The organism is Pseudomonadota bacterium (assembly GCA_034189865.1).
Taxonomy (GTDB): domain Bacteria; phylum Pseudomonadota; class Gammaproteobacteria; order UBA5335; family UBA5335; genus JAXHTV01.
The window spans coordinates 1-57,671 of record JAXHTV010000004.1; the positions used below are offsets into that span (position 1 = coordinate 1).

The window sequence follows — 57,671 nt, forward strand, 5'->3', positions numbered from 1 at the left end:
CTTCTCCCGATGCGGGCGTTTTGATATCAACCACTCGACTGACCCGAGGATCCAGGTGGGCAAAATACAACGCCCCGCAGGTTTCCAGCGATACCGTATAGTCAGCCTCACACAGGCGATGAAGCAATTCGGCACAGGCTTTCTGCGCCAATGGCTCGCCACCGGTCACCGTGACATGACGAACGCCGTAACTGGCCACACGCTCCATAATTTGATCGAGTGAAAACCACTGACCGCCATGGAAAGCGTACGCTGTATCGCAGTAACCACAGCGTAACGGGCACCCCGTCAATCGAACGAACACCGTAGGCACGCCGACCGTGCGGGACTCTCCCTGCAACGAGAGAAAAATCTCGGTTAGGCGCAAACGCGAATGTTTGGGTTCCGAAAGACCAGCCGCCATCAACTTGGCAGGCGTCCCTCGCGGCGCATCTGTCCCAAGCGCTGGCGGGCCAAATCGGCGGCGCTACTGCCCGGATGATCCCGAATCACTTGTTCCAGGTAGGCCTGAGCGGACTTCCACTGAGACTTTTCGTAGTGGATATAGCCGATCTTGAGCAACGCATCCGGGACCTTGGCACTTTTCGGAAAACCCTGGACGACCCGCTCGAACTCGGCCAATGCAGTGTCAAAATCCCGGGTGACATACTTTGCTTCGCCCAGCCAATATTGAGCGTTGCCAGCATATCGGCTTTGCGGATATTGGCGAATGAACTGCGCAAACGCGTCTGCCGCCTGGGTATAACGACCCTCTTTAAGCATATTGAATGCCGCTTCATAGGCCTGTTCTTCGCTTCCATCGATCTGACCAACCGTATCGGTGGGCGCCGATTGGGAGGCTGCGCCGCCTTCCAACACCTGAAGACGACGATCGAGATCCGCATACATGTCGCGCTGGCGCTGCGTTTGTTTTTGCAGTTCGTGACCGTGCTCATCCACCCGCCCGGTAAGCACCCGCTGCTGCTCAGTCACCTGGGCCATATCGTTGACCAAACCGAGCTGTTGGCGTGCTTCCAACTGCCGCTCAAGTTCCGCCAAACGCGCTTCTAAGTCATTGACACGCTCTGGCAACGGTTTTTGCCCATCCGCGGCAGGGAAGGTCGCGCAGCCTGTTAAAACAACGGCACAAGCGAGCGTGATGAAATATTTAAGCATTTTCGTCTTCACTGACATCCGTTATGTGCACCTAATAACCGCTTGGCCGGAGAGTACGAAATCAACCGGCGACGAAAAACGGGCTTTCGTCGCCGGCGACGCCGAGACTCATGAAATCAAAGACATTATCTTAGCGCGAATACAAGAAGTCGACACGACGATTCTTGGCCCATGCCACTTCACCCGTCCCCCAATCCGCCGGTTTTTCTTCACCGAAGCTGACCGTGGTAACCTGGGACTCGGCTACGCCCCGCGCGATTAACAAACGCTTGACCGCATCGGCTCGTCGGTTACCTAAACCCACGTTGTACTCCCGAGAGCCGCGCTCGTCGGTATGACCTTCGAGGGTCACCGTGACGCCGTCGTGTGTGAGTAGATAGTCCGCGTGCGCATCAATCGCCTGCATGTACTCAGATGCAACCACGCTGCTGTCGAAGGCAAAGTAAATCGACAATGATTCCAGTTCTTGTTGAGCCTGCTGCATGGCTTGTGCAGCGAGTTCTTCCGGGCTCAAACCGGCATCTGTGTCCACGCCGGTGGTTTCCGCCCACCCCGAATCCGAATCGCCCTCGCTTGGCGTTGTAATCTCGCTTTCAGGCGTGGTGGCACACGCGGCGAGCAGCAGCGCCGCCAACGACAATACCGCGATTTTCAATAAATTTTGCATGTTACGCTCCTAATGGAAGTCTTGTATCTACCCAATGTGGATATCTCGAAGTAGGACGGATGCCCCATTCGAAAAACGGTTCACTCATCTGCCCGATTAGTTGGCTTTTGCCGAAACGGCGACCATGCCGCTTCACGTACATCACCGTCGCCCGCCAAACGCTGCCGCACTCGTCCGTCAAAAGAAACTGTGGATAAGACACCGGCCCGCTGATAATCGCTGGCATAGATAATCATGGCGCCGTTGGGAGAAAAACTGGGGGACTCATCCAACGGTCCGTCGCTTAAAACCCGGAGTGAGCGGTTGGCTCTGTCCAAAACGGCGATGGAATACCGTCCACCACTGCCGTGAACCACCGCCAAGTATTTTCCGTCTGAGCTGTAGCGGGGACGCGCATTGTAATTACCCTCGAATGTCAGCCGGCGCATTGAGCCGTCCGACAGTTCCAGCTCATAGATCTGAGGGCGTCCCCCGCGATCAGATGTAAACGCGATTCGCTTCCCATCGGGTGAGAAATCCGGCTCGGTGTCAATTGAGCCGCCTCGTGTCAGCTGGCGAAGCACCTGTCCACTCTCACTGTCAATCAGGTATAAATCCGTGTGAGCGCCGTTGGAGAGCGCCACCGCCAGCGTTTTGCCGTCTGGGGACCAGGCAGGCGCACCGTTGATCCCAGGCCTGGACGAGAGTTCGCGGCGCTTTCCGGTTGCCATTTCTTGCACGAAAATCCGTGAACGCCGCCCTTCGAACGAGACATAGGCCAAATGCGTACCATCCGCCGACCAGCTCGGTGACATCAGCGGTTCAGTGGAACGCACGATGGTCCGGGAGTTGGCACCATCGGCATCCGCAACCATTAATCGATACTCGCCCTGCTCGCCCTTCTTCGGACGTTTCAGTGCGCTCACGTAGGCGATTCGCGTATTGAACGCCCCGGGCTCTCCAATCAGTTTTTCATAGATGATGTCGCTGACCTGGTGGGCAGCGGTCCGGATTTCCGCCTCCGACACCGGAATGCGATACGCCGCAATGGATTGACCCCGCAACACATCAAACAGCCTAAATTCCACGGCAAATTGCGCATTGCCGGTGGGGATCACCTCACCCACCACCAAGTGATCGACACCCGCTGTGCGCCAAAGCGCGAAATTCACGCCATCGGCATCGCGGGGAAACTGAGGCAACTCGCGCTCGGGAAGGAGCGAAAAACGTCCGCTTCGAGCCAAGTCGGCCGCAATGATTTGATCCACGGGAACCCCAGGGGCCGACGCTCCGCCCTGAAATGGGACGACCGCAATCGGTAAGGCGCCACTCACGCCTTGGGTAATTTCGATCCTCAGAGCCCCGAAGGCCGCAGTGCTGACTAACGCCAACACGATCGCGAGGACGGCACTGGCTCGACAATTTTTCACTGCAAACTCCCCTGCCTGAAGATAAATCTGATTTCGCGCTCGAACAGCCGCGGATCGGGGGGTGTCGGCAAAGGCGACGCCCGAAAAACCGCATCCTCCACCGACTGATCCAAAGCCGCCGACCCACAACTGGTGACCACCTGCGCTCGAACGACCTCGCCACTGGGCAGTTGGGTCACGCTGACTTCGCAGGTGATTGCGCCGAGTTCGCCCGGTGGCTGCAACCAGCTGCGCTCAACCTTCTGCCGAATCGCATCAACGTAAATATCTCGGTCTCGACTCAGCTTGGCCTGTTGGCGAGCTTGTTCCTCGCGCGCAAGTTGCTCCTGCAACGCCTGCCGACGCGCCTCATCTTCCGCCTTGAGACGCGCTTCTTCCGCCGCCTTGCGTTTGGCCTCCGCTTCCGCTTTTAGGCGCGCTTGTTCCTCGGCTTTGCGTTTAGCTTCGGCTTCGGCCTTAAGACGGGCTTGTTCCTCGGCTTTACGTTTGGCCTCCGCTTCGGCCTTCCGACGCGCTTCTTCCGCCGCCTTGCGTTTGGCCTCCGCTTCCGCCTTTAGGCGCGCTTGTTCCTCGGCTTTGCGTTTAGCTTCGGCTTCGGCCTTAAGACGGGCTTGTTCCTCGGCTTTACGTTTGGCCTCCGCTTCGGCCTTCCGACGTGCCTCTTCCGCAGCCTTACGCTTGGCTTCCGCTTCGGCCTGTAAACGGGCTTCTTCCGCCGCCTTGCGTTTGGCCTCCGCTTCGGCCAAACGCCGCGCTTCTCGCTCAGCATCGATTTTGCGCTTGTCGATCACCGTTGCCTGCACGACGGCGATCTCATGGGCGCGCGGAACCGGCACCGGCCGCGGGCGAAACTCCACGAACAAAAACACCAACACAATCAGGTGCAAAACAACAGAGACGATCAACCAGCGTTTGTCGCCCAAACCCCGTAAGCGCTTTTTCACGGCGTGGTCAAATCAATCTGTTCGGGTGGCTCGGTCATCAACCCCACACTGGGCGCCCCGGCTTGCTGTAGTACCACCATGGCCGTCACCACGCTGCCATAAGGCACTTGATTGTCACCCTGTACCAAGACCGGCGTATCGGGCCGCTCCCGCAATGCTCGGGAGACGCTGGTTAGAATGATCTCGACATCCACCGGCGATTGGGGATTGTCCAATAGACTCAAGTAGAACCGACCTTCGGCATCCACGGTTAAGATAATCGGCTCTTGGGTTTCGATATCTTCCAGCGTCAACGGTTGGGCATCGGCTTGGGGCAGATCAACTTCGACACCACGGGATAACAAAGGCGTTGTGATCATAAAGATAATCAGTAACACCAGCATGACGTCGATATAGGGAACGACGTTCATCTCGCCCATGAAACGACGTTTGCGAGCTCCTTGGCGCATTGATTCCAATCCTCTAGCGGATCACGGGTTGCTTGACTGTCGATTTCGGCGTTGCATCTACGGTGACGCCGACGTGCCGCTGCAAAATGTTGGAAAATTCATCGCGAAAACCGTCCAAACCGCTGTCGACCCGGTCCATTTCCGCGCTAAAACGGTTGTAGGCCACAACAGCCGGAATCGCGGCAAACAACCCCATAGCCGTCGCGATGAGTGCCTCGGCAATCCCCGGCGCCACCATACTCAAGGTCGCTTGCTGGGCGCCCGCCAGTCCCTGGAAGGAAGTCATAATCCCCCATACCGTTCCGAACAAACCAATATAAGGACTGGTCGACCCGATGGTCGCCAAGGTCGGCAGGTGGGTCTCCAAGCGTTCCAATTCACGTAGCTGGGCGGCACGCATGGCGCGCATGGCGCCTTCCACTTGATCTTCGGGACCAGGCGACGAGAGCTGACGAACCCGCAGGAACTCACCGAACCCCGCGACAAACAATGCGGCCATGCCTTCCCGAACACGCTCCCGGCTCGTTTGGCGATATAACTCCCCCAGTTCAATACCCGACCAAAAACGTTGTTCGAACGCCTTATACTGACTCCGCATTTTCGACAGTTGCGCACGCTTGGTGAGAATGGCGTACCACGAGTAAATCGAAATCAGCAACAAAAGGCCCATCACGCCTTTGACCAGCGGACTGGCCGCAAGAACCAACGAAAGAATCGAGACCTCAGGGGCCATTGGTAAGCTCCTCAACCAAACGCAGGGGCAATCTGACCGGTTTCATGTCAGGGTGTTTAAGACAGGCAATCCACACTCCGGCCTTGCATAACACAGCATCGCCACGGCGAACTTCTTGGTGAAACTGCAAACGTGCCGGCCGTATCGATCCTACGCTGGCCGTTGCGATTAACGCATCGTTGAATCGAGCGGGTTTCAAATAATTCACTTCCAACGAGACGACCGTAAAAACCCTGTTCTGTTCCGCCAGCAAGCGATCCTGCTCAAAACCCAACTGACGCAGCCATTCGGTGCGGGCGTGCTCCATCATTTTCAGATAGTTGGCATGATAGACAATGCCGCCAGCGTCGGTATCGTCATAATAGACCCGAACCGGCCAATGAAATTCCTTCAACACGAACCCCAATCATTCAAACGAAGCCCACTGAACCCGGACCGTCCAACGACATAGACGGAACCCGGGCTCTTAACCTCACGCCCAAGGTACGAAACCTTGATGCGGGGAAAAAAGTCGAGCCCGCCAGGAAACTGACACCGCGCGGATACCACTAATATCTTCTGATCGCGCCCAACACAGGTGGGCGCCTTACTATAAACTGGCGCTGAAGCCTTGTCATGGCGTCCCCCTGCAAAAAAAAGGCCCTCACAAGGAGGGCCAACAAGGGGGGGAGTCGTTTCGACCGGGCCGTTACCTTGGGCGGTCGGCCAATGCTCGTTCTACGGTCCAGATCCCTCGGCTACTGCGTGAGCTGAATTCTCGTCATTCTCCATGCCACCCAAGTGCCGGCAATTCGCTTCATGCAAATCATGAAGCAATTGTCGGGCCAACTCCCTTCGGCAACCTAAAAACAGGCAGTTACGTTAAGCCACGGTCACTATTGCAGCCGGCGCGCATGAAAATCTGTCGCCAATAAGCGACGGCTCTGCCGCGCTGTTAAGATAAGACCATGAAAAGGTGGGGTTTTATGGCTGTCGCCATTTGGAGACACTAATCGAGGTTAACGGATTTGAAATGGGCTGGATCGAGCTTGTGGCGATTGAGCAGTTTGTAAAACTCGGTGCGGTTTCGGCCGGCCAAGCGTGCCGCTTGGGTCACGTTGCCCTGAGTCATATGAAGCAAGCGGGTCAGATAGTCTCGCTCGAAATGCTTTCGGGCATCAGCTAATGGGATCAACTCACCGCTTTTTCCCCGCAATGCTTGCTGGATTAGCGCAGCGGGAATACTCGATGTGGTCGCCAAAGCGACTGATTGCTCCACGACATTGAAAAGCTGTCGCACGTTGCCCGACCAATTGGCAGTGACCAGAGTTTCCATGGCGTCCGCGGCAAATCCGCTGACTTGCTTCTCATAACGCTTCGCCAGCAGATCGCGAAAATGGTTTGCCAATAGCGGAATGTCTTCGCGGCGCTCCTCTAAGGAGGGCAAGGTCAGCGTCACGACATTCAAACGATAGAACAAATCTTCGCGAAACCGACTGGCCTCAATTTCCTTCTCCAAATCGCGATGGGTGGCCGAAATCACCCGAACATCGACCGCTACCGTGGATGTGGACCCAACGGGTCGGACTTGCCGTTCTTGCAGAACGCGTAATAGCTTGACCTGCAAGGCCAAGGGCATATCACCAATTTCATCCAACAGCACGGTCCCGCCTTCCGCGGAACAAAACAAGCCCTCATGGTCTTGGGTGGCACCGGTAAACGAGCCCTTGCGGTGCCCGAACAATTCCGACTCCAGCAGCGATTCAGGGATCGCCCCACAATTAACGGCCACGAATGGGCCGGATGCCCTTGTGCTGGCTTTATGTATGGCGCGCGCCAGCAGCTCTTTGCCCGTCCCGCTCTCACCTTCGATCAAAACACTGGCATCGGTGGCGGCAACACGCTTGGCACGATTGAGGACGTCCTCCATCACCAAACTTCGACTGACCATTTCACTGCGCCAGGCTTCGTCCTTCGCCGTCGGCTCAGGGCCGCTACCACCGGTCACAGCGAGGGCATCATGGACATGATCAAGCAAGGCCTGACTGTCAAACGGCTTGGTCAGAAATCCGTAGACGCCGTTTTTGGTGGCCGTAACCGCTTCGGGAATCGACCCGTGCGCGGTAAGAATGATGACAGGTAACAGCGGGCGGCCTTTGCGAATGTGATCGAATAAAACCAAACCATCCATTCCGTCCATACGCAAATCCGTGATGACCAAGTGCGGCCGAAAAGCGGCGAGTAAACCTAAGGCTTCTTCTCCGCTTTCCGCCGTCGCCACGTCATAGCCCGACGAGCGCAGCCGCAGCGAGAGCAACCGCAACAAGCCGGTGTCGTCATCTACCAACAGTATTTTTTTACCCGTCGACACATGACCTCCGCTGTTCAACTCACGGCTGCGAGCGATCGCGTGTTTGAATTCTGCGTTCAATGTCTTTGAGTGCCTCGATTTGCTGCTTTTGTTGCTCGATCAGATCGAGCAGTTGCTGTTCTCTGGTGACATCGTAAGCGGCGCGTCTTTTCAGACTTTGCAAAATCGAGACCAGTTCTGCGACACCCGGCGACAACACCTCTCCGGGCATCTGGCACGCGCGCAGCAATCCGGCCCCCCGCGGTGGTGCTTGTGCCACCACATCGGCTCGCGTTAGCAACATGGCAACCATGAACGCTTCGCGGGAACAGTCCGTCGGCAAGCCGAAGCGCGTTTGGGCGCGGTAAAGCTCGACCGCGGCGCCGGTTTCCAACAGCAACACGTCACGGTACAGGACAATGAGCTCCTCCGCGGCAAACTCCGGCCCCTTATGACTGATGGCCTTCGCTGGCTTCTCCGGCTGCGCTGGCGACGTTTCGTGTGCCGGCGGCGCCGAACGGGGCGGCGCCATCATGCATGCGGTCAGTACCATCAGCATCCCGACCACCCATGCGGCCCTTAACCCTTTCATTTCGTATCCTCGTCCGGCAGGGGCAACACCGCGCGCATCCAGGCACCCGGCCCTTCATGCACGACCACTTCGAGATTCCCGTTGTGGACACGCATGTATTCTCTGGAGATTGACAGTCCCAAACCCGATCCTTTGACATACGCCTGCGCCAGTTGGGGACCCTGGTAAAAGGCATCGAACACCTTTTCGCGATCCGCCGGATCAATACCCGGCCCCTGATCCACCACATCCAGTACGGCCCGTCCGTGTTCCTCCGTCAAGCGAATGCCAACTTGGCCCGCGGTACGCGAAAACTTGATGGCATTGGCGATCAGATTGTCGATGACGGTCCTCAACTTGTCTTCATCGGCATGGGCTTTCACTGGCTCCAATATCACCTCAACGCGTAAGGTTTTACTCAGTATGGCCGGTTTGTGATTTTGCACGACTTCGCTCACAAGGGATTTGAGGTCTATATCCTTGAGATTGAGTCGGGGCGTTTGCGATTGCGCCATACTGAAATTCAATAAATTCTCGATCAGCCCCTGTAAATTCACACTGCTGCGGGTGAGAATATCCACAATCTCCCGCTGTTCGCGATTTAGCGGGCCTGCCACCGCATCCTTTAACAGCTGCCCCCCCTCTCGGATGGCCGTCAACGGCGTTTTCAATTCATGGGACATATGACGGAGAAATCGGGTTTTCTGCCCTTCTAACTCAATCAATCGAAGGCGCAACCAATCCAATCGCTCACCCAATCCTTCAACGTCTCTTGGGCCGGTGACCCGAATGGGATGATCGAAGTTGCCGTCGCCCAAGTCGCGAATCGCTCTTTCGACTTGCCGGATCGGGCGAGATATCAGCACCGGAAACACGATCGCGGAAAAAACAGCCAAGGACACCAAGCCGGCCGCGATCCAGAGAAAAGTTTGCCTCGCCCGGGTGGCCGTCGCCTGAAGAATCTCAACCTCACGGTCAATCATTTTGCTGCTACCGACAAAGACGGCCCGTGACATGTCCATCAAACGAGAGAACATCGCCGTGACCTCCACATCCCGCACAGGACGGCGTTCTGATCGCAAACGGAGGTAGGTTTCGTTTTCGTATGTTCCCAGTTCGGTTACTTGGCCGCGTAGCGACTGATCCAACGCCAAGGCCTGGAGTGCGTCGATACTTTTTTGGAACTCGGAACGACTGGCCTCATAGGCAGCAAACAGCTCGGCATCAGACAACACCAGATATTGACGAACATTGCGCTCCATCGCCGTCACTTGTTCTGCCAACAAGCGGCTGTTCTGGCTGGCCTGCATGGACTGATAAACGGCAAATCGGCTTTGGTCGGATAAGGTACCGACATAACTCACCGCATAACCGACCGCCACGATCAAAGGCAGGAAGACGAACGCGAATCCGTACAAAATGAGTCGGACAATTGACCCTGTGCGGATAGTCATCGGTAATCGCCCCTAGCCGAGGTTCGACACCCAACGCACCGGGGCACGTGAGCAGCCGGTCGCCAAGATCGGCTGATGGCCATGCGGGTCAATCGGCATCGAATAGCGGCCCCGGTGAGTCATCACGACCAGGCGGCCCGTTTCGCTTTATCCCGAAGTGCACATAAGCGCTCGAGGTGGCAATGCGGCCTCGGGGCGTTCGCTGCATAAAGCCTTGTTGGATCAAATAGGGTTCGATCACGTCTTCAAGCGTTCCGCGTTCCTCGCTGATGGCGGTCGCCAGACTATCGATACCGACGGGCCCACCATCAAAACGCTCAAGCAGACACAGCAACAGTTTGCGATCCATCATATCCAAGCCGTGAGTGTCCACATCCAGAAGATTCATGGCCCGATCTGCTGTATCACGGTCGACATATCCACTGCCCTTGACCTGGGCGAAGTCCCGCACCCGGCGCAGAAGACGGTTGGCTACCCGCGGGGTTCCCCGAGATCGACGCGCGATCTCCACCGCACCACCTTCGTCCATTTCCACGCCGAGTATGGACGCGGAGCGCCGGACAATGTGTGTTAACTCACTGACGGTATAGTATTCGAGACGCTGAACGATACCGAATCGGTCGCGCAGCGGCGAAGTCAACAATCCGGCCCGAGTGGTCGCACCGACCAGGGTAAACGGCGGTAATTCCAGCTTGATCGAACGCGCCGCCGGACCTTCGCCGATGACGATGTCCAGCTGATAGTCTTCCATCGCGGGATAGAGAATTTCCTCGACCACCGGGCTGAGACGATGAATCTCATCGACGAACAAGACGTTTCCGGGCTCCAGGCTGGTCAAAATCGCCGCCAAGTCACCCGCGCGTTCCAAAACCGGACCGGATGTCTGCCGCAGGTCCGCCCCCAACTCATGGGCGATGATATGGGCCAAGGTGGTCTTGCCTAGACCGGGCGGGCCGAACAACAACACATGATCCAGCGCCTCATGACGTTGCCGAGCCGCGGTAATAAAGATTTCCATCTGCTCACGAACCGGAGCCTGACCGACATAATCGGCAAGCCGGCGGGGGCGAATCGCCCGATCCACCGCATCGTCGCCCTGCTGGGCGGCGGAGGCGACGATACGATCTTTTTCAATACTCATGAGCAGATTTCAAATCCGGAAAGATCACTGAAAGGTGGACTTCAACGCCAGTCGGATAATTTCCTCGCTACCCAATCCCGCCGTTTCCAGGCTATGTAACAGTCGGGTGGCTTCGTTCGGCTTGTATCCCAGCGCGATCAGCGCTCCGTGGGCCTCGGCTATTGGATCCATGGCCGGCGCGTGTGATTCTGGCATGGTAGGAGACTTAACATCGGTCCACTCACCGAGCTCCAATCGGTCCTGCATTTCCACCAGGAGACGTTCGGCGGTTTTCTTTCCCACCCCCGGCAGTTTAACCAATGCCGCCGTGTCACCCCGCCGAATACAATCCACGAAGACATCAACACTCATACCGGAAAGCAGATTCAGGGCCAGTTTGGCCCCTACGCCGGACACACGAACCAGCTCCCGGAACAGGGTTCTTTCGGCACGGCTGTGAAATCCATAGAGGGTCATGGCATCTTCGCGAACTGCCAAGTGGGTGAACAACAGCACTTCCTCGCCCGCGACGGGCAGTCGCTCAAGCGTGGAGGAAGGGACTTCGACCTCATACCCCACACCAGCCACGTCGAGCAGTACGATGGGTGTTGCAATCTCGAGCACTTGGCCACGCAATAAACCGATCATCCCGACAAACGCTCCGCAAGCCGCTGAGTATTGGCATGACAAACCGCGACGGCCAGAGCATCCGCAGCGTCGGCTTGTGGCGTTCCCGAAAGCCCCAGCAACGTTGTGACCATGTGTTGAACCTGAGTCTTAGTGGCCGCCCCGGTTCCAACCACCGTCTGCTTAACAAAGCGGGGCGCGTACTCGGCCACCCGTAGTTGCCGTAAACCCGCCACACACAGGACCACGCCCCTGGCCTGTCCCAGTTTAAGCGCGCTGTCTACGTTGCGATTGACGAACACTTTTTCGATACCGACTTCGTCCGGCCGATATTCGTCCATGACTTCCGTCATGCGCCGAAACAGCAAGGACAGCCGGTCGACCACATCACTGCCGTCCAATCGAATGCAACCACTGGCGAGGTACCGATGTCGACCCGCCGACCCGCGTTCTATGACGCCAAAGCCGGTGATACGGGAACCCGGATCGATTCCCAGTATGCGCGACATAACTTAGCATCGCCCCCGATTATTGAAGGCTTTCAAGGACGTCTTCCGGTATATCCCCATTGGAATAGACGTTTTGCACGTCATCCAAATCCTCAAGCTTGTCCAAAAGCTTCAGCATGGTCGTGGCATCATCGGCGGACAAGGTCACCGAGGTCGACGGCCGCTCCGTCACCTCCGCCAATTCAGGCGCCCAGCCCGCGTCCACCATAGCCTGCTTGGCGACCTCGTACTCCTCCGGGGCCACCAACACGTCAACCGAGCCGTCTTCGTTACGCACTACATCGTCGGCGCCGGCTTCCAGTGCGGCTTCCAGGACCGCATCGTGATCCGTGCCGGCCGGATAAGACAACACGCCGGTACGGCTGAACAGATAGGCAACCGAACCATCAGCGCCAAGGTTGCCACCCAATTTGGTGAAGGCGTGGCGAACCTCGGCCACGGTTCGATTGCGATTGTCGGTTAAGCAATCGACCATTACGGCCACGCCGTTAGGCCCATAGCCCTCATAACGAACTTCCTCCAAGACCTGGCCATCGAGATCACCACTGCCGCGCTTGATCGCGCGATCGACAGTGTCTTTGCTCATATTGGCCCCGAAAGCCTTGTCGACGGCCAATCTCAGCCGGGGATTACTGCCGGGATCACCGCCCCCATGTCTCGCCGCGACCGTGATCTCACGTATCAACTTGGTAAATAACTTGCCACGCTTGGCATCCTGGGCATTCTTTCTATGCTGAATATTCGCCCATTTGCTATGTCCCGCCATGACCCTTGCCTAACCCGTGTATGTGAGAAAACTTAAACCAGATATCCCAGCCTTTTGCGACCAATTCAGCCAAACCCGGCTTAGAACGAAATGTTCAAGCCGATATGAAACCCATCGTCCAAATCGACGGAACCGGCATCGTCGAATTCCATTCGGGCCACACGATAACCGCCGTAAACGCGCGCCTGCTGTAAGACCTCATACTCAACACGGGCGCCAACCTCGTAAAACTCGTCAGCACCATTGAATGACAACACACTGGGCGCGTAATGAAGTTCGCCAACGATTCTAAGCCGCGTGGCCTGCGGGGGAACGATATAAACTTCGCCGGTCAGAGCCAAAGCACCGCCGTCTTCGTCCACCTCGTCAGGTTGGGCCCAGAACAAGGTGCCACCCAACGCAGCTTCGACTTGAAGGTACTGGGCACCCACGTCCCCCTTTACCTTAAGACCGACGTGCCCTAGGTCACCGGTTTCATCCCCAAACAAGTAACCCACGTCCACCAGCACCGGACCCGTGGTGGTGTGGGACAGCTGCCCCTCATAGACAAATCGGGCAGAATCGTCACCGAAACTAAGATCCAGCGTGTGTCTCACATTCGGTTCGGCGACCGCAGTAGTGGCCCAAATCATCAAAGTAGCAACAATCCAAGCCCTGATGCGCATTAACAATCCTCCGAAGTTTCAATGCAAGATTTTAGGTCTCATCGTTGGGCGAGTATCATAACGGGATTTGGGACTCTCAGCACCCCAATTTCCGAGCCAAGATAGTGACACGAAACCCCACACATCCTGCATCGACGGGCACACACCCCAGCGCGGTCGACGAACTCAACCGAATTTTGGAAACCACTGAGGTGGATCCGGAGCGGCTCGCAATGGGCCAAAGTGCCGCCGTACGGATCGCCGAGCTCGGCTTGGGCGAAGACGCAATCCTAGCGGCTGGTCTGTATCCCTTGTGGCAAAACAACGAACTACCGGAAGCGTTGGAAACCGAGTATCGGGCACTGCTGCCGTGGAGCCTGATGGAGGGGATTTCTCGTCTGCGGGTGATGGACGAACTCAATTTGGGGCGTGACTCCGAACGACCCGATGAACAAATTGAACGCGTTCGCATGATGCTGCTGGCGATGGTGGAAGACGCCCGTGTCGTCGTGATCAAACTCTGCTACCAACTCCATGAGCTGGAGACGGCTAAGCGTGCCCCGGAGGCGGTAAAACACGACCTCGCACAACAAACGCTGGACATATACGCCCCATTAGCAAGTCGTCTCGGTATTTGGCAACTCAAGTGGCAACTGGAAGATCTTTCGCTACGTTATCTCCAGCCGGAGACTTACCACAAGGTCGCGAAGTGGCTGGATGAACGGCGGCAAGACCGGGAACAATACATTCAACGCACGATCCAGATCGTGCAAAACCTGCTCGATGAGCATCACATCAAAGCGACCGTGACCGGCCGCCCCAAACACATCTACAGCATTTGGCGGAAACTGGAAACCAAGGGGATGAGTTTCAACGCCCTGTTCGATGTCCGGGCGGTGCGCGTTTTGGTGGACGATGTGGCGTCCTGTTATGCCGCACTCGGGGTGATCCACGGGCGTTGGCAACCGATTCCGGGACAATTCGACGACTACATCGCCTCACCCAAGGAAAACTATTACCAATCTCTGCACACGGCCGTCATCGGCCCCGGCGGTCGGACTCTGGAGGTCCAGATTCGTACCCATGAAATGCATGAACAAGCGGAGTTCGGTGTCGCGGCACACTGGCGTTATAAAGAAGGCGCGGCCGGAAGCCATGCCATCGACGACAAAATAAAATGGTTGCGACATTTGTTGGAAACGAGTCGGGAAAATTCCGACGCCGGTGAGTTCCTGGAACAATTCCAATCGGAAATTCTCTACGAACGGGTCTATGTCATCACACCCCACGGTGATGTGGTCGATTTACCCAATGGCGCAACAGCGCTGGATTTCGCGTATGCGATCCACACCGACGTGGGTCACCGCTGCCGCGGCGCGCGAGTGAACGGCGCAATCGCCCCGCTGACCCGGAAACTGAACAATGGTGACCGGGTCGAAATCATTACCGCAAAAGAACCCGGCCCGAGCCGAAACTGGCTGGTGCCTCAGTTGGGTTATCTCACCAGCAGTCGTGCGCGTTCCAAAGTCCGCCAGTGGTTCAAACACGAAGACTTCCAGCAAAACCTCACTCAAGGGCGAGCCTTACTTGACCGGGAGTTGGAACGCCTGGGTATCCGGGACATTCCCTATCAAGACTTGGCCGAACGCTTCGGCTACAGCAAGTTACCCGCGTTTTTGGCGGCAATTGGCAGTGGCGACATCACGACCAACCAAATCGCCGGACGCCTTCAGCAACCCGCCCAGGAACCACATCCCAGTACCACACCGACGCCATATCGCGCCGTTACAGAGGCCAGCGGCATCCATGTCCAAGGCGTCGGCCGCCTGCTCACCACCATGGCGCGCTGCTGCCGACCGGTTCCGCCCGAGCCTATTGTCGGGTACATCACTCAGGGCCGGGGGATCACCGTTCACCGCAGCGATTGCCGCAACTTGCTCCGTCTCACCGACACCCATCCCGGACGGATCGTAGAGGTCAGTTGGGGCGATGCTTCTCGCACGCACACCTACCCGGTCACGATTCGAATCGAAGCCTACGACCGATCAGGCCTGCTGAGGGATATCACCGTACTACTAGCGAATGAGAAGGTGAACGTCCTCGGGGCCAATACGCTCACTGACAAAGATTCTGGTATCGCGTTGATGGATTTGACGCTGGAGATTCAGGATATCCCTGAGTTGAGCGGCATTTTGAATCGAATCTCGCGCTTTCCGAACGTGATGCGCGCACAGCGCAAGATCCCCTGATGGATCTCGAAATCATAGCCAGCACCGGCGCGCCCTAGAACGGAATCAAACCGTCATCCCCAAGGCGCGCCTGGACGCGATCTATCGATTTCGGATATGCAGCGCCCGACCGTCCACCGCCAGCGCGGCCTCATGCAATGCTTCGGATAACGTGGGATGAGCGTGGATGGTACGCGCAAGATCCTCGCTGCTGGCATGGAACTCCATGGCAACGACGGCTTCGGCAATCAGTTCGGAGGCCGTATGCCCGAGGATGTGGACCCCCAAAATCTCGTCAGTTTCTTCGTGAGCGAGGATTTTGACCAGCCCTTCCGATTCTCCCATAGCCTGCGCCCGACCGCTGGCGGCATAGGGAAAACTGCCCGTGCGGTAGGGAACACCCGCAGCTTTCAAGCTCGCCTCGGTCTTACCCACCCACGCCACCTCTGGGTGCGTGTAAAAGACCGATGGAATCACATCGTAATTGACGTGACCGGGCAGACCGGCAATCCGCTCAGCCACGGCCAGACCTTCTTCCGAACCCTTATGCGCCAACATCGGCCCGCGCACCACATCACCGACGGCAAAGACGTTGGGTAAATTAGTCCGGCATTCGTCGTCGATATCCACGTAACCCTTGTCATCCAACGCTAAATTGGCCTCAGGCGCCGCCAAACCGTCGGTGTTGGGTCGTCGGCCGACGGCGACGATCAACTTGTCGACCTTCAACTCCTGCGCCTTACCTCGCCCGTCTTGGTATGCGACGGTCACACCGCGTTTACTGGTTTTAACCCCGGTGACCCGACATCCCAGCCGGACGTCCAAGCCTTGTTTGGTAAACGACTTCATCGCAAGTTTCGCGATATCGTCGTCGGCCATGGATAAGAATGATTTTTGCGCTTCCAATAGCACAACTTCCGCACCGAGCCGTCGCCAAACGCTGCCGAGCTCCAACCCAATCACGCCGGCTCCGATCACAGCCAATCGTTTCGGTACCTCGGTAAACTCCAATGCACCCGAAGAGTCGACGACCTGCTCTCCGTCCAGGGGCGCGGAAGCCAACTCGGTGGGCTTGGAACCGCTGGCAATAATCACAAACTCCGCCTCGATTTCTTCAGCCTGGTCGGAACCCAAGGGTGTGAAGGCAATGCGGGTATTGGAAACCAGTTGGCCGCGCCCAGCCAAGTGATTGATTTTGTTCGTTTTGATTAAGCCCTCGATCCCTTGGGTTAAGGTTTTTACGATACCCGCCTTTCGGGCCTGCATCCGGGCGAGATCCAACGTTACCTCGGGCACGACGACGCCATGCTCGGCGAAGCCCGATCGCGCCTCCTGATACATTTCCGAAGATTCCAGCAACGCTTTTGAAGGAATACAACCGGCATTCAAACAGGTGCCGCCTAGCGCATGCTCCCCGTCGGGATTCACCCACTCATCAATGCAAGCCGTTTTCAGCCCCAACTGGGCGCAACGCAACGCCGCCACGTAACCGGCAGGTCCGCCGCCTATCACCACTACGCCGAAGGATTTCGCCATGATTCGAACACCCATTTCTTTATTAAAGAATAATTTGACACCGCATCAGCGTCCCATCCAAATACCGACGCGATACAAGGGCTCTTTAAAGCCGTCAGATCTGAAGCAGCAGCCGGGCTGGATCCTCAAGCAACGACTTCATGGCGACCAGGAAACTAACCGCCTCACGCCCATCGACCAAACGGTGATCATAAGACAAGGCCAGATACATCATCGGCCGAATTACGATCTCCCCATCCACAACGACCGGCCGCTCCTGAATTTTGTGCATTCCGAGAATCGCACTCTGGGGCGGGTTGAGGATCGGTGTTGACATCAATGAGCCGAACACACCCCCGTTGGTGATGCTGAAAGTACCGCCGGTCAGGTCGTCCATCGAGAGTCCGCCTTCCCGGGCTTTCTCGGCATAATCCCTGATCTTTTTCTCGATCTCCGAGAAACTCAATCGGTCGGCATCGCGCAGGATGGGAACCACCAATCCCCGCGGCGAAGACACGGCAATCCCGATATCGAAATAGCCGTGATACACAACATCGTCCCCATCGACCGACGCGTTCACGACCGGAAAGCGTTTCAGCGCCTCAACCGCCGCTTTGACAAAAAAGGACATAAAGCCCAAACGAACGCCGTACTCCTTTTCAAAGCTGTCACGGTATTGCCGGCGCAGCTTGTTGACGGCATCCAGATCGACTTCGTTAAACGTGGTCAGAATAGCGGCCGTCTGTTGCGCCTGAACCAAACGCTCGGCAATCCGCGCCCGGAGCCGGGTCATGGGCACCCGTTGATCTAACCGCTCCCGCTCGATCAGCGCTTCATCGGCTGACGGCGCGGCCGCGACGGTTTCGGGTGCCGATGGCTCAGGGGCCACGGCTGGCGCCTTAGGAGCCGGTTCGGCGGGCGGCGCGGCCTTTTTCTCCTCACCTTTACTCTGAAGATAGGCCATCACATCGGCCTTGGTCAGACGGCCACCGCGTCCCGAGCCGGTGATCTTACTGGCATCCAATGCGTGTTCTTCGAGCAAGCGACGAACAGCCGGACTGGGGGGCACCGCGGCCGCAGTCTGCTCCGGGGCTTGAGGGGGCGCACTTTCTTCTTTCGCTTCTACCGCGGACTCCGCAGTTTCGCCGGCGGTAGCAGACGCGCCTTTCGCCCCTGATTCCGACATGATGGCCACCAGATCGCCGGCCTTGACCACATCGCCGACCTGGACACGGATATCGGTTAATACGCCAGAGGCGGGCGCTGGAACCTCCAAGACCACTTTATCCGTCTCAAGATCCACCAGATTCTCTTCACGCTCAACAGCGTCCCCGACTTGCTTATGCCAGGTCACAACCGTGGCGTCTTCTACAGACTCTGGAAGGTTGGGAACTTTGACCTCAATACTCATCTTGGCTCCAGCGTGTTTCTTCAGGCGGACGCATCCGGCGTGTCGTTCTCAGTGAGACCCAAGGCCTCGGCCAGCAACAGCTTCTGTTGCTGAACATGCATGTCGTAATAACCCACTGCCGTCGAGGCCGACGCCAAACGGCCGACGTAATGCAAAGTTTGGGCAGCTTTCATAACCTTTCGAATACGGTGTTCAATGTAATACCAGGCGCCTTGATTCTTGGGTTCTTCCTGGCACCACACGATCTCTTTCGCGCGATTGTAGGTCTCGAAGGCCTGCTCGAATTCCGCATGGGGAAACGGATACAGCTGTTCGATTCGAACCAGTGCGACGTCCTCCAGACCGCGCTCCCGCCGGAACTCCAGCAGATCGAAATAGACCTTTCCACTGCAAAATATCAAACGCCGGACCTTGCTCCGCGTCGGCTCGTCTTCGTCAAGAATCACATTTTGAAAATGGCCTTCTGAAAGCGCATCCAACGTAGACATTGCCAAACGCTTGCGCAAGAGGCTTTTCGGGGTCATGACGATCAACGGCTTTCGCAGAGGCCGGATCATCTGCCGGCGCAACATGTGGAACATTTGAGCCGGCGTACTCGGGACACACACCTGCATGTTGTGCTCAGCACACAATTGCAAATAGCGCTCCAGCCGAGCGGAGGAATGCTCTGGACCTTGCCCTTCATAACCATGGGGCAAGAACATTACCAATCCGCACAGCCGCTGCCATTTGGCTTCCCCGGAGCTGATGAATTGATCGATCAGCACCTGAGCACCATTGGCAAAGTCGCCAAACTGCGCTTCCCAAATGACCAAAGTATTGGGGTCTGCGGTGGCGTAACCGTACTCGAAACCCAACACGCCCTCTTCGGACAGAAGCGAGTCGATAACGACGAAACCGCCTTGTTTGTCGCTGATGTGCTGCAGCGGCGCGTACGCCGCTCCATCATGCTGGTTGTAAAAAATAGCGTGCCGGTGAAAAAACGTACCCCGACCGCTATCCTGACCGCTGAGTCGAACCGAATACCCCTCGGTCAACAGCGACGCATACGCTAATGTCTCAGCGAAACCCCAGTCGATCGCACCGGCTCCGGCCGCCATTTTTCGGCGATCGTCAACAATCCGTTCGACGCGCGGGTGCAACTCGAATCCCTCAGGAATCTCGACCATTTTCTTGGCCAAGCGACGAATTCGTTCCAAGGATAGATGGGTCTTCACCGGATGGTCCCAATCCACGTCCTGATAAACGGACCAATCTACAGTGTATTCATTGCCGACCATCTGCACACTGTCGCGCACAACGTTTCGACCTTGATCCAAACCATCCCGATACGCCGACCACATTTCGTCGACCTGCTCCGGTGCCAACTCACCCGCTTCCACCAAACGCTCGCCATAGAGCACGCGAGCGGTGGGCAAAGCCTTGATCGCTTGATACATCAGGGGCTGCGTCACAGCCGGCTCGTCCGCTTCGTTATGACCCTGGCGGCGATAGCAAACCAGGTCGATCACCACGTCCTGATGGAACTGCATCCGAAAATCCAGGGCCAACCGAGTGACGAAAACCACCGCTTCGGGGTCATCCGCGTTGACATGAAAAATCGGCGCTTGAACCATCTTGGCGACGTCGGTGCAATACATCGTGGACCGCGCGTCTTGCGGGTTACTGGTTGTAAAACCAATTTGATTGTTCACCACGATGTGGACCGTGCCGCCAATCCCGTAACCACGGGATTGGGACATATTCAGCACTTCCATCACCACGCCTTGGCCGGAAAACGCGGCATCACCGTGGATCAAAATCGGCAACACCCGGTCCCCGAAATGATCTCCTCGGCGATGCTGGCGGGCGCGAACCGATCCCAGAACCACCGGATTGACAATTTCCAGGTGCGAAGGATTAAAGGCTAAAACCAAGTGAACTCGGCGATCACCCACATCCAAATCGGATGAAAAACCCATGTGGTATTTCACATCGCCGGAGAACCGGCTTTCTTTGCGTCTGCCTTCAAACTCTTCGAAGAGTTCCTTGGGCGATTTGCCCAAAATGTTGACGAGCACGTTCAGCCGACCGCGATGGGCCATACCGATCAAGACCTCGTCGACCCCCAGCTTGCCGGCCTGTGAAACCAAATCGTCCAACTGCGGAATCAGCGAATCCCCACCTTCCAACGAAAACCGTTTTTGCCCCACATAGCGGGTGTGAAGATACTTTTCGATCCCTTCTGCCGCCGTCAGCTGCATCATGATCTGGCGCCGCTCCTCGGCATTGAGGGTCGACTGCTGATAACCACCTTCCAATCGCTTTTGAATCCATCGCTTTTGGTTGGTATCGGTGATGTGCATGTACTCCGAACCGATAGTTCCGGTGTAAACGGTCCGAACAATATCCAAGATTTCCCTGAGCGGGAGCCGGTCGGCGGCGAACAACGAACCGGTATTGAATACCGAGTCCATATCGCCAGCACCCAATCCATGGAAATTGGGATCGAGGTCGGGGATCTCGGGCCCGTGGGCCAAACCCAGCGGATCGAGCTTGGCCGCTTGATGGCCACGCACGCGGTAGGCATTGATCAATCTCAATACCGCGGCCTGTCGTTCAGCCGCCTTGGGCGCCAACAATTGCGTAACCGTCTCACCATTGGTTTTACGCCGAGCGTATTGAGCGAAAGACTCCTGTATAGGGGTATGTGGAACGTCTCTTGGCGCCTGGCCACTTTCAGACAATTCCTGAAAATACGATCGCCAATTCGGATCCGTGATGGAGCCGGGATCTTTCAGGTACTGTTCATAGTACGCTTCAATAAAGGCGGCGTTCGCACCGAAAAGCAGCGAAGTCCGGTACTTATCACGGAGTTCTTGGCTCATAAATGACGGCCTGTCGGGCAAGGTGGGCGAGAAAAAGACGGGAGATGAAAAGCCTGGAAAACGGGTCGGAGCGTGTGGTGGCGAGGCATCCTGCCGCCGCGAAGGAAACGAAATCTGAATGAAGACAATTCGGAGAGTATCGATTGACGACCGGGAGGTTTGGCCTCTCGTCCAGCGCCACGACCGGCCCCGAAACCTTGACCGAAACAGCCACGCTGCGTCGGGTCACCGGCAACGGGATCAGGCGGTTCGGGCGATGGCTCAGCCTCGCGAAGGCTCTGACGCATGTTCTTTTAAGTCAACCTCTCATATCGGGGTATCACATCCATAACCGCTTCAGCGACAGCATTCGTTCGCCGGCCACTTGGACATGCCCCCTTCAGACGTTGAAACGTGCGGGAGTGTAACCCAATTTGGCGGGCGTGCAAACGCCATAATGCCATATCGCCACAACCAATCCGGCGCATCAAAAACACGCGGCGTAAGGAATCACCGAAACCACGTCACCCGAGGTAACCGAACCGCTTTCCGCTGCCAGATGGATAAAACAGTTGCCGCGGGTCAAAGAACCGATCAAACCGGAGCCCTGACTGCCTGTACTGCGAACGCGCAACTGCCCATCCGGATCCTGAAAACAATAACCACGTTGATATTCCTCTCGGCCTGGCCGCTTGCGCAATGGCTCGTCGGCGATCGCCGGCCAGGCCTGAGGATCTTCTATCGGACACCCAGCCAAACGCTGAAGCGCCGGACGAACGAACAATAAGTAGGTCACCACCGCCGAGACCGGATTACCAGGCAAGCCAAAAAACCACGCGCGGTCGAGTCGACCAAAGGTCAGCGGACGTCCGGGTTTGAGCGCAACGCGCCAGATATCTACTTGACCCAGTTCGGCCAAACAATCTTTCACATAATCCGCCTCACCCACCGAAACACCCCCGGTGGTCACCACCACATCCGCGCTCGCCGCTGCTGTTAGCGCCGATCGTGTCGCTTCGCGATCGTCGGGAATCACACCGAGATCCTGCAGTTCGATACCGGAGTCCGCGAACAGTCCGGCCAGCAATGGACGATTGCTGTCGAAAATCTGCCCGGGACCCAGTGTCTTACCGAGCATTTGCAGTTCATCGCCGGTGGAAAAGTACGCCACCGTTATCGGCCGCGTGACCACGAGCTGATCCAGTCCCATTGAGGCGACTAACCCCAAATCAATCGCTCGCAGTCGATGGCCGGATGGGAGCATCTCTTCACTGGCTCGAAAATCTTCTCCGGCCGGTCGGACGTTGTCGCCCGCGGTGACCGCGAAGGAGAGACGAACCGAGCCTTCGCAGATCTCGACGTTTTCTTGGGGAATCACCGCGTCGCAATCAGGTGGGACGGGTGCGCCGGTCATGATGCGCACGCACTGCAACGGATCCACCCGCCCTGTGTAGGGATGGCCGGCCAGGGCGCGCCCCACACTTCGCAACACAACGCCCGGTGCCGATGCGTCGGCGCTGCGCAAAGCATAGCCGTCCATGGCGGAACTCGAAAACGGCGGCAAATCATGGCGCGCGACCAGCGCCTCACCCAGTATACGGCCCAGCGCTTGGTGGGTCGCGACACGCTGCCGCTCGGGCACCGGCTCGATGCGGCTCAAAATGCGCTCTCGCGCCTGCGTGACACTCAAGTCCTGCGGACGATCACAGGAACCATGGGACATGCGATTCGACCTCAGTGGAATCATTATCGAGTGCACCACCAGAACATGACGCCAAGGCAACTAAGTCTTCTGGATAGTTTACGTTGGAGAATTCTCGAGACCGGCCGGCGAAATCTGCAAATGCCGCAGACTGGGCCATCACCCACCGTCCCAAACCGTGCTCGCCGGCTGCAAGCGCGCTTTGCAATCGCAGCAGACACGGCACCCGGCGCAGCAGCAAGAATGTCGGTTGGATGCGCTCACCGTCATGAACGACAGCGACGTCCGCTTGAGCCCCGACCAAAGCCTCCAGCAACCGCTGCCCCAAATCGGCGGGAAAAACCGGCGCATCCACCGGCACGGCCAAGACCAGCTCGGTTTCCAGAGCCGCCAGCCCGGTTGCCAGTCCGGCCAAAGGGCCTTGGTAGCCCGGCAGTGTGTCTTCAACCACTGAAAACCCGAGCGCTTCGTAGCGGGCTCGGTTTTGGTTGGCATTAATCACAAGATCGGCCACTTGGGGCGAGAGGCGATCACACACCCATTGGATCAACGGCCTGTCCTTCAGACTCACCCATCCCTTATCAGTGGACCCCATGCGCCGCCCGCGCCCTCCAGCCAGGATCAAACCCGAGACAGACGACCCGGGACCGCTGCTGGATCCGCCGGACGGAGACCGCGACATCCGTTCACCCACCGGTCATATTCATGAATCGCAATACTTTAGTGTCCTGACCCAGGTCGAAATCATGTCCTTGGGGTTTGATGCTCATGGCACCCTTGAGCGCCGCCTTGACCGGCTCCAGCTCCCCAGGATGGGATCGAACAACACGACGAAGATCAGCCGAGTACTCTTGACCAAGACACAAAAGAAGCCGCCCTTCAGCAGTCAATCGAACCCGATTACATGTGTCGCAAAAATTATGGCTGTGGGGTGAGATGAATCCAACTCGGATCGGGTTGCCGCTCATCCGGTAGTATCGAGAAGGACCGCCTGAGCTTTCGGGGCTGGTGATCAAAGGGTACTTTTTTTCGATCTCAGCGCGAACCTGGTCGCTGGAGAAAAATGCCAGCTGTCGATTATGGCTATTGACCACACCTAACGGCATTTCCTCGATAAAGCTAATATCCAGCGATCGGTCTCGGCAGAAATCCACTAAATCCAGGACTTCATCGTCATTGTAGCCGGCCAATACCACGGAATTGATCTTGATCCGTTCAAAGCCAACGGAAAGTGCCTGGTCGATGCCCTGTAGTACTTTTTCCAGATCACCCACGCGGGTCATGTCCCTGAAGCGCTCGGGTTTCAGGCTATCTAAACTAATATTCAACCGTCGAACGCCGGCCTGTTTTAACGCCGACGCCATACGTGCAAGCTGCGAACCGTTGGTCGTGAGGGCCAATTCGTCCACATCCGGTAACCGCGCAAGCCTCTCCAACAACCAAACAATGTTTTTTCGCACCAGCGGCTCGCCACCGGTTATACGAATCTTGCGCACACCCAACTCAGACGCCGCCTGACCAATCGTGAGCAGCTCTTCAAGTGTCAGGACCTGGGGACGGGGCAAAAACTGCATGTTTTCCGACATGCAATAGAGGCAGCGAAAATCGCAACGGTCGGTCACCGATATGCGAAGGTAGGTGACGGCGCGACCAAACCGATCAATAAGCTGAGGTGTTTTTTCAGGCTTCACTGGCATAGAGGTACCGACGAAATCAGGTGACGAGACAATTCCGAAACGGAATGAAAAACCGCCGCCTCGTATTCATTGCGCAAGAATACCGCCAAGCACCCCGGTGCCGCAAAGATCCCGCAAATTATGATCAAGAATACGCTGGGATAGTCGAGATCGCATGGTGTACGCTGGAAAAAGTCTCAGCTCTCAAGCTACTATCAAAGCATCCCACCGGCGTTGTTCCACTCAGTCCGCCCAGCAGGAGAAATCGCTCGATGAGTGAAACCCGAGACCTCGATCCCCAAGAAACGAAAGAGTGGCTGGATGCCCTGAACGCGGTACTCGAGCGTGAGGGCCCGGAGCGGGCGCATTTCCTCCTGGAAACCTTGGTCGAAAAAGCTCGTCGATCGGGTGCTTTCATACCGTTTAGCGCCAACACCGAATACGTCAATACCATTCCGCCGGCCCTGGAGGAACGCAGCCCGGGCGATGCCGAGTTGGAGTGGCGGATTCGCTCACTTGTTCGCTGGAACGCGCTGGCCATGGTCATCAAGACTAACCGGGAGCACGCTGGTCTGGGCGGCCATATCGCCAGCTTCGCATCGGCCGCCACCCTATACGACGTAGGATTCAACCACTTTTTCCACGCGCAGAACGACGACCACGGCGGGGACTTGGTGTACATCCAGGGACACTCGGCCCCTGGGGTCTATGCACGAGCTTACCTGGAACGACGCCTCCATAAAGAAGATCTTCACCGCTTCCGTCAGGAAGCCAACGGCAAGGGCTTGTCCTCTTACCCGCACCCCTGGCTGATGCCAGAGTTCTGGCAATTTCCAACCGTGTCGATGGGCTTAGGCCCGATCATGGGTATCTATCAGGCGCGGTTCATGAAATACCTGCACAACCGCGGGATATTGGACACCAGCAACCGCAAGGTTTGGGTTTTTCTGGGAGACGGCGAAACCGACGAACCCGAATCGTTGGGCGCCATTGGCATGGCAGCCCGAGAAAATCTGGACAACCTGATCTTCGTCATCAACTGCAACCTGCAACGCCTGGACGGACCGGTACGAGGCAACTCCAAGATCATTCAGGAACTGGAAGGCGACTTCCGCGGTACCGGCTGGAACGTCATCAAACTGATTTGGGGCTCTTACTGGGATCCGTTGCTGGCCGCCGATACCAAAAGCTTGTTACGGAAACGAATGGCCGAGGCCGTCGATGGCGAATACCAAAACTACAAAGCGAAAGGCGGTGCCTACACCCGGGAACATTTCTTCGGAAAATACCCCGAACTCAAGGAAATGGTCGCGCGGATGACCGACGAGGATATCTGGCGACTCAACCGGGGCGGGCATGATCCTCACAAGGTTTATGCTGCCTACGCCGCCGCCACGAAGCATACCGGGCAACCCACCGTCATCCTGGCCAAAACGGTAAAAGGCTACGGCATGGGGGAAGCGGGTGAAGGACAAAACATCACCCACCAGCAAAAGAAAGTCAGTGTCGATGCACTGAAAGCCTTCAGAGACCGCTTTCACATACCCATCTCGGATGAGGAAATTGACGACGCACCCTTTTACCGCCCCCCCGAAGACAGCGCAGAAATCAAATACATGCGCGAACGCCGGGATACGCTGGGCGGTTTCCTGCCGACCCGTCGGCGCGAAGGCGATCAGCTCGAAGTACCTCCCCTGTCTGTATTCGACGCAATCATCAAAGGGACCGGTGACCGGGAAATCTCCACCACCATGGCATTTGTGCGGCTTCTGACCGCCTTGGTTCGTGACAAAAAACTCGGTGAGCGCGTCGTTCCCATTGTGCCCGACGAGGCACGCACATTCGGCATGGAAGGCCTTTTCCGGCAAATCGGTATCTATTCTTCCGCCGGGCAACTGTATGAACCCCAGGACGCAGACCAACTCGCGTATTATCGGGAGGATAAAAAGGGACAGATCCTGGAAGAGGGCATCACGGAAGCAGGCGCGTTTTGCTCCTGGTTGGCCGCCGCGACCGCTTACAGCAACCACGGCGTGACGATGGTCCCGTTTTTCATTTTCTACTCGATGTTCGGCTTTCAGCGCGTGGGCGATCTCACCTGGGCGGCTGCCGACAGCCGGGCCCGCGGCTTCCTGCTGGGCGGCACGGCCGGGCGGACAACCCTCGCGGGTGAGGGATTACAGCACCAGGACGGCCACAGCACCATACTGGCCAACACCAACCCCAACTGCCGCATCTACGATCCCTGCTACGGCTACGAGTTGGCGGTGATCATCCATAACGGCATGAAACGGATGTACGAAGACGGCGAAAACGCCTTCTATTACATCACCGTGATGAACGAGAACTACGCCCACCCGCCACTGCCGGAAGGCGTCAGCGAGGGCATCATCAAGGGGATGTACCCCTTACGACGCAGCGAACGGGACGGACCGAGAGTTCAGCTGCTCGGATCGGGCACGATTTTGAGGGAGGTCGAATCCGCAGCCCGGATACTGGAAGATGATTATCAGGTAGCGGCAGATGTCTGGAGCGTGACCAGTTTTCCTGAACTGCGGCGCGAAGGCATGATGATCGACCGCTGGAACCTTTTGCACCCCACCGAGGCCCCACGCCAAAGTTATGTCGAACACTGCCTGGCAGCGGCGGAGGGCCCGGTGGTCGCTGCCACCGACTATATGCGCAGTTTCGCCGAACAGATTCGCCCCCATGTCCATCACCGATACACCGTGCTCGGAACCGACGGTTTCGGGCGCTCGGACACACGGGCGGAACTGCGTCACTTCTTTGAAGTAAACGCCGCGTATATCACGATTGCAGCACTGTATTCGTTGACGGCCGAGGGGCAGCTCGAGTCCTCAGTGCTAACCGAGGCCATTCAACGATTCAATATCGATCCGGAAAAACCCGCCCCCTGGACCGTTTAGCAATCGGGAGGATCCGATTTGGCGCGCTCGATGGAAATCAACGTACCGGACATTGGTGATTTCGAAAACGTGGACGTCGTGGAGGTCCTGGTCAAACCGGGAGACACGGTGGCCGCGGAACAACCCATCATCACCCTGGAAAGCGATAAGGCGGCGCTGGATGTTCCCTCGCCGGTCGCAGGGGAGGTGGAAGCGATGCACGTCAATGTCGGCGACAAGGTCAGCGAAGGCACGCTGATCGCGACGGTTCGTGCGCAAGAAGGCGTATCGGAAGAAACAGAGCAGGAAACGGCACAGCCACCGCCAGAATCCGCACCTTCCGGGAAAGCTGCGGACAACAAGCCAGAATCGCCGAAGGCTTCCGCGAACGAGCAAAAACCCAAGCCTGTGGAAAAACCCGAAGCCCCGCCGGCAGGCGGTTCACCCCGCTCGGCACCGGCGACCGGACAGCCGGAAGTGGACCTCTCACAAGCCTTTACGCCCCATGCCAGCCCTGGTGTTCGGCGATTCGCACGGGAGCTTGGCGTCGACCTGACCAAGGTCTCGGGCACTGGCGCCAAACAGCGCATCCTGAAAGAGGACGTTCAACGATTCGTCAAACAACAATTACAGGCGGTGGAAAAAACCGGTGGTATTCCGGTCATACCGGAAGTGGATTTCGCCAAATTCGGCGAGATCGAGGTAAAACCACTTTCCAGAATCAAACGCCTTTCGGGCCCTAATCTTCACCGCAGTTGGTTGAATATTCCCCACGTCACGCAGTTCGACGAGGCGGATATCACCGAGCTGGAGGATTTTCGTAAGGAAAACCTGGAGCGAGCACAAAAACGTGATGTCAAATTGACACTGCTGGCCTTTCTGCTGGATGCCTGCGCAAGCACCTTGAAGGAGTTCCCACACGTCAACGCCTCGTTAGACCCCAGCGGCGAGAATCTGATTTACAAGCGCTACATCCATATCGGCGTGGCGGTGGACACGGGAGACGGCTTAGTGGTCCCGGTAGTCAAAGACGCCGATAAGAAAGGTATCTTCGAGCTGGCCAAGGAAGTGTCGGAACTGGCGGAATTGGCGCGCAACCGACGATTGAAGCCCGAACATTTGCAGGGTGCGACGTTTTCCATCTCCAGCTTGGGCGGCATCGGCGGAACGGCGTTCACTCCCATCATCAATGCGCCCGAGGTCGCCATTTTGGGCGTTTCCCGGGCACGCATGCAGCCGGTCTTTCAAAGCGATGGCAGCTTCGCGCCCCGTTTGATCCTTCCCCTGTCGTTTTCTTACGACCACCGGGTGATCGACGGTGCGGACGCTGCACGTTTTACCCGCTACTTGAGCGACATGCTGTCGGATATCCGACGATTGTTATTGTAGAAGCCGAACACAGTGGAGGCGCGCATCACATGCCTCCCGCAAAAACCGGACGAGCGTCGCAACTACGCGGCGACGAACAGGAGCCATCATGAGCGACATACGCCAAGTGATCGTGCCCGATATTGGCGATTTCGAGAACGTGGATGTGGTTGAAGTCCTGGTTAAACCGGGCGATGAGGTCACGGCAGAACAACCCATCATCACCCTGGAAAGCGACAAAGCGGCTCTCGATGTCCCGACGCCATTCGCCGGCACCATCAAGACATTGCATGTCAAAGCCGGGGATAAAGTCTCCCAAGGTTCAAAGATTGCCGATATCGAGATCGCGTCGGAACAGACCACCGCCCCCAAGCGGGAGATACCCAAACCCCGACCTTCTCCCAGCGCCCAGGTGGGCCGAGTTGATGTCAAAACCCAACTGGTCGTTATCGGCGGGGGACCGGGCGGCTACACCGCCGCGTTTCGGGCGGCTGACTTGGGACTTGACGTGACCCTGGTCGAACAGGCACCGACACTCGGTGGCGTGTGCTTGAACGTCGGCTGTATCCCATCCAAAGCCCTCCTACATGCCGCCAAAGTCATCGACGACGCCAAGGCCATGTCAGAGCATGGCATCAACTTCAGCCAACCGGAGATTAATCTCGATCAACTGCGCAACTGGAAAAGCAGTGTCGTGGGTCAGTTGACGGGCGGGCTGACGCAGCTGGCAAAGCAACGGAATGTCCGTATCGTCCGCGGCACAGCCCGGTTCGCCACCCCACATCAATTGGATATTGAGCACGATTCCGAACAATCCATCCTGGAGTTCGAGCAAGCTGTCATCGCCGTCGGATCCCGGGTCGTAAAACTTCCCTTTCTACCCGACGATCCCCGCGTCATGTTCTCGACCGAAGCGCTGGAGTTGCCTGAGATACCCCCCAGATTGCTCATTCTCGGCGGCGGAATTATCGGTATGGAAATGGGCAGCTTCTACAGCGCGCTGGGTAGCCAAGTGACCATTGTGGAAATGCTGCCGCAATTGGTGAACGGCGCCGACCCCGACTTGGTGCGGCCACTGCAAAAACACGTCGCCAAACGATTTGAGAATATTTTCCTCAACACCAAAGTCACCGCCATGGAGGCAACGGATAAGGGACTGAAAGTCAGCTTTGAGGGGAACGACGCGCCTGCCTCAGATATCTTCGATCGAGTTCTGGTTGCAGTGGGACGACGCCCCAACGGCGACCAAATCGACCTTGAAAAAGCCGAACTCACCTCCAATGAGCAGGGTTTGATCGAAGTCGACCAACAGATGCGCACCGCGCAGCCCCATATCTTCGCCATCGGCGATTGTGTACCTGGCCCCATGCTCGCGCACAAAGCCACCCACCAAGGCAAAGTGGCGGCCGAGGTCGCCGCCGGAGAGAAATCCTTTTTCGTCGCCCGCGTGATTCCCGCAGTCGCCTACTGCGACCCTGAAATCGCTTGGTGCGGCTTGACCGAATCCGAGGCAAAGCAGCAAAAAATCAAGTACGGCAAAGGGCTGTTCCCCTGGGCGGCCAGCGGTCGCGCGCTGGGAATGGGGCGCGACGAGGGCATGACCAAGCTGATCTTTGATGAAGCCACCAACCGAATCATCGGCGGTGGCATCGTGGGCCCACACGCCGGCGATTTGATTGCAGAGATCGCCCATGCCATCGAAATGGGCTCGGATGCGGAAGATATTGGCCTAACGATTCACCCGCACCCGACACTGTCGGAAACCATCGCTTTTGCGGCTGAATCCTACGCCGGAACCATCACGGACTTAATGCCACCCAGGCGGCGCTCCAGATAACTCAACACGATCTTTGCGCCCGGAACGACCTTCCTAGTCGGGACGGGCGCAAACGACTCACCGCTCCCCCCTCAAGTGCCTCTGCTCCAAGGCCACTATTTGAATAGATCAGTATCGACGAATTCGGCCTGCAGCAGAGACCAAAAATCTACGGCCAAGCCTTTTTCGACATACTTATACGGTAGCCAACCATAGCCCTCCTCTCCCCAGGCAGTGCCCCAGGAATTGCGGATCAGCAACGCACCCTTGTCGCCGGAGATACGACGCGCGTCATCATAGCCGACAGCCACGACCGCATGACCGCCTTCCAGGCGCTCGCCCGGTGTTGGATAGGGGATTTCACCTGACCCCTCGCCGATACCCGGCATCGAACTATAGACAGAGAAACCGAACATGGCGGGAAGCCCCGCTGCCAAATAGCTCTTCACGTTGGTGAGGACCGTTTTAGGCGGCGTGCCCACCGGGTCGTGCCGATAGTACTGCAAGGTCTGGTAAGACTGCCCAAAGGCGTAGCAAAAAGCGGTCGGTTCATCATCAAAGCGATCAAGTTCGTAGGGCCAATAGGTCTCCGGCGGCACACCGAATAACGCCATAGCTTTTATGGTGTCCCGCAGATAGGCCCCGGTATCGCCGGTCCAGCCCAGAAGGTTCCGAGTCACTTTGTACAGAAAAAGCCGCGATCCATTTAAATGCTTACCGAAAGCACGACGTTGATAGTATTCCAACAAGCCGATGCCGGCATTGGCTGTGCACGAACCCACGCTGCCTTGATCTTCGATCGGCGAACACCACGCCCGCAAGTCAACGTGATCCGGCTGAGACTGTGCGGCTGACTTGAGCGGTTTTGACTTGCGTAGAATTTTGTCTACTTCTCGGGATTCAGCTGAGTAATCCCTAAAATCCGGTAAATCTCGTTGCCAACCCAAAGCACCTAATGCACGCGTATTCATGATCCTTAAAGCCTCCTATTAGGCCCCCGTCCTTTGATCGGTTCGTATCCTTGTTTTGGATTCGTTCAAAACAACGGAAATGCCGTGTTAGATCAACTCACATATCGCCTGCCTCCAGACGTCCCGTCCTCCGCTGCCCAGGGCTTCGCGTAACGCCGCCCCACGGTGATAGACCATACTCGCGAACTGTCAATCCCGCAGAAAACGGCTTATGATTTCGTTCAACCTCGCCCCGCCGTAAGAAAGGCATTAGCTTATGAGACTGCCTATCCGCCTCGCTGCGGCAGCCTTTTGCATGGCCACCCCGTTTCTGTCTCACGCCGAGACAATCAATGTCCAGTTGCGATGGCACCACCAGTTTCAGTTTGCGGGTTTTTACGCCGCGGTTGATCAGGGTTATTACCGTGATGCGGGCCTAGAGGTGGAGTTGCGCGCTGGCGCGCCGGGCGTCACACCCGTCAACGAGGTCCTCACCGGTCGCTCGCACTACGGAGTCGGCAACAGCGAGGTTCTTCTCGAACGATTGCAGGGCCGCCCCCTGATTGCGCTGGCTTCCGTCTACCAACACTCTCCATCCGTTTTACTAGTCAAGAAAGACCGCAATATCAAGTCTCCACACGACCTGGTCGGAAAACGGGTCATGTTGATGGACCGGCGGATCGATGCCGACTTACTGGCGATGTTTATAAACGAGGGCATCGATTTATCACAAATCGATATCATTCCCAGCAGCTACGATATCGACGATCTCGCAGAAGGCCGAACCGATGCATTTAATTCTTATTTGAGTAACGAGCCGTTTTACTTGAGAAAAAGAAATGTGGCCTACACGGTCATCGACCCCCACATGTACGGCGTCGATTTCTATAGCGACATCATCTTCACCAGCGAAAACGAGACGCTTCAACACCCGGAAAGAGTTGAGAAATTCTTGGCCGCCAGTCTCCAAGGTTGGCAATATGCCCTCGACCATCCTGACGAAATCATTGATCTGCTGATCGAGAAGTACGGCGTAACGAAAAGCCGAGAGCACTTGGCATTTGAAGCGGCGACTGTCGAGAATCTGATTCTGCCCAACATTGTCACCATCGGTCATATGAATCCCGGACGTTGGAAGCATATGGCCGAAACATTTCAGCGCCTGGACATGATCGAAAGCATCGATCGCCTGGACGGTTTCATATTCGATCCTGCGCGCGACCAGCAGGAAGATGTCGAACGCTTCGCCCATTTGCTGCGGCTGGCAACCGGCGCCATGGCCGCCTTGACACTGATCGTGATACTGCTCTATCTGGTCAACAGAAAAACCCGTCGGGAAGTTGAATTGCGACGAATCGCCGAAGAAGAAATCAAGAAGATCGCCTACAGCGACGCGCTGACGAAGCTTCCCAACCGACTGCAGTTGTTCGCCCGCGCGGAACAGATGCTGCGATCCGCTAAGCGGCAGAACGAGAAACTGGCCTTGTGCTTTCTGGATCTGAACGATTTCAAGCTGATCAACGACGCTTACGGTCATCGTGCCGGCGACGTGGTGTTGATTCACATCGGGGAAATACTGGTCAATGCCCTACGTGAATCCGATATCGCTGCCCGGTTGGGTGGAGATGAATTCGTCATCATTCTGTCGGGAATAGAAGACAGAACCCAGGTTTCCCGACTCATCAGCACATTGCGCAAGGCTTTTAAGGAACCGATTTACTTCGAAGGGCACGGAATTAAAGTTTCCGCAAGCCTCGGCGTCGCGGTTTACCCAGCGGAAGGGGATAGCATCGATGCGCTGATTACCGCCGCCGACCACAGTATGTACCGCGTAAAACTCGGCACCAAAGCGGAAGAAAGTCTCGAGAACGACAACACGCTCATTGCTCCAGAAGCCTACATCGACTGACGGTCGCGCTCACTCATATGGGGACGATTCGCCTGCAACGAGACGATCAACCACCGTTTCAACTCGTGATTGACCGCAAGGTTTTCCGGAGCCGCAAAGGGCCCCATTGATTTAGGCATGGCCCGGGATCTAGCATAGATGCCGCGCCCCGCGTATGGCGCTCCACTCACTTTAAAAACCGGAGAATCATAGTGGCAAGCGAAGGTTACCACGAACCGTTCGAAGAGCTCTCGGATGACACGAAAGACATGCACCGCGCCATTGTTTCGCTGATGGAAGAATTGGAAGCGGTCGATTGGTACAACCAACGGATGGATGCCTGCAAAGACCCGGAACTGAAAGCCATCCTGGCACATAACCGGGACGAAGAAAAAGAGCACGCCGCCATGGTTCTCGAGTGGATTCGGCGGCGAGATCCGACGCTCGACAAGGAACTCAAAGATTACCTGTTCACCAACAAGGTCGTCGCCCACGACTAACGGCGCCAAGTGCACTGCGCCCCAGCGGCTGGATGTCGAAACACCGCTAAAATTCTCGGCGTCTGGCCGCGGCTTACAGCTGCCGTATCGGCCCCGGCGACATACCGTTCGGTTATCTCAACGACGCGAGTCAGCGGCTTGACGAACGACCCGAAAACCAATGACCAGGTTTGCGCGAAAAGATCTTTCACGGCTTCGAGTGGCTGAACGCATCAGGTGAGCCGGGTGATTCCAGGAGCCACCGCGAATCACTCGGTAGCGACAATCCCCATCGTAACGTGCAGCACCGTTCTCTTTCACCCCGAAAAGATTGTCGTTCCAGCAGTCTTCTGTCCACTCCCAGACGTTGCCATGCATATCGAACAAACCGAAGGCGTTGGCAAAAAAGCTGCCCACCGGCGCCGGTGAGCGACCATCCCAACGGCTTCCGCAACCAACGCACACCGCATTGTTTCGTCCCGCGTCGGCGCCCCACGAATATGCGGTTGTGCTATCCGAGCGAGCGGCATATTCCCATTCGGCTTCCGTAGGCAAGCGATAGTGGTCCCCGGTATGTTCACTGAGCCATTCCGTATAGGCTTTGGCGTCGTCCCAGCTGACGTTGACGATGGGGTACTGCCCCCGCCCCCAACCCCGTGGATCGCCCGGCAACGCACGGTTGGTCGCGCGAGCGAAAGCGTCATACTGGGAAAAAGTCACCTCGTAGCGACTGATCGCGAAAGCAGATACGTGAACCGTGCGCTGCGGCCGTTCCCGCCGAATTGTGGGATCTGCACCACCCATTAAATAGACGCCGCCTTGGATGATGACCATCTCCGGCAAGGACGGACTCGCCACAGACCACCTTGATGACTCACTTTCTGCACCGTTAAAACGCTGTGTCGAAAGGTTGGAATCATCTTCCTGCTCCATGTTCGGAAGAAAATTGTTGCGAAAGGCAACGGGCACGGTAAATACAACCAGGCCGACAACTACCACTAAAATAAAAACTACACGGTGTCTGCGCATAGCGGGAGTTCCCCTGCTCCTAGCGACGACAGGTTACAAGATCGCTTCGCATAAACCGCGCGAGGTGGGCGACCGTCAACGCGAAACGCAGTGATATAACCAAATTGTCGACGACAAATGACCCTCCCCACAAGACGCTGACGTCAGGAAAACGACCCCGCATCACCACCAACCTTCGAGCTGATCTATATCAATTGACATCGGCGCAAAAATAATGAGAATCGTTTACAATAAGACTCGGCAGTGAATTCACCGAATGTGATCAGTCACTGCGAGTGAGTTTCATCGGCGCCCGCGCTCATCAGAGAGCGCCATTTCATTTCAGGCTATCCGGCGGGCATCCGTATCGCCGGGCCGATGATGGCGGCTTGCGCTGGGTAAACAACAAAACAGCCATACAGGTGTTGACGTGTCTACGCTCTTGCAACGGCGGCGTACCCGATGGTGGACGCCTTTTACACGCCGAAATTCGGCAAATACCTGCCTACAAGCGATGACGTTGGCCGAACTTCGGCCCGGTCAGCGCGCCGTGGTGTGCGGTTTCGAATCCGGCTGCAACGGCATGGCTCAACGTTTGATGCAATTGGGCCTCATCGAGGGCGGCGAAATTCGTGCTCTACGATCCGCTCCGGGCGGGGATCCGATCGAATTTCGCGTCATGAATTACTCTTTATCGCTACGTCGCAAGGAAGCATCGCAAGTACTGGTTCAACTCGTCCGATGAGTCAAGCCGTCGACCCATCCAAGCAGCCTACAACCGGACACGTGCCGGAAAATCCGGCGGTCATCGCCGTCATTGGTAACCCGAATACGGGTAAAAGCACGCTATTTAATGCCCTAACTGGGCTCCGGCAAAAGGTTGCCAACTACCCGGGCGTCACCGTGGAACGCCGAACGGGCGAACTCATCACGGATCAGGGCCGATTCCTCCTCGTCGACTTACCGGGTACCTATTCGCTCGCCGCCCATTCACCGGATGAATTAATCGCCGTTGAGGTTTTACTCGGACGTATCGCCGATCTTCCCCGCCCGAAAGCCGTATTGGTCGTCGTCGATGCGTCCAACCTCAGCCGAAACTTGTTTTTGGCAACCCAGGTCATGGAACTTGGCGTGCCTGTCGTCGTCGCGTTGAATATGTGCGACGTCGCCAACGCCAAGGATATCCAAGTCCACAGCGACGAATTGGCTCGCCGCTTGGGTACGCATGTCGTTCCCATGGTCGCCAGTCGCGGGGAAGGGCTAAACGAGCTCAAACATGCGCTGAGCGAAGCGATTCAAACGCCCTCGCCGGTTGCTGAACCCTGTGTGCCGGAACTAAAAACGACAGCCCGTGAAATCGCCCGAACATTGGCCGGCGCGGGCGATAATGTCTCCGCATACGAAGTCGAACGGGCCCTGATCGACGAGGGTGGCTTCGCGGAAAAGCACTTAGTCGAGCAGTTCGGGGCGAATCTTACCGATCGGCTGATCCAGGCTCGGCACGAGTTGGCCGGGGATCAATCACTCGCCGCCCTGGACGCCCGGAAACGTTATCAGCGAATAGCGGAGTATCTTCGCGACGTCGAAATTCGCGGCGAAGACAAAGTCACCTGGTCGGACCATATCGACCGGGTCGTCAGCCAACCCTTGGTAGGTACGCTGTTGTTTGTCGCCGTTATGGGCGCGGTTTTTCAAGCCGTGTTCTCGTGGGCGACCCCGCTGATGGATCTCATCGACGCCGCCACCGCGATAGCGAGTCATGCCGCCGGAACCGTCCTGCCCGAAGGCGCATTGGCAAGCCTGGTGACCGACGGTGTCATTTCCGGTGTCGGCAGCGTGGTGATTTTTCTGCCGCAAATCCTTATTTTATTTGCGTTTATTATCTTGCTGGAAGATACCGGCTACATGGCTCGCGCGGCCTTTTTGATGGACCGCCTCATGCGTTGGTGCGGCCTATCCGGGCACTCGTTTCTGCCCATGCTTTCCAGTTTCGCCTGCGCGGTACCCGGCATCATGGGAACACGTGTCATTCCCGATACCCGCGATCGAATCGCCACGATTCTGGCTGCCCCTTTTATGACGTGCTCAGCCCGTCTACCAGTCTACGCCCTCCTCATCGCGGCGTTTGTCCCCCAAGAACGCTTCGTATTCGGGCTGATTAACCTACAAGGGCTGGTGTTGTTGGGATTGTATCTTCTAGGCATTGCCGGTGGCGTGACCACTGCATTTTTACTGAAGCGAACGCTCCTGCGGGGTCCAACGCCAACTTTTCTGATGGAACTGCCGCCGTATCGAATACCCAACCTCCGCTCGGTTTTGTTGAGACTCATGGAACGTGGCCGGGCTTTTCTGGTACGAGCGGGATCGGTGATATTCGTGGTGACCTTGGTGGTATGGGCGTTGGCCTATTTTCCCCGCGCTGAGGTCATCGAGGAACAATTCGCGCAGCGTCAGGCAGAAGTCGAAGCATTGGAAATCGCGGCCGAATCCAAGTCGGCGCGACTGGTTCAGCTGGAGAACGAACTCGCTGCCGCCCAAATGGAACAGAGCTACCTCGGCCGCATTGGCAAAACCCTGGCCCCGATATTCCATCCACTAGGCTGGGATTGGAAATTGTCAGCTGCCGTGGTCGCTTCCTTCCCCGCACGTGAGGTCGTGGTCGCCGTGCTCGGCACCACGTATGCAGTCGGCGGTGACGTCGAAGCGGAAGACGAAGGCTTGCGTGACCGCATCAGGAGCGCCACTTGGCCCGACGGAACCCTCGTATTCACCCTACCGGTGGCATTGGGCTTGATGGTCTTTTACGCTTTTTGTCTTCAATGTGCCGCCACTGTGGCAACCATCCGCCGCGAGACCAACTCCTGGCGTTGGCCGGTTTTTGCGTGGACATACATGACCACGCTTGGCTATCTGGGCGCTTTGGTTTGCGTTCAACTGGGACAGGCGCTTTCTTAAGACAGGGGGAGAACAGTGACAACACACACGCAGGAACTGCTGGCGTTAACGCTCGTCGCCGTCGTCGTCGCGTTTTTCCTCTGGCGGCGATTTGGCCGTGGGTGGTCACATCCATCCAAGCAACCCAGCGGCTGTGGTGCTTGCCACCGAGTCGATTGTGGCAGCCATCCCCCTGCGGCGCAGGAAATCCACTTTCTGCCGAAACGCGAACCCAAACTTCGCCCGCCGCAAGAAAATCTCGATTAAGAGATTGAATCCACACACAATTGCTCCAGCCAACTAGCGGGTGTTGGCGTGTTGGACCTTTGGGACTTGGCTTTTAACCCCCATCGGGGGAAACTTATGGTTATACACCGCTGTTATGCGGGCCGCGTCCCATTCGGCCCACCCACCGATGATGAACAAATGATCCGCCGCGGAGAAAGCGCGGGCTCCCCCGGAGGGCGATGGAAACTTCGAAAACCGCGAATCACGGACAATAACCGGGAGTGACTTCATGCTCAGCGAAAACATGCTAAATTGCCTTAACCAGCAGATTAATCTCGAGTTTTATTCCTCGAATCTCTACTTACAGATGAGCGCATGGTGCGAGTACAAGGGACTGGAGGGATGTGCGACCTTCCTTCGAAACCACGCTGACGAAGAAATGGGCCACATGCGCCGGCTATTCATTTATGTCAATGAAACCGGCGGCTTAGCCAAGATCGGGCAAGTAGATGAACCACCCAGTGAATTCTCCTCAGTCGCTGAGGTTTTTCACAAGACCTTTGAACACGAAGTATTAATTACTAAGAAAATCAATGAATTGGCGAAAACCGCCCATGACGAAGGCGATTTTTCCACCTTCAATTTCCTGCAGTGGTATGTCGCTGAGCAGCACGAAGAAGAGCGGCTGTTCAAATCTGTGCTCGACAAGATCGAGATTATCGGCTTAGAAGGTAACGGCCTATTCTTTATCGATAAAGAAATCGGCAAATTCGCTCTCGGCGAAGCACCGCCACAGACCGAAACTCCGTCCGCATAGTCCCAATGCTGCCGCTCTGCCGCGGTTCGGGTGACTGGATCATCTATCGTCCGTCGCCCGCGCGGCTGTCAAATTGTGGCAAACCAAGCCCCCAATAGAATCATCGCTACCAGTGTGGCCACCGCAGTAAAGAACAGTAGAGCCGCGGTCCGCCGAACGACGGAACGATCTGCATTCTTTAGCAACGACAGTTTTTGAACGAACTCGAGCGGAAACGCGAATAAAACAAACAACGAGAATAACAGCAGCCAGGCCGAAACCATACCAACGGTGATCACGTGAATGGGAATCAGGCTGGCAACATAGACCCAGTCTGTCCGGCCATAACACTCCCCCCGCATATTACATGCCACATCGAGGTATTGATGCAACTGCAAGCCGAAGAAGCCGCCGAGTATCGCTGCCGCCAAGATGACGGAAAGCGCCAATGAATGATTGGCCGATTGACTCATTCCAATAGTTTCCGATCGTAAAAAATGACGTTGTCAAAGGCGCTGAACGCATCTGCGTGCGCCCACTACCCGCATCATAAAATAACACACTATTCGTTAAACCAATGCAGTGAAGGTACCGCCCTTCCTCCGTCGATCCGTCTGGACTGACCACAAACACGGCATTCCGAAATCCACCCTGACCGGAAGGCCTGAACCCATCCTTACCGCACTACAAACCACTCCAGTCCCCAAAGCCAAACCTACTAGAACCACTACGTAAGCTTGCGTTATTCGATTCAAAAGACACGCTCATGACCATACTGTCTTGTCCATAAAGTTCACGCAAAAAAAGCCGACAACTCAATTGACCGACCGTTCAGGATGGGGTTATGATCAGTGACAGGCGTATTAAAGATTCGCGCAGGAAAGCCGATATCGCCTAAGTGAAATAAGGAGTGTGTTTTGGGAGGAGCGCAATGAGTACAATATTAGAATCCCAAACGGGGACTGCCAAGCTGGGTTTTTTCGCCCGCATTGGCGCCGCATTGGGTTTAGTTCAAGATGAAAACGAGGCACCACGTGTGCCGTGGTTGTTCGCGATCGTAGGAACAACCCTGGTAGTCGCGATTTTTGGTGTCTACCGCTGGTATCAAGAAGCCTATTCGTTCACGGTCGGACTCGATTACTTTGAACCCGAGTTCCAGACCTACTGGATGAGCCTGTTCTGGATCCAAATGACCGTGATCACGCTGCTCGGCGCCGTAGGGGTTCCGTTACTGTGGTTCACGCGTCCGAAGAATCCGGAAGCTATGACACCGGCCCACGAGTTGAAAATCTATTATCTGATTCTCTCGTTCGCCGCAATCGGCAGCGTGTTGCTGGTTGCAGGCTTGGGGATTTTCGTCGAAGCCGACGCGGCGTGGCATCAAGTCACCATTCGTGACACTGACTTCACGCCAACCCATATTGGCCTGTTCTACTTTGTCATTCCGGCCGGTCTGGTAGCCGCCGTATTAGGCTTCGTCTGGGTCCATACCCGCCTACCCTACTTCGTTAATCGGGTGTCGATCCCGTTGTCGATACTGATTGCCGGCCCGATCCTGATTATGCCGAACTTGGGCTTTAACGAATGGGGTCACACGTTCTTCTACGCGGAAGAACTGTTCGCTGCACCGATCCACTGGGGCTTTGTGGTCCTCGGTTGGGCACTGTTCGCGATCGGTGGATTCGTCATGCAGATCCTATACAGGGTCCGCGAGTTGACTGCCATCGATCCCGATCAGGAGCAAATGGCCGCTTAATTTTAGCCAAGTCAGACCAGACTGGTTAGACAGGGCTTAGTCAAAAAGCCGCCGAACTTATGGGTTCGGCGGCTTTTTCATGCGGGGCGTGTATACGATTGAACTACGTTCTCTTAAAGCGTCTTCACTCAAGCGTGGTGAGGCTAACCCTTCAATACATAGGTCAAAATTTCAACGACTTGCTCAGGACTCCGGGCGGTTGCGTAAGCCGCCGCGTCCACCTCCTTGAGTGCATGATCGTGGACCTCGTCATGCAGCGTAATCAGAGGCTTGGTTAGGGCGGCGGCATAGCCGGCGTCGAACGCGGCATTCCACTGCTTGTACTCGACACCAAACCGCACGACGACGACATCCGCCTCATGTATGAGCGTCCGCGTTCGAATGGCGTTGATACCAGCGCCCTTCCTGTCTTCCCAGAACCGCTTTTCTTCATCCCCCAAGATACGGACGCCGCATAGATCGCTAGACTCGTGGTCCGTTACCGGGCTACAAAAAACGATACTGAGCCCGCGTTCGGCCGAACCGTGGATAATCTGCTCCCGCCAATCGGTGTGAATTTCACCGGATAGGTACACGTTCCATTTTCGATCCACAGCTAACCCTCATTCTTGGCCAAGTCGAAAGCAAAGACACAGGGTATCAATCCTCAATCGAAGATTCAGCGATGGTCACCGCCGGACCAAGAAATGGGGCAGCTCCTGCGTCAAAGAAACACAGGAGATTTCCGTCGCTCGGTTCAATCAAAATCTGCTCAACGATTCGGAATTGCGGCCATCGAACGGCACGCTTTGGTTTCTGCACTGACCAAACCGAAACGCCATCGCGGTCAATACCGCCAAAGCTGATTACGCGCCGCAAGGCAGAGTGCGGAAAACGATCTAGCGGACGAGAACGCAGCGCCTTGCAGAAACCCCGACATTTGACGCGAAAGGGACGGCGGCTGAGCCGTCACCCCTTTCCGAATTGGCGATTGGTCAACTCACCTCCGCCGCTTTCAAGTCCATGATATAAGAATTGAAACGTTCCCTAAGGTCTGGTTTCAGAATCTTCGACATGGCGTTTTTCGGCAGCTCGTCAACGTAGACGATGTGACGAGGGCACTTGTAGTCCGCAAGGTGCTCCCGACAGAAGGCGTTGATTTTCTCTGGTGTCAGGTGTCCTTCGCCGGGCTGAAATCCCGGCTTGGGGACCACTACCGCCAAAATATCCTCCCCCAGATCGGGGTGTGGCACGCCAATGGCTGCCGCTTCGAGCACTTCCGGTATTTCCAATAGCACCCGTTCGATCTCGATCGCGAAAATGTTGTATCCACCCCGCAAGATCATGTCTTTCTTGCGGTCGGTCAGGTAAACATAACCGTCGTCCCCGACATAGCCCACATCGCCCGTATGTAAGAAATCGCCTTTCCACAGCTCTCGCGTTTTATCGTCCCCTTTGTAGTAGCGTCGCCGAGCGACGTCGGAACGGAAGCAAATTTCCCCCACCTCTCCTTGCGGTACCGGGTTATTGTCTTCGTCCACAATCACCACTTCGCAGCCAATTGGGCGGCCGACGGAACCGGGATGATTCAATATGTCACGGGGGTTCGGCCCCAACATACAAGCGGCATTGGCTCCGCCTTCGGTCAGCCCGTAGCCATTGAGCATCATGGCCCTGGGCCACACCTCCATCATCTTTCGAACCGTATCCGGCTGAATCGGCGCCGCGCCGAAAAACACAAACTTCAGCGAACTGTAGTCATAGTCCTTCAACTTCGGGTGCTTCATCGCCAGGTTCAGCATGGTCGGCACCGCCATCACCGACGTCGCTTTGTAACGGTCGATGGACGCGAGCAATTGCTCGGGATCGAACTTGGGCAACACCAACTGCGTGATCCCTGCTCGAACGCTCATCAACATGAGCCCATGTGCACCGGTAAACCCAAACAACGGCACCGAGTGAAGCAAACTCTCCCCAAACAATGCGCCAAGCATTTTGCCGAGATTCTCCCGCCCCGGCTGGTCCGCCAAGTTCCCTTCGGGCACCAGCACGCCCTTGGGCATGCCCGTGGTGCCGGAGGTGTAGAGCAAATCAGCGGGGTCTTCCGTTGTGGGCGCCGGATCCAAAGCGGGGAAATCGGTGGAACCGGACGTCAATACATCCCCTAGAGCCGAAAATCCCGGCGCCGCCTCGGTGCCAGTAACGAAAAAGTGTTTGAGTTTGAAGGTGCCCGGACGGCCTTCAATATCAACCGACTCGCCTTTCGCCAACGGGATCAGATGCTCCAAGTGTTCCGGTCCCGCCACCATGGCCACGGCGTCGCTGTGCTCCAATACGTAATACTTTTCCGGCCGAGCCCAACGGACGTTAATGGGAACCGGCACCGCACCCAGCTTGTGGATCCCGAAGTACGCGGCGTTGAACAGCACCGCCTGGTCGTTACCCATCACCATGGCCACTTTGTCGCCCCGAGCAACCCCGGCCTGATGCAGAATCGCGGCGATACGGGACGACGCGAGATCTAATCCCTCAAAAGTTACTTCGCCGTCATTTGCGACAACTGCCAATTTATCCGGCTTTTCACTCACCGTATTGGCGAGCAAATCCACTACTGCCATTCTTGTCTCCTCCGTTTAGTCTCAATTTTTCAGCTATTTGTAATTAAAAGTCGAAATCGCCAGCACGCACCGGATCGTAGTTTTCCCGACCCGAGGCTCAAAGGTCTTTATATATGGTGAAGCACCGTGAAAGCCCACAAAACACTTACGGAAACCCTGCCAAAACCCGCATAACCAGAATGGACCAATCACCCTTCTCCCGCCACCAGAGGCTGATCGTCTCATTGACGGTTCCCAGCACCAAGCCCGTGTTCAGTCGTGCCGGTGTACATGACATCGAAGCGCTCGCGGCCATCGAAAAACACGACACGCGATGCCTGCCAGCGCGATTGCAGGCGTAGGTGTTTAAACTCCGATGGCACAGCGAGCGATCCACCACGGCCCTGAGGAAGCGGTGCTTGTCATTGCTGCGCTGTGCCTCATTCGTCTTCGCCGGGACCGCTCCACCGGCCGCCCGAGAAACCGCTGGAGTTACACGCATAGTGATAGTCAGGCCAACTCGACGCCATGCAGGTTTAACGCGACTTCTCTGCGCTGTTCTCATCCCAGGCGGCCATGGATGATGGCTGAAAAGACTATGAGAAACGGAACCAAAACTGCCTCGCGTGGTCTTTCTAGCTTACGCCGACAGTCGTTAAACGACTGTTCAATTATGCCCGATCAATTAACACCAAATCCATGCCGGAAAATTCTGGCCACAAGGAGAGACTGGCAAGCCAGCGCAGCCGGTTTAGATTTTTTGCTCGGCTGCCGAAACAACTATAGAGGGAACACGCGAAACGACTTGCGCACGCATCAGCAAATAACGATCGCCACTTGCCAATCGATAGCAAACTCCGGCACGATACAGGCCCAACTATCATGACTCGACAAGACCGAACCGAAATCTCGCGGATCAATCGCCGCCGCTTTCTCATGCTAACGGCTACGGCTATTGGCGGTGCCACACTGACTCCGGGCCAACTGCTCGCCAAAACGACCCGACCAGAGCGCCAAATCGCCATCCGAAACCTCCACACCGGAGAGCGTTTGCGCGAAACGTACTGGGCCGACGGCAAACACATCCACTCGGCGCTGGAGTCTATTAACCACGTATTGCGTGATTTTCGCACCGGTGATATTCATCCCATCGATGCGGGCCTGATCGATACGCTTTATTTATTGTCAGCCCGACTCGACGCCACGCCGGAATTCGAGATCATTTCCGGTTATAGGTCGCCCCATACCAATGAGATGCTTCGCCGCAGCGGCGGCGGCGTTGCCAAGAAAAGCTATCATATGCGCGGCATGGCCGTGGACGTGCGGATGCCGAAAATTCCGCTTCGCGATGTCCGCCAAGCGGCCCTCCAAATCGGGGCCGGCGGAGTCGGATATTACCCGAAATCAGGCTTTATTCACCTCGATACCGGCCCGGTACGAAGCTGGTAATACCGACGGTTTACGAGGGCTCTAACACCCTGACCAACCGCTCGTCGCGCCCGTAAAGATCCGGTCGGAAGTGCACATCCCCATCGGCATCGACCCAAGCGGTGCGGTAGTCCAGATAGATCGGTATAGGTTTTTTCATATTGACGCGGCGCTCTTTGTTTTCGCGCTGGGCTCGAGTTACCGCGTCCAAATCGCAGTCGCCTTCGCATTGCACCAGATAGCTTAGCAACGCCTGCGCATCGCTGAGCCGAACGCATCCCGAGCTGAAGTCCCGCACCGCGTAGTTAAACAGCCAGCGCTCCGGTGAATCGTGCAGATAGACATCATAGGCATTGGGAAACATAAACTTTACTTTGCCCAACGGATTGGTCGGCCCGGGCTCCTGTACTAGACGGTAGGGAAAATTGTTCTCATGTAGGGACAGCCAATCCACATCTTTCGGGTCCATACGGACGGTTTTTCCGCCCAGGGTCAGATAGACACCGATATTTCGGTCCGTCAGATAGTCGGGATCCACCCACACTCGCGGCAAAATATCCTCAATGGCGATTCTCCGAGGGATATGCCAGCGCGGATTCGTCACGATATAGGTAATCTCTGATCGGAAAACCGGTGTTCGGCGATAGTCTTTTCCCACCACCACCGGCATCGACAACACCTCGCGCCACTGCTCCATGACTTGGAGTTCGAACGCCGGCGTATTGACGAGGATGTAGCGTTCGCCCGGATCTCGGGGGGCCCAACGCCAACGCTCCAAATTCACCATCAACTGCGCCATGCGCTGCTGGGGCGTGTAGTTCATTTCCACGATTGTGCGCTTGCCCACCACACCATCGTCGACCAAGCCATGACGACGCTGGAACCGTTTGACAGCCTGCTCGAGATCATCATCGAAAACCGAAGGCTCACCGCGCGCCTCGGAAGAATCCAGGTCGCGAGTCTGAAACAACCGGCTGCGCACGGCGACCACCCGCTGATCGTCATCGCCGACCCGAAGGGACGGCCCCCGGGGAATAGGGTCCCACGGAATCCGCGCAGCGGTGGCCTCGCGAAACACGCGCAATGCGCGCCGCAAACGATCGTAGCCCGGATGAACAGGCAGTACTGCGTCCATCGCCTGATCTACCCCGTCAGGGTATCGCGAGGCAGTTTCCAACAAAGCGATATAGTCGACGGGGTCTCGATAGCTTTTCCAGTCCGGCTCGATCTCCGCTGGATTCAATCGACCATCAGCCAAGTGCGACAAATAAAGAAAAAACGCATCGGTCAGTAAAACGTCCAAGGCTTTGTCGCGCTCGAATCGATCCGCCGCATCTTCCCGGCGCAACGCGTCGATCGTCTGAAGGTGGTAATCCGAGGAGCGTAGCCCATGATCGGGTGCTTGGGTGAGTAACTCCAGGAATCTGGTGGCCGCGTCGCTGAGATTACCCTCCCGCAACCAAATCGTGCCGTGACGTCCAGCGTAAGCCCGGCCGACCTGCTCCGGACACTGCAACCCGCTGCCTCGGTCGGATTGACCATTGCAGGGTCGTGTCACGGCTGACGGCGGTGGTTGCATTTCCGAGGCCACGACACGCGCCACCGCGGAAGCACAAAGCACGAGAACGCCAAACTGAATTAGTAAAGAGGACCATTGCCGACGCACAAATCGACCTCGGGCCTCACAAGAGCCTTGCACCGAATCCACGCTTCCCCCGAATCCTGTTTCCGTGTCCGGCATTTCCGGATCAAGTGAATCCGACATCATTAAGGCTTGTTATACGATTGCCGCGACGAATCGGATAATTAGGAATATCTCTACTGCGGAGGTCTATTTTAGCGCGATAACCGAGAAGATTTCTGCAATTTTACGACAATTGGTAGCATAACGACGTAAAGCCGATAATGTTTCGCCCATCGCTACTAACGTCGGGTACCTGTGCCCGTCTCCATAACCGCCTCGATCAAACAATGACTCGACGAGCCCCCGCTTATGCCGAACCGGCCTGTTTTGTAATGCCGAACTGACGCATCCGATACGTCAGCGTAGACGGCTTCAAGCCGAGCATCGCGGCAGCGCCGTCTTCTCCAGATATCTTCCAGTTCGCATATCGCAGTGCTTTGATCATGTTTGCTTTTTCCATTTGACGCATATCCAAATCCGTGAGGAATTCGCGACCCTCATCATCCGGGAGAATCGTAGCGGTCTCCTGGCGGGTCGAGGTGCCTGAGATGGCCAGATCGAGCCGCAACCGGTCTCCCTGAGTCAGAATCACCGCACGTTCGATCACATTCTTTAGTTCACGGATGTTACCCGGCCAATCGTGCTGGCTAAGCAGTTTTTTCTGTGCCGTGGACAAACCTAGAGGATGACGCCCCAACTCCCGACAGTTGAGCGTGAGAAAGTGTTGGGCAAGCAACGGGATATCCGCGACCCGGTCCCTCAAAGGCGGAACGGCGATAGGAAAAACGCTCAAACGGTAATAAAGATCTTCACGGAAACGCCCGGCTTTCACTTCGGCAGCCAAATCCCGGTTGGTGGCTGCGACGATGCGCACATTCACCTTCACGGTGCGCTCGTCGCCCACCCGCTCGAACTCCCGCTCCTGGAGCGCCCGTAGCAGCTTGCCTTGCAAATCCAGCGGAATTTCGCCAACTTCGTCCAAAAAGAGCGTGCCGCCGTTGGCCAGTTGCAAGCGACCGATACGGTCACGAGTCGCCCCAGTGAATGCCCCTTTAACGTGACCAAAGAACTCACTTTCGAACAAATCCTTGGGGATCGATGCACAGTTCACCTTAATCAGCGGCCCACTCCCGCGTTCGCTCTTGTTATGGATCGCACGGGCGATCATTTCCTTTCCAACCCCAGACTCACCCAGAATCAACACGCTCGCTGGTGTGTCGGCCACCGCCTGAATCTGTGCCAGGGTTCGTTGCAAAGCCCCGCTTTCACCGATGATTTCGCCGAAGTGGGTCGTAATGTTGATTTCGTCCCGCAGGTAATCACGCTCCTGCTCGAGTTCTTCTTTGAGTTGCGTGATCTCTTCGTAGGCCTTTTCCCGCTGACGCTCGTGGGCCCTGCGCTCGCTGATATCGCGAAACACGATCACAGCACCTTGGATCTCCCCTTCCTGCATGATCGGTGTGCTGACATATTCCACCGGCACGCACGTGCCGTCATGACGCCAAAATACTTCGTCGTCCACCCGGTGTACTTCGCCGTCCTGAAGCGCTGCATAGATCGGGCATGCCTCCCGAGGGTAGGGACGACCATCCGCATGACTGTGGTGATGGATATCATGCACGCGCGTACCTAGGATATCTTTGGCATGCCAACCCAGTATCCGGGTCGACGCCGCATTGGCGAAAGTTGCCCGTCCCTCTTTGTCCAGCCCGTAGATACCTTCTCCGGCGGCCCCCAAAATCAGCTCATACTCGGTGCGCAGGCGCGAGAAAGCCTCTCTGACCGCCTCATTCGGACGGGGCAACACCACCACCATCAGAACCGGGCGATCTTCAAGCTGCTCCAACCACGCGGACAGACGACAATCCTGTGAAGGCCCCTCGCCTGGGAGATGGACGGGATACGCTTCAAGGGGCTCACCGCCCGCCTGCACGGCCATGAGCCGCTGTTTGAGCTCCGGCAGGTTATCTGCCCGTAACGAGTGCTCGAACGACAAGGGGCCGTCGGGATGATTCAGCTTGTTCAGCCACGGCCGGCTCATGGCGAGACAGTTCATGCTCTGGTCGAACTTGGCGACCATCAACGTGGATTCCAATTGCGTCCATTGCATTGTCAATCAGCCTGCGTAGTCCTCACAAATATTTGCCATTGTGCTCACAACATACTGCGACTCACAAGATATTGTGAGCCTGATTCGCTAGTAAGAATCTGATATTAAATATTTTCTAGGCTGGCATATTTCTCGCTTCTAAGCGGATGTCCGAACATTCGACGCCACCGATGGCGTCCCAGAAATCAGCGCAGTGAAACGAGCCCAATGAATAAGCGAATCAGGCCACCGTTCGACTATGAAGAGGTACTCGCCCTGCTACAGCGATTGGAGAATGCCTGGAATAGCCGACACCCGGAACATGCCATCAAGCTGATTAGTAACGATTGGAGGTTTTGGGATCGCGACGCCTGTCTTCAGGGTATCGCAGCCATCGCACGGTTACTGCGGCGGGAAGGGCGCCGCGCGCGCCACTACGGCGTTAAGGCAGAACTTTGGACGCATGCGTATTCCGAGCTTGCTGTTCGCTATCGAATCGAGCGGCAAGATGCGGTCAACGGTCCGTGGTATCGAACACGAGGCAACGCCCTGGTGCAGATCGACAACGACGGATTGATCCGCCAATGTGACTTGAAGCCATGAACCGCCGATCGAGGCCTCTGACCGGAGGCAAGCCCACTACACCCGATGATGCACGAATTGATTGACTCGACCGGTCAATGAAACTGCAACCCGACGAGGATAAGCCGGAAATGACAACTCGACACCCGCTACCGCCGTTTACCGCAGCCACTGCCGCCCAAAAGGTTCAAGCGGCCGAAGATGCCTGGAACACACGTAATCCCGAAGCCGTATCACTGGCCTACACCGAGGATTCCGAATGGCGAAACCGCGAGGAATTCATCCATGGGCGCAGCGAAATACAGGCCTTCCTCAGACGCAAATGGGAAAAGGAACGGGACTACCGGCTTCGCAAAACCCTGTGGAGCTATACCGACAACCGGATTGCCGTGACGTTTTTCTATGAATGGCGTGACAACAGTAACCAGTGGTTTCGCTCGTACGGAAACGAGTTGTGGGAGTTCGACGACAACGGTTTAATGCGCCGCCGGATCGCCAGCATTAATGATCTCGCGATTTCCGAGCACGAACGTCAGCTGACCTGACTGGCCGCGTAATGTGTCAACGAAACCACGACCAACCGGGCCGCCCAGATCCGTGGATTAACGCCCACCCCGCGTCGAATCCACGCCATCGGCGATTCAACGCGCAAGCCACGACCCGGGCGCTCTCGCCCCGTCACCAAGGAGCAAACGACCATGTCTGAGAGGAAACTTCATCGTCACCCGCTGTCCGGCCATTCCCATCGAGCGGAGCTGTTCTTATCCCTGCTGGGATTGGAGGCGGAGCTGATCGATGTGGACCTGCTGAAGGGGGAACACAAAAAATCGGCGTTTCTGGCCAAGAACTCCGCGGGCCAGATTCCGGTGCTGGAGGACAGCGACATCACCCTAGCGGACTCCAACGCGATTTTGGTGTACCTCGCCGGCCGTTACGACGCGGAACGCGAATGGTTACCCCAGGACGCACGCGAAGCGGCTGAAGTGCAGCGATTTTTGTCCATCGCTGCCGGCCCGGTCTATACCGGCCCCGCATCGGCCCGCCTGGTCACGGTGTTCGGGTCCGGTTTGGACCATGACAAAGCGATACAAATCGCGCATACGATCTTGTCGTTTATCAATCGGCATCTCGCCGACCGCAATTGGCTAGCGAGCGATCGCGCCACCATCGCCGATATCGCCAACTACACCTACATTGCGCACGCACCGGAAGGTAACGTGAGCCTGGAGGACTACGCCAACATCCGGGCTTGGCTGAAGCGCATCGAGGCGCTGCCCGGCTTCGTGCCCATGCAAGCCACCGCCGTGGGACTGGCAGCATAGCGATGCCCTTGACGAAAAGCTCATCGGCGGCCGCTGCTCAAGGCAGTTGCCGATGAATACCCCACATGCGGTGACCGCTCATGAGTGAAACGAACCCATCGCCGTTTCATCGCGGCGAACAAGCCATCCAGACACGATTGGGTGTGCGCGAACGAATGGAGCGCTTCGGTCGCCAAGTGATTCGCGGCTACCTGCCCGATCAACACCGAAACTTCTACCGCGCCCTGCCTTACGTTTTTGTCGGCCATGCGGACGCTGCAGGTTGGCCATGGGCCAGCGTACTGGCGGGTGAACCGGGGTTCATGTCCACGCCGGACCGCCAAACGCTGCGAATCGATGTCTCGCCGTTGCCGGAAGACCCTTTGGCCCAGGCCATTGAATCGGGTCAGCCGCTCGGCCTGCTGGGAATCGAGCTGCACACCCGCCGCAGAAACCGCTTATCGGGGCGCATCTGTCGCGTGACATCATCCGGCCTCGAGCTGCGGGTCGATCAAACCTTCGGAAACTGCCCCCAATACATTCAAGGGCGCGATTGGGCTTTTCGCGATCGGTCCCGCATGCCGCCATCGACGAGAATTTCGTTCAACCGGCTGGACGAGGCCGCCCTAAACCTCATTCGGGAAAGCGACACCTTTTTCGTGGCCAGTTATGTACCACACCGCGAAGGAGGGCCGGAACAGAATGTCGATGTATCCCACCGCGGGGGACGGCCGGGATTCGTTCGCACGGACCATCCAACCCGGCTCACCATCCCGGACTACCTGGGCAATTTTCACTTCAACACACTGGGAAACTTCGTCGAAAACCCCAAGGCCGGGCTGCTATTTATAGATTTCGATGCCGGTCACCTGCTCATGCTCACGGGCCGCGCGGAGGTCCTTTGGAACTCCCCCGAGACTACATACTTCGACGGCGCGGAGCGTTTGTGGACCTTCGAGTTGGACCACGGCATCTGGCTAAAAAACGCACTGCCCATTCATTGGCAACCACCGGACTACTCCCCCAACACGCTGCTTACCGGCACCTGGGACAGCGCGGACAAAAAGCGCCAAGCACTGGAAAGGCAACAACGGTGGGTGCCGCACCAAGTGGTTCGCGTGGTCGAGGAAAGCGATGAGATTTACTCGTTCTATCTGCAACCGGAAGATGGGGTGATAAGCGACTTCAAGCCGGGGCAGTTCCTCACATTGCGGGCGAAGGCGGCGGATCACCTGCAGGTGCGCACCTACACCGTCTCTAGTGCGCGACACGACATGTACTACCGCATTAGCGTGAAACGGGATGGTGTCTTTTCCCGATACCTGCATGAGCAGGTCTCACCAGGCGACTGGATAGAAGTCAAAGCGCCCGCGGGGCAGTTCACCTTGGATACGAAGGACACTCGCCCGGCCGTTCTGATCGCCGCCGGCGTGGGCATTACGCCCATGGTATCCATGCTGCGCCACGCAGCGAACGAGGCGATAAGAACCCGCCATTTGCGCCCGATCACCTTGATCGCCACCGCGCGAAGCAATCGGGAACGGGCCTTTTATCACGAACTCACCGAAATCGCGGAGGCCTGGAGCGAACAAATCCGCATCTACTGGTGTCTCACACAACCGGGGAGCGAATCCCGACTTGGCCGGGATTACCACTTCCGCGGTCGGCTAAGCGCCCGTCAGCTGGCGGATTGGCTACCCCGCGACGAGGCAGAGTTTTTCCTCTGCGGCCCCGGTAATTTTATGCAGTCGACCTACGACAGCTTGCGCCGGCTTGGCCTACCCGATGAGCACATCTTCGCGGAGTCGTTCGGGCCGTCGGCACTCCGACGGGACGCCGCGAAAACGGTGGAAATGACGGTAGCCGCTGAGGAAGCCATCGTGAGTGTGGTTGATGCGAGCGGCCGGTTGGTGCTGGAGCACCCCTGGCTAGCGGCGGACGGCAGCCTGCTCAATTTCCTGGAAAACCATGGTCTGGCGCCACCCTATGGGTGCCGTATTGGCCAATGTGGAAGCTGCCGGGTCAATGTAGTGGAAGGGCGCGCGGCCCACCCGCAGGGCGCCGCGATTTCGCCGACCGCGAGAGGGGCTCTGCTATGTTGCGCCAAACCAGCCGCGCATGCGGAAGCGGCAATCCCGCGATTGCGTCTGGCGCTGCCCGCCTAGAGCATCATCAAAAAGAGGTAACCAACCGATGTTGAATATGGATTTCAGCCAACGCGTAGTGGTCGAGACTGCTCGGCAACCGTGGGTCCAGAGCCCCCGGCCCGGCGTGTGGCGAAAACCGCTGGCACGGGAAGAAGCCGAACACGGCCACGCCACCAGTATCGTGCGCTACGATCCTGGCGCCCGTTTCAGTGCCCACGACCATCCGGCGGGAGAAGAAATCCTGGTGTTGGAGGGAACGTTTTCCGACGAAACCGGTGATTATCCGGCCGGCACCTACTTTCGCAACCCTCAAGGCTTTCGCCACGCGCCTTTCAGCGAACCGGGCTGCGTGATCTTGGTGAAACTGCATCAGTTCCAACCGGACGATCACGCCCATGTGTGCATTGACACCCAAGCCGCCGAGTGGCTGCCAGGACAAGGCAATTTACAGGTTCTGCCACTGCACGATTTCAACGGCGAATCGGTAGCGCTGGTGAAATGGCCGGCCGGTGAACGATTCAAAGCTCATGTCCACGCCGGGGGAGAAGAAATTTATGTGATCAGCGGCGAGTTTATCGATGAACACGGACGCTATCCGAAAGGCACGTGGATACGCAGCCCGCATATGAGTCGCCACCACCCCTATGTGGAGCAAGACACGCTGATTTGGGTAAAGGTCGGCCATCTGTGATACCACAACGCCGTTGGGCCGGGATGAATCATCCCGGCCCAACTGACGACATATCTTTGGATGAGCACTCGAACACTAACCCAGCAGGGGCAGCAACAGCATCACCAGCCCCACCACGGAGGCCCCCCAGGCCAAAGTGCGCAGCCACGGAATTCCGAGCAGATACATCGGGATGTAAACAACCCGCGCAATCAGATACAGCCAGGCACCCATGGCTGTCATCTCGTTACCGACCCCGGTGAGCTGCACCACGATCAGCAACCCCAACGCCAGCGGTAGAGTTTCAAGCATATTATTTTTGGTACGAATGGCGCGCCCGACCATGGCACTGCTGGGCGGCGGCAGATCATCCCTCGGACCCAACGATGGCCCCATGCCGTAATGCAAGGTCTTGACCGTCGACTCCAACATTATGTGGACGAAAGCCAGAATGATTGTGTAAACAAAAACCGTGATTTCCGGGCTCATGTGACTCCTCCATAAATCCCATCATGCCGGGCAACCGGCTTGTAGTTGATTCGCCGCCGCACACTCAAACCCCCGTGCGCCGATCGGCGTGCCTACTCTACCGCCCCCCTCTCCCGGAGGCCAATCGGAAACTGAATCCCACCGCAAACCGGGAACAACGGCAAAAGCACGTTGCCCGGTATCAACCATGGCTGGCCGTCCTCGGCGAAGCGGGTGTTTCAATTGCGGTGGGCGTTTCAATCGGCACGTCCGGGTAAACCATCGCCCAGGTCATGCCCAAAGGACTCGGCCCGAACGCCCCGCAGTCGACCGGCACTCTACGCTCGGCCGCAGCGCGGTGACTGGCGAATCCCGCTTGATCTCGATTCTGAGGGTACTTTACGGCGCGCGCGCCAGAACTGTTAGAACCCCCGGATCGGGACACGCAGGTGCGGTATCCACACGCGGCGGACTCCGCGTTCCCGAACCCCTGCGCCGTAAACGGCGTCGAAAGGTCTTCGGTAGGTGGTGTAGGTGGCGAAGCCGTGAACCCGCAAAAAGGCCTCATCCAACGCGCCCAGCGGCATAAGTTGGCGTTCCAAAGGAATGGTGGTATCGGAAAACAAGGCCAATACCGCATTCCGACCGGGTTTGTTGCCAATGCTTAGTATGCCGACGGCGCGAGGTATGGGGTCGAGCAGATTAGCGTAATGAACATAGCGTGGGCCGTCAGGAAACCTGGACTCGAATGATCCGTGGGTTTCCGCTTTGATCAGTTGCATCAGCCGATTGGCGGTTTGCGGATTTCGATGTCGGATCAGGAGTTGCCGCCGCACTTCAGTCAGCGCTGCCGACAATATCACCGGGCCAGCGCTGGCCGCCCGCAAGTGAATTTCCTCTTCTCGTTCCAAGTGCTCCATGATCAAGCGCGTAGTTGTTGCCACCGCGGGGTTGGGGCCGGCATTCGATCCAATGGCGTTCAGCGCCGATGAACGATCACCCGCAGCCCAGAATACGCCCACCACATGAGTTTCGGTTCGTTCTACCAACTGCCGGTATTTGAGTGACTCGCCAAACGGGCTGGCACTCGCACCGTTGATGTAAAACATTCGTCGCGGTTCGCGAGAAGAATCCGACCGTGAGAAAGGCGGCACCTGCCGTGCCGGGAAACTCAGCGGATCGTAGAAACAGCCATTTCCGCCGAGCAGAAGCCCATCGTACCGCACTGTTTCCAAACCACCAGGAGCGGCCCGACTGTCCCGGCAGCTGAGGATGTTGGCGGCTGATAGGGCGGGAGTGAATAGTAGCAGTAGCAGGCAGACGATCACCCATTGGTGACCGGCCAGGCCGATCATCACCACGTCGTATCTCCTTCGCACGGTGCTTGTTATTGCCGTTTTATTTTTCCGTGGGGTCAGGACTGGGCCGTCAGGTTGATGTTGCCCCGATCAAGCACCCAAGACTCTTTGATCCTGCCACGATTAGTATTGTGCCAATGCGGACATCGGCCAGGTCGGCGTGAGCTTAATGCCTGAATCACCGTGGTGAGTGGTTGAATGGCAAGATGGCCTGAACTCAGGGCTTCAATCGGCAGACGGTAAAGGTGGCGGATGATCTGGCTCAAGCATTTCAAGCCGATTGCGTTCACACTAATATGAAGAGCGTTAGCACGAGTTTAGACGAGTGAAAGTGATTCGACCGCAATCGGTGACCACCAAGCCGAACGGAAGGCGGAGATCGGTGCATCCATCGACCCATACCGCGCGTGATCGCCACCTGGTGCGAGATGTTTTGACCGCGTCCTCAGGCACGACGCAGCTTAGCCAGAGTTCGCAATGGGGGGCGGGCAGCCCTTTGCCGGCTCACGAGCGCGATTTTTTCGAGCCCCGGTTGGGCGTAGATCTCAGTCCGGTACGGGTTCACCCCAACACGCCATTGGCTGAAAACTTGGACGCCGATGCGGTCACAACGGGTGTCCACGTGGCTTTCGCTCCGGGCATGTACCAACCGGGATCCGGCGCGGGCCGGCACCTGATTGCGCACGAGCTGCAGCACGTGCTGCAGCAAGCTGGGGATTCCCAGGCCCCCGTATTGCAGCGTCGCAAACGCAAGAGCGCCAGCTCTCCCGTGCGCAACTTGTCTCAAGTCAAGCTGAACAAATTTTATAAAGATCTGAATGACGTATTCAAAAGCGCTTTGGGTATCTCAACGACCATTGGTTCCAGTCAGTTCACCTTTGGCGCCCCCGTCACTTTGCTGCCTTTAGTCAAGCAAGGCTCTTCCCAAACCTATAGCGAAGCACAAACTGCCGCTCAGGATCTGTGTCAACAGGCGCCGGCTCAACAATGCGGAGCCAATGCGCAATGTTTGGCGTTGCTCAAGAAGGCCCAAGCCAATCGTCAATATTGCGGCCCAGGCGGCACACCCACCAACGCGTTGATTGCCCAGTTTTTACCCCGCGGATTGGTAGCGCCGGGCCAGTCGGTTGCGCTTATCCGGACAGATCAGACCCGCGATGCCACGCTGGAAACCATGGTGCATGAGGCGGTTCACCTCTCCGCCAGCGCGCATTGGAAAGGGCAAACACAGCCGTCCCCGAAAGTTCGGCTGCATCCCAAAACCGGTGCACTCATGAGTTCCATACCCATTTGGGCCGATGAAGGGGCGACGCAGATCGTGACCCTTCAGATCATCAAAGCACTACAGGCCAAACCGGCCGGTTGGTTCAAGGGATACACCCCAAGCGGGTATCCGGACGAAGTGAAGAAAGTCGATGCACTGCTTGCAAAAAAAGGAAAGACCCGAGCTTGGCTGGCTAAAGTGTACTTTGCCACTGGCAAATCGGCACTGACGGATGTGATGGATTTTCAGTCCTGGTGCTGATACCACCTAATTGGTCATATCGCCGACCCTCGCACCCGCTATGGTCAACTGGACGGACAGACCAATTTTTGTGGCCGTGGGGCGCTGAACGTTGCTTTTCTCCGAGATGACTTGAAGGTACCTTGATGCTCGATAGAACAGAACGGAGCGAGCATGGATATTTGGGTCGATGCGGATGCCTGTCCCAAGGTGATCAAAGAGATTTTATTCAGGGCCGCCCGGCGCGCGGAGGTGATGGTCACTCTGGTAGCCAATCAACCTTTGCGGACCATGCCATCGCCTTTCATCAAGACGGTTCTAGTGCCGCCCGGGTTTGATGTGGCCGACAACCACATTGTGCAGCAAGTCAAGCGCGGCGACTTGGTGGTGACCGCCGACATTCCCTTGGCCGCAGAAGTGATCAACAAAGGCGCGCATGTCATCAGTCCGCGCGGGGAGGAGCTCACCGCGGAGAACATCCGGCCCCGTTTGAACATGCGGGACTTTCTGGAGGAGATGCGCAGTACCGGTCAGGTCACCGGCGGCCCTCCCCCGCTGTCCCAGAGCGACCGGCAGGCCTTTGCCAATGCCCTGGATCGTTTGCTCGCCAAGCGGGGTAATGGGTGAATTGTAAAGCCAAACCGATTCGAGACGTTCCAGCATCTATCCAAGAGGACGTAAACAAATGCCTTACGTGAATATCAAAATCACCAACGAAGGGGTAACCAAAGAACAAAAAGCCCAGTTGGTCAGCGTGCTGGGGAAAAACCCCCAGACCACCGTCGTGGTGATCGATGAAGTTGAAACCGACAACTGGGGTATCGGTGGCGAGTTAGTGACCGAAAGAAGAAAAAGTGCACCACGGTGACCGGCAAATAAGCAATCGCTTTGTCGGTCACAAGGGAATCTGGGCCAATTCAGTTAGAGCGCATGGTCAACCGAAGACAATTTTTGACCCTTGCGGGAGGCGCGGTTGTCAC

Annotated in this window: 51 protein-coding genes; 20 read left to right on the forward strand and 31 right to left on the reverse strand. The window is 56.8% G+C overall.

All coding sequences use genetic code 11. From position 1 onward, the window contains the following. The 16 genes from SVU69_02895 to SVU69_02970 form a co-directional block, all read right to left on the reverse strand. Positions 1-403, reverse strand: a 403-nt coding sequence (locus SVU69_02895; GenBank protein MDY6941945.1) for a radical SAM protein, incomplete at its 3' end; no start/stop codon positions are given. Next, the gene (gene ybgF / locus SVU69_02900; protein ID MDY6941946.1) at positions 403-1,173 is read right to left on the reverse strand and encodes a tol-pal system protein YbgF; all 771 of its coding nucleotides are present in this window, start codon (positions 1,171-1,173) and stop codon (positions 403-405) included. The genes ybgF and SVU69_02895, both read right to left, overlap by 1 nt. Before the next feature lie 112 nt (positions 1,174-1,285). Next, complete coding sequence (gene pal / locus SVU69_02905) at positions 1,286-1,822, reverse strand: peptidoglycan-associated lipoprotein Pal (protein ID MDY6941947.1); 537 nt, start codon at positions 1,820-1,822, stop codon at positions 1,286-1,288. 80 nt (positions 1,823-1,902) lie between these two features. Further along, a complete protein-coding gene (gene tolB / locus SVU69_02910; protein ID MDY6941948.1) occupies positions 1,903-3,231 on the reverse strand; it encodes a Tol-Pal system beta propeller repeat protein TolB in 1,329 nt (442 codons plus the stop codon). Beyond that, positions 3,228-4,175 carry a cell envelope integrity protein TolA gene (tolA, locus tag SVU69_02915; GenBank protein ID MDY6941949.1) on the reverse strand — a complete coding sequence of 316 codons (948 nt, stop codon included), beginning with the start codon at positions 4,173-4,175 and terminating at the stop codon, positions 3,228-3,230. Before tolA ends, tolB begins: the two co-directional genes overlap by 4 nt. Beyond that, positions 4,172-4,624, reverse strand: coding sequence for a protein TolR (gene tolR / locus SVU69_02920; GenBank protein MDY6941950.1), 453 nt, complete (start codon positions 4,622-4,624; stop codon positions 4,172-4,174). Before tolR ends, tolA begins: the two co-directional genes overlap by 4 nt. Before the next feature lie 13 nt (positions 4,625-4,637). Then, entirely contained in the window at positions 4,638-5,357 is a 720-nt protein-coding gene (tolQ, locus tag SVU69_02925) for a protein TolQ (protein ID MDY6941951.1), read from the reverse strand. Then, on the reverse strand, positions 5,347-5,754 hold the full coding sequence (gene ybgC, locus SVU69_02930; protein ID MDY6941952.1) for a tol-pal system-associated acyl-CoA thioesterase: 408 nt from the start codon (positions 5,752-5,754) through the stop codon (positions 5,347-5,349). The genes tolQ and ybgC overlap by 11 nt, the downstream gene beginning before the upstream one ends. 591 nt (positions 5,755-6,345) lie before the next feature. After that, positions 6,346-7,707, reverse strand: coding sequence for a sigma 54-interacting transcriptional regulator (locus tag SVU69_02935; GenBank protein MDY6941953.1), 1,362 nt, complete (start codon positions 7,705-7,707; stop codon positions 6,346-6,348). A gap of 19 nt (positions 7,708-7,726) precedes the next feature. Next, entirely contained in the window at positions 7,727-8,278 is a 552-nt protein-coding gene (locus SVU69_02940) for a hypothetical protein (protein ID MDY6941954.1), read from the reverse strand. Continuing rightward, positions 8,275-9,711: an ATP-binding protein gene (locus tag SVU69_02945; protein MDY6941955.1), complete on the reverse strand. Its 1,437-nt coding sequence runs from the start codon at positions 9,709-9,711 to the stop codon at positions 8,275-8,277. The genes SVU69_02940 and SVU69_02945 overlap by 4 nt, the downstream gene beginning before the upstream one ends. Positions 9,712-9,799: 88 nt before the next feature. Then, a complete protein-coding gene (gene ruvB, locus SVU69_02950) occupies positions 9,800-10,852 on the reverse strand; it encodes a Holliday junction branch migration DNA helicase RuvB (GenBank protein ID MDY6941956.1) in 1,053 nt (350 codons plus the stop codon). A gap of 24 nt (positions 10,853-10,876) precedes the next feature. Beyond that, positions 10,877-11,479, reverse strand: coding sequence for a Holliday junction branch migration protein RuvA (gene ruvA / locus SVU69_02955; GenBank protein MDY6941957.1), 603 nt, complete (start codon positions 11,477-11,479; stop codon positions 10,877-10,879). Further along, complete coding sequence (gene ruvC / locus SVU69_02960; GenBank protein MDY6941958.1) at positions 11,476-11,967, reverse strand: crossover junction endodeoxyribonuclease RuvC; 492 nt, start codon at positions 11,965-11,967, stop codon at positions 11,476-11,478. The genes ruvA and ruvC overlap by 4 nt, the downstream gene beginning before the upstream one ends. A 19-nt stretch (positions 11,968-11,986) precedes the next feature. Then, positions 11,987-12,733, reverse strand: a complete 747-nt coding sequence (locus tag SVU69_02965; protein MDY6941959.1) for a YebC/PmpR family DNA-binding transcriptional regulator — start codon at positions 12,731-12,733, stop codon at positions 11,987-11,989. A gap of 80 nt (positions 12,734-12,813) precedes the next feature. Next, positions 12,814-13,365, reverse strand: a complete 552-nt coding sequence (locus SVU69_02970) for a YfaZ family outer membrane protein (GenBank protein ID MDY6941960.1) — start codon at positions 13,363-13,365, stop codon at positions 12,814-12,816. Between the two features lie 137 nt (positions 13,366-13,502). On the opposite strand from SVU69_02970, the gene SVU69_02975 reads away from it, so the two are divergent. Then, positions 13,503-15,626, forward strand: coding sequence for a bifunctional (p)ppGpp synthetase/guanosine-3',5'-bis(diphosphate) 3'-pyrophosphohydrolase (locus tag SVU69_02975; GenBank protein MDY6941961.1), 2,124 nt, complete (start codon positions 13,503-13,505; stop codon positions 15,624-15,626). Positions 15,627-15,707: 81 nt separating this feature from the next. Here SVU69_02975 and lpdA (SVU69_02980) read toward each other — a convergent pair whose 3' ends face one another. The 6 genes from lpdA (SVU69_02980) to moaA all read right to left on the reverse strand — a co-directional run bounded on the left by lpdA (SVU69_02980) (position 15,708) and on the right by moaA (position 24,776). After that, positions 15,708-17,141: a dihydrolipoyl dehydrogenase gene (lpdA, locus tag SVU69_02980; GenBank protein MDY6941962.1), complete on the reverse strand. Its 1,434-nt coding sequence runs from the start codon at positions 17,139-17,141 to the stop codon at positions 15,708-15,710. Positions 17,142-17,235: 94 nt separating this feature from the next. Then, positions 17,236-18,531, reverse strand: coding sequence for a 2-oxoglutarate dehydrogenase complex dihydrolipoyllysine-residue succinyltransferase (odhB, locus tag SVU69_02985; protein ID MDY6941963.1), 1,296 nt, complete (start codon positions 18,529-18,531; stop codon positions 17,236-17,238). A 20-nt stretch (positions 18,532-18,551) separates the two neighbouring features. Continuing rightward, complete coding sequence (locus tag SVU69_02990) at positions 18,552-21,398, reverse strand: 2-oxoglutarate dehydrogenase E1 component (GenBank protein ID MDY6941964.1); 2,847 nt, start codon at positions 21,396-21,398, stop codon at positions 18,552-18,554. Positions 21,399-21,864: 466 nt separating this feature from the next. After that, complete coding sequence (locus SVU69_02995) at positions 21,865-23,100, reverse strand: molybdopterin molybdotransferase MoeA (protein ID MDY6941965.1); 1,236 nt, start codon at positions 23,098-23,100, stop codon at positions 21,865-21,867. After that, the gene (gene mobA, locus SVU69_03000) at positions 23,081-23,761 is read right to left on the reverse strand and encodes a molybdenum cofactor guanylyltransferase MobA (protein ID MDY6941966.1); all 681 of its coding nucleotides are present in this window, start codon (positions 23,759-23,761) and stop codon (positions 23,081-23,083) included. Before mobA ends, SVU69_02995 begins: the two co-directional genes overlap by 20 nt. 4 nt (positions 23,762-23,765) lie before the next feature. Beyond that, entirely contained in the window at positions 23,766-24,776 is a 1,011-nt protein-coding gene (gene moaA, locus SVU69_03005; protein ID MDY6941967.1) for a GTP 3',8-cyclase MoaA, read from the reverse strand. A gap of 251 nt (positions 24,777-25,027) precedes the next feature. Here moaA and aceE point away from each other — a divergent pair, with 251 nt between their 5' ends. From aceE to lpdA (SVU69_03020), 3 genes are all read left to right on the forward strand, one after another. Continuing rightward, positions 25,028-27,682: a pyruvate dehydrogenase (acetyl-transferring), homodimeric type gene (aceE, locus tag SVU69_03010; protein MDY6941968.1), complete on the forward strand. Its 2,655-nt coding sequence runs from the start codon at positions 25,028-25,030 to the stop codon at positions 27,680-27,682. A gap of 18 nt (positions 27,683-27,700) precedes the next feature. Continuing rightward, a complete protein-coding gene (gene aceF, locus SVU69_03015) occupies positions 27,701-29,050 on the forward strand; it encodes a dihydrolipoyllysine-residue acetyltransferase (protein ID MDY6941969.1) in 1,350 nt (449 codons plus the stop codon). An 88-nt stretch (positions 29,051-29,138) separates the two neighbouring features. Further along, on the forward strand, positions 29,139-30,866 hold the full coding sequence (lpdA, locus tag SVU69_03020; GenBank protein ID MDY6941970.1) for a dihydrolipoyl dehydrogenase: 1,728 nt from the start codon (positions 29,139-29,141) through the stop codon (positions 30,864-30,866). A 95-nt stretch (positions 30,867-30,961) separates the two neighbouring features. Here the strand turns inward: lpdA (SVU69_03020) and SVU69_03025 are convergent, their stop codons facing one another. Further along, positions 30,962-31,816, reverse strand: a complete 855-nt coding sequence (locus tag SVU69_03025) for a C1 family peptidase (protein ID MDY6941971.1) — start codon at positions 31,814-31,816, stop codon at positions 30,962-30,964. 256 nt (positions 31,817-32,072) lie between these two features. On the opposite strand from SVU69_03025, the gene SVU69_03030 reads away from it, so the two are divergent. Continuing rightward, positions 32,073-33,704, forward strand: a complete 1,632-nt coding sequence (locus SVU69_03030; protein ID MDY6941972.1) for an ABC transporter substrate-binding protein — start codon at positions 32,073-32,075, stop codon at positions 33,702-33,704. Between the two features lie 191 nt (positions 33,705-33,895). Further along, positions 33,896-34,183 carry a ferritin-like domain-containing protein gene (locus SVU69_03035; protein MDY6941973.1) on the forward strand — a complete coding sequence of 96 codons (288 nt, stop codon included), beginning with the start codon at positions 33,896-33,898 and terminating at the stop codon, positions 34,181-34,183. A gap of 117 nt (positions 34,184-34,300) precedes the next feature. Here the strand turns inward: SVU69_03035 and SVU69_03040 are convergent, their stop codons facing one another. Further along, on the reverse strand, positions 34,301-35,191 hold the full coding sequence (locus SVU69_03040; GenBank protein ID MDY6941974.1) for a formylglycine-generating enzyme family protein: 891 nt from the start codon (positions 35,189-35,191) through the stop codon (positions 34,301-34,303). Positions 35,192-35,684: 493 nt separating this feature from the next. Between SVU69_03040 and SVU69_03045 the strand changes: the two genes are divergently transcribed. From SVU69_03045 to ftnA, 4 genes are all read left to right on the forward strand, one after another. Continuing rightward, entirely contained in the window at positions 35,685-35,915 is a 231-nt protein-coding gene (locus tag SVU69_03045) for a FeoA family protein (protein ID MDY6941975.1), read from the forward strand. Beyond that, positions 35,912-38,125 (forward strand): ferrous iron transport protein B, encoded by a 2,214-nt coding sequence (feoB, locus tag SVU69_03050; GenBank protein MDY6941976.1) that lies wholly within the window; start codon positions 35,912-35,914, stop codon positions 38,123-38,125. The genes SVU69_03045 and feoB overlap by 4 nt, the downstream gene beginning before the upstream one ends. A gap of 15 nt (positions 38,126-38,140) precedes the next feature. After that, on the forward strand, positions 38,141-38,371 hold the full coding sequence (locus SVU69_03055) for a hypothetical protein (GenBank protein MDY6941977.1): 231 nt from the start codon (positions 38,141-38,143) through the stop codon (positions 38,369-38,371). A 250-nt stretch (positions 38,372-38,621) separates the two neighbouring features. Next, entirely contained in the window at positions 38,622-39,149 is a 528-nt protein-coding gene (ftnA, locus tag SVU69_03060; protein ID MDY6941978.1) for a non-heme ferritin, read from the forward strand. A 68-nt stretch (positions 39,150-39,217) separates the two neighbouring features. Here ftnA and SVU69_03065 read toward each other — a convergent pair whose 3' ends face one another. Beyond that, positions 39,218-39,601, reverse strand: a complete 384-nt coding sequence (locus SVU69_03065) for a hypothetical protein (protein ID MDY6941979.1) — start codon at positions 39,599-39,601, stop codon at positions 39,218-39,220. A 458-nt stretch (positions 39,602-40,059) separates the two neighbouring features. On the opposite strand from SVU69_03065, the gene SVU69_03070 reads away from it, so the two are divergent. Next, on the forward strand, positions 40,060-40,884 hold the full coding sequence (locus SVU69_03070; protein MDY6941980.1) for a methane monooxygenase/ammonia monooxygenase subunit C: 825 nt from the start codon (positions 40,060-40,062) through the stop codon (positions 40,882-40,884). A 143-nt stretch (positions 40,885-41,027) separates the two neighbouring features. Here the strand turns inward: SVU69_03070 and SVU69_03075 are convergent, their stop codons facing one another. Next, positions 41,028-41,477, reverse strand: coding sequence for a YtoQ family protein (locus SVU69_03075; protein ID MDY6941981.1), 450 nt, complete (start codon positions 41,475-41,477; stop codon positions 41,028-41,030). Positions 41,478-41,858: 381 nt separating this feature from the next. Continuing rightward, the gene (locus tag SVU69_03080; GenBank protein MDY6941982.1) at positions 41,859-43,481 is read right to left on the reverse strand and encodes a class I adenylate-forming enzyme family protein; all 1,623 of its coding nucleotides are present in this window, start codon (positions 43,479-43,481) and stop codon (positions 41,859-41,861) included. A gap of 861 nt (positions 43,482-44,342) precedes the next feature. Between SVU69_03080 and SVU69_03085 the strand changes: the two genes are divergently transcribed. Beyond that, on the forward strand, positions 44,343-44,909 hold the full coding sequence (locus SVU69_03085; GenBank protein MDY6941983.1) for a DUF882 domain-containing protein: 567 nt from the start codon (positions 44,343-44,345) through the stop codon (positions 44,907-44,909). A 10-nt stretch (positions 44,910-44,919) separates the two neighbouring features. On the opposite strand, the gene SVU69_03090 is transcribed toward SVU69_03085, so the two are convergent. After that, positions 44,920-46,509, reverse strand: coding sequence for a L,D-transpeptidase family protein (locus SVU69_03090; GenBank protein MDY6941984.1), 1,590 nt, complete (start codon positions 46,507-46,509; stop codon positions 44,920-44,922). Between the two features lie 370 nt (positions 46,510-46,879). Beyond that, a complete protein-coding gene (locus SVU69_03095; GenBank protein MDY6941985.1) occupies positions 46,880-48,682 on the reverse strand; it encodes a sigma 54-interacting transcriptional regulator in 1,803 nt (600 codons plus the stop codon). 207 nt (positions 48,683-48,889) lie between these two features. On the opposite strand from SVU69_03095, the gene SVU69_03100 reads away from it, so the two are divergent. The 5 genes from SVU69_03100 (at position 48,890) to SVU69_03120 (ending at position 53,382) form a co-directional block, all read left to right on the forward strand. Next, complete coding sequence (locus tag SVU69_03100) at positions 48,890-49,264, forward strand: DUF1348 family protein (protein MDY6941986.1); 375 nt, start codon at positions 48,890-48,892, stop codon at positions 49,262-49,264. Between the two features lie 110 nt (positions 49,265-49,374). Beyond that, positions 49,375-49,788 (forward strand): nuclear transport factor 2 family protein, encoded by a 414-nt coding sequence (locus SVU69_03105; GenBank protein ID MDY6941987.1) that lies wholly within the window; start codon positions 49,375-49,377, stop codon positions 49,786-49,788. Between the two features lie 153 nt (positions 49,789-49,941). Next, a complete protein-coding gene (locus SVU69_03110; protein MDY6941988.1) occupies positions 49,942-50,565 on the forward strand; it encodes a glutathione S-transferase in 624 nt (207 codons plus the stop codon). Between the two features lie 80 nt (positions 50,566-50,645). Continuing rightward, on the forward strand, positions 50,646-52,709 hold the full coding sequence (locus SVU69_03115; protein ID MDY6941989.1) for a pyridoxamine 5'-phosphate oxidase family protein: 2,064 nt from the start codon (positions 50,646-50,648) through the stop codon (positions 52,707-52,709). Positions 52,710-52,737: 28 nt separating this feature from the next. Next, on the forward strand, positions 52,738-53,382 hold the full coding sequence (locus tag SVU69_03120) for a cupin domain-containing protein (protein MDY6941990.1): 645 nt from the start codon (positions 52,738-52,740) through the stop codon (positions 53,380-53,382). Positions 53,383-53,457: 75 nt separating this feature from the next. Here the strand turns inward: SVU69_03120 and SVU69_03125 are convergent, their stop codons facing one another. Beyond that, complete coding sequence (locus SVU69_03125) at positions 53,458-53,850, reverse strand: MAPEG family protein (GenBank protein ID MDY6941991.1); 393 nt, start codon at positions 53,848-53,850, stop codon at positions 53,458-53,460. A gap of 401 nt (positions 53,851-54,251) precedes the next feature. After that, complete coding sequence (locus SVU69_03130) at positions 54,252-55,190, reverse strand: hypothetical protein (GenBank protein ID MDY6941992.1); 939 nt, start codon at positions 55,188-55,190, stop codon at positions 54,252-54,254. 322 nt (positions 55,191-55,512) lie between these two features. On the opposite strand from SVU69_03130, the gene SVU69_03135 reads away from it, so the two are divergent. The 3 genes from SVU69_03135 (at position 55,513) to SVU69_03145 (ending at position 57,559) form a co-directional block, all read left to right on the forward strand. Beyond that, positions 55,513-56,712 carry a DUF4157 domain-containing protein gene (locus SVU69_03135; protein MDY6941993.1) on the forward strand — a complete coding sequence of 400 codons (1,200 nt, stop codon included), beginning with the start codon at positions 55,513-55,515 and terminating at the stop codon, positions 56,710-56,712. 153 nt (positions 56,713-56,865) lie between these two features. Beyond that, a complete protein-coding gene (locus tag SVU69_03140; GenBank protein ID MDY6941994.1) occupies positions 56,866-57,318 on the forward strand; it encodes a YaiI/YqxD family protein in 453 nt (150 codons plus the stop codon). A 58-nt stretch (positions 57,319-57,376) separates the two neighbouring features. Continuing rightward, a complete protein-coding gene (locus SVU69_03145; GenBank protein ID MDY6941995.1) occupies positions 57,377-57,559 on the forward strand; it encodes a 4-oxalocrotonate tautomerase family protein in 183 nt (60 codons plus the stop codon). The last annotated feature ends 112 nt before the right edge of the window (positions 57,560-57,671 follow it).

Coding starts and splice junctions, on each gene's coding strand:
- SVU69_03025 (MDY6941971.1), bottom strand. CDS start 31,816: ATGAATACGCGTGCATTAGGTGCTTTGGGTTGGCAACGAGATTTACCG.
- SVU69_03115 (MDY6941989.1), top strand. CDS start 50,646: ATGAGTGAAACGAACCCATCGCCGTTTCATCGCGGCGAACAAGCCATC.
- SVU69_03085 (MDY6941983.1), top strand. CDS start 44,343: ATGACTCGACAAGACCGAACCGAAATCTCGCGGATCAATCGCCGCCGC.
- pal (MDY6941947.1), bottom strand. CDS start 1,822: ATGCAAAATTTATTGAAAATCGCGGTATTGTCGTTGGCGGCGCTGCTG.
- SVU69_03065 (MDY6941979.1), bottom strand. CDS start 39,601: ATGAGTCAATCGGCCAATCATTCATTGGCGCTTTCCGTCATCTTGGCG.
- SVU69_03125 (MDY6941991.1), bottom strand. CDS start 53,850: ATGAGCCCGGAAATCACGGTTTTTGTTTACACAATCATTCTGGCTTTC.
- SVU69_03105 (MDY6941987.1), top strand. CDS start 49,375: ATGACAACTCGACACCCGCTACCGCCGTTTACCGCAGCCACTGCCGCC.
- SVU69_03145 (MDY6941995.1), top strand. CDS start 57,377: ATGCCTTACGTGAATATCAAAATCACCAACGAAGGGGTAACCAAAGAA.
- SVU69_03140 (MDY6941994.1), top strand. CDS start 56,866: ATGGATATTTGGGTCGATGCGGATGCCTGTCCCAAGGTGATCAAAGAG.
- SVU69_02995 (MDY6941965.1), bottom strand. CDS start 23,100: ATGTCCCATGGTTCCTGTGATCGTCCGCAGGACTTGAGTGTCACGCAG.
- SVU69_03120 (MDY6941990.1), top strand. CDS start 52,738: ATGTTGAATATGGATTTCAGCCAACGCGTAGTGGTCGAGACTGCTCGG.
- ruvB (MDY6941956.1), bottom strand. CDS start 10,852: ATGAGTATTGAAAAAGATCGTATCGTCGCCTCCGCCGCCCAGCAGGGC.
- lpdA (MDY6941962.1), bottom strand. CDS start 17,141: ATGGCGAAATCCTTCGGCGTAGTGGTGATAGGCGGCGGACCTGCCGGT.
- SVU69_03100 (MDY6941986.1), top strand. CDS start 48,890: ATGAATAAGCGAATCAGGCCACCGTTCGACTATGAAGAGGTACTCGCC.
- mobA (MDY6941966.1), bottom strand. CDS start 23,761: ATGTCGCGGTCTCCGTCCGGCGGATCCAGCAGCGGTCCCGGGTCGTCT.
- SVU69_02970 (MDY6941960.1), bottom strand. CDS start 13,365: ATGATTTGGGCCACTACTGCGGTCGCCGAACCGAATGTGAGACACACG.
- SVU69_03080 (MDY6941982.1), bottom strand. CDS start 43,481: ATGGCAGTAGTGGATTTGCTCGCCAATACGGTGAGTGAAAAGCCGGAT.
- SVU69_02945 (MDY6941955.1), bottom strand. CDS start 9,711: ATGACTATCCGCACAGGGTCAATTGTCCGACTCATTTTGTACGGATTC.
- aceE (MDY6941968.1), top strand. CDS start 25,028: ATGAGTGAAACCCGAGACCTCGATCCCCAAGAAACGAAAGAGTGGCTG.
- tolQ (MDY6941951.1), bottom strand. CDS start 5,357: ATGGCCCCTGAGGTCTCGATTCTTTCGTTGGTTCTTGCGGCCAGTCCG.
- SVU69_02940 (MDY6941954.1), bottom strand. CDS start 8,278: ATGAAAGGGTTAAGGGCCGCATGGGTGGTCGGGATGCTGATGGTACTG.
- SVU69_02990 (MDY6941964.1), bottom strand. CDS start 21,398: ATGAGCCAAGAACTCCGTGATAAGTACCGGACTTCGCTGCTTTTCGGT.
- SVU69_03030 (MDY6941972.1), top strand. CDS start 32,073: ATGAGACTGCCTATCCGCCTCGCTGCGGCAGCCTTTTGCATGGCCACC.
- SVU69_03070 (MDY6941980.1), top strand. CDS start 40,060: ATGAGTACAATATTAGAATCCCAAACGGGGACTGCCAAGCTGGGTTTT.
- feoB (MDY6941976.1), top strand. CDS start 35,912: ATGAGTCAAGCCGTCGACCCATCCAAGCAGCCTACAACCGGACACGTG.
- SVU69_02965 (MDY6941959.1), bottom strand. CDS start 12,733: ATGGCGGGACATAGCAAATGGGCGAATATTCAGCATAGAAAGAATGCC.
- SVU69_03095 (MDY6941985.1), bottom strand. CDS start 48,682: ATGCAATGGACGCAATTGGAATCCACGTTGATGGTCGCCAAGTTCGAC.
- SVU69_03040 (MDY6941974.1), bottom strand. CDS start 35,191: ATGCGCAGACACCGTGTAGTTTTTATTTTAGTGGTAGTTGTCGGCCTG.
- ybgF (MDY6941946.1), bottom strand. CDS start 1,173: ATGTCAGTGAAGACGAAAATGCTTAAATATTTCATCACGCTCGCTTGT.
- odhB (MDY6941963.1), bottom strand. CDS start 18,531: ATGAGTATTGAGGTCAAAGTTCCCAACCTTCCAGAGTCTGTAGAAGAC.
- SVU69_03110 (MDY6941988.1), top strand. CDS start 49,942: ATGTCTGAGAGGAAACTTCATCGTCACCCGCTGTCCGGCCATTCCCAT.
- ruvA (MDY6941957.1), bottom strand. CDS start 11,479: ATGATCGGTTTATTGCGTGGCCAAGTGCTCGAGATTGCAACACCCATC.
- SVU69_03045 (MDY6941975.1), top strand. CDS start 35,685: ATGACGTTGGCCGAACTTCGGCCCGGTCAGCGCGCCGTGGTGTGCGGT.
- lpdA (MDY6941970.1), top strand. CDS start 29,139: ATGAGCGACATACGCCAAGTGATCGTGCCCGATATTGGCGATTTCGAG.
- ruvC (MDY6941958.1), bottom strand. CDS start 11,967: ATGTCGCGCATACTGGGAATCGATCCGGGTTCCCGTATCACCGGCTTT.
- moaA (MDY6941967.1), bottom strand. CDS start 24,776: ATGCCAGTGAAGCCTGAAAAAACACCTCAGCTTATTGATCGGTTTGGT.
- tolR (MDY6941950.1), bottom strand. CDS start 4,624: ATGCGCCAAGGAGCTCGCAAACGTCGTTTCATGGGCGAGATGAACGTC.
- ftnA (MDY6941978.1), top strand. CDS start 38,622: ATGCTCAGCGAAAACATGCTAAATTGCCTTAACCAGCAGATTAATCTC.